Genomic DNA, 52277 nt, shown 5'->3' on the forward strand with positions numbered 1-52277 from the left:
AATACCAATTCTTTATGAAGATGCATAGAATATTAAAAAACGAACCGCCAAGACGCCAAGAGCGCCAAGAATGGAGGTTATTTATTTAGTGCAGCTTCAGATTAAATTGGTATAACTTGATCTCTCCTTGTAGGGAAAGTTATTTGAAGTGGGATTAAGCTTATAGTTGCCTAATCCCTCTTCAAATTTCTTGGCTCAAAGAGAGTTATTAATTACGTTTCAAAGAAGTGTGGGATTAAGTCTTACCAACAAAGAAATAAAACGACAAAACTTAATTGATTTTTCAGACCCAAATCCTTGAATTACGCAATCAGTTAAAAAACTTTACATTGTTTATAGTATCCCTTTGGAATTTGAGAGTTAATGTTAATTATTTGAGTTCTACTTTCAATCGCCTCTTGGAACAAATCTGTTTGTCTATTGGTAAGTTTTTTTTCAAACAGTTAATGATACCAATTCTCTGTAAACTTGCGCTTAATCAGCAGTAACAAAAAAAACATATAGCGCTAATATTTTAGCCTGGATGTTTGCAAAATATTAAGTTCATCTTCATAGGGAATTGGCATGAGTTTCGGCTGCTGTTCCAATTTCTCCTTATATGAATTTGGTTTTCGTTAAAAAGGTAATTATTTCAATCTCTATAACTGCTATTGTGAAAAATTTTTTTAGTTTCAACAGTACCCACAAGGGTCATATTTTTGTAGTAAAACTTGTTAAGTAAATCGGCGTTAAAAACTTTACTTATGTAACGAAATGTAAAGCCAAAGAAGACCTCAAAAATTGGTCATTACACAGTTTTTACAAAACTAAACATACATTGGTTTTATCCTAAATTAAAGGGTTTAAGACCACGAGCGTCTATACGTAGTACGCTAGATGTCTCAAGTCGGGAAACCCTTTCGGCAGTCACCTGCGGAGGGAAACCCTCCCGCAGTGCTGCCTCACCACGACACTGGCTCCTCAGTTTCAGTCGGGGTTGAAATCCAAGGAGTGAAACTGTCTTCAATGCCGTACCTTATAAATGAGGGAATGCGTGAATTGTTAATTCGTCAAGTACGGGGAGTGGGATCAACAAAATTAACGTACATCAACTCTTTTTCTGACCCCACCAAGACCTGTTAGGCAGGGTGGGGTAGTTTACTACTCAGAAGCGGCTTCCCGGAGTTCACCCGGTCGCACGCTCAACTGCTGAGTTTGTTCACCTCGTTGTACTGTAAACTGCAACGGCTGGTTAATTCGGCTCTGTTCTACCAACTCTTGCAACTGTTCGGCAGTTGTCATCGGTTGTTCATTGACTTGAGTGATTACATCTGCCCGACGCAAGCCAGCAGTAGCAGCAGGGCTATTGGGCATAACTTGCATCACCAATACGCCATTGATTTGTGGTAAAGTCAACGTCGTATTCGGGTCGCTATTGGATTGTTTTGCCAGTTCTGGGGTGAGGGTAATCATCCGCACACCGATATAAGGATGCGAAATTTTCTGACCACGAGCTAAAGCTTCTTCAATGACTTTGGCTTTATCAATGGGAATGGCAAACCCAATTCCCTGAGCATCAGCACGAATCGCTGTGTTAATGCCAATGACTTCACCTTGTTCATTAAGCAAAGGACCACCAGAGTTACCAGGATTGATAGCAGCATCGGTTTGGATAAAGTCCAAGCGTTTATCGGGGATGCCAACCTGAGCGCTAGAGCGGTTCAAGGTGCTGATAATACCTAGAGTAACAGTATTGTCTAGCCCCAATGGGTTGCCAACTGCGATCGCCCAGTCACCGACTTGTAAATCCTTGGAGTTACCGAGGGGGGCTACTGGCAAGTTTTTGCCATTAATTTTGACAACCGCCAAATCCGAAGGTTCATCTACTCCTTTGACTTCTCCTTTTAACTTACGTCCATCCTTAAGGGTGACGGTAACAGAATCAGCACCACTGACAACATGAGCATTGGTAAGAATCATGCCGTTGGGGTCAATGATAAAACCAGACCCTTCTCCGCGTTGGCGGTACTCTTGAGGCACTCTGGAAGAGAAGTCATTACCAAAAAACTCCCGGAAGAAGGGGTCCCCAAAATACGAGTCAGGCGCACGCATGGTGACAGTACGCTCTGTATCAATTCGCACGACAGCGGGTCCAACTCGATTGACAGCAGCACTCACAAAACTGCGGATAGCAACTTTTTGTTGGGAAGCTGCTGTTGACGGTGCAGTCGTTTCTGCTGTTGTTTCTACTATGGTCGTACTTGGTGCGGTAGCAATAGGCAATGGCCGCTTCAGAATTTGCAGGTTGGGAAATGCCCATAAAGTCGTCAAAGTCAATCCCACACTCAAAACAGCCACCAAAACATGGCTAGTCACTTGACGCAACAGGGGCGAGAAACGTTGTTCTTCAGAAGATGACAAAGACATAGTAATTTCTGCTATCCCAAAGAGCTTACAGGTTGTAGAAAGCTGATAAATCAAGTTCTACAACCTATTAACATTTTGTAACTTACATTCAAAAAAATCAGCGTTGATGATATCAGCGCCTCTACAACCATTATGACTTGGAGGTTGTGCTGTTCGGCGTGCTGCCAGTCGCTCTGAGCTATGCTAAGCAAATATACTTATAGTTGCTCAGAACTTTCCCTGAACTTTTAAATATGGTATGCAAATTATAGAATTGTTAGCTTATTGACGAGTGCACTGTTGTTTCTTGAGTTATTCAAGTAACGCAGATTCAAAATTGAACCAATTTGTGGTAATCAAGCAGTAGAAAAAACAATACGGAACTGCGATGAAAGTTTGGGAAGTTCAGTCTAAAGAAGGTCTGGATGCATTGACACTGGTTGAAAGACCAGAACCACAACCAAAGGCGGGACAAGTTCTCTTGAAGATGCGTGCTGCTTCACTGAATTATCGGGACTTGTTGACTGTCAAAGGAGCATATGGATCGAAGCAAAAGCTACCGTTTGTTCCATTCTCTGATGGTGTAGGGGAAGTGGTTGCGGTTGGCGATGGGGTCACTAGAGTTAAAGTAGGCGATCGCGTGGCTGGTATCTTCATGCAAACTTGGCTGGAAGGGGAATTCTCCGCAGACAAATCAAAATCAGCGTTGGGCGGTGCCATTGATGGTATACTCGCAGAGTACGTAACGCTCCATGAAGACGGCGTTGTTCATGTACCAGAACACCTTTCTGATGAAGAAGCAGCATCTTTACCTTGTGCCGCAGTCACAGCTTGGAACGCCCTGACGACGGATGGCAAGCTGAAAGCTGGCGACACCGTTCTTGTGCAAGGTACGGGAGGAGTGTCTTTATTTGCGCTACAGTTTGCCAAGATAATAGGGGCGCAAGTGATTGCCACTTCTAGCAGCGACTTGAAGTTAGACAAGTTGAAACAACTTGGTGCATCCGAAGTCATCAATTACAAAACCACGTCGAACTGGGATGAAAAAGTTTGGGAACTGACAAATGAGGTGGGAGTTGACCGCATCATAGAAGTTGGCGGTGCAGGAACTTTCAATAAGTCGCTACGCGCCATTCGCTACGGCGGGTATATCAGTTTGATTGGGGTGCTGACTGGGTTAAGCGCAGACGTTAGTACAGCCTCGATTCTGCACAAAGGTATTACTGTACAAGGTATCTATGTAGGCAGCCGTGCCATGTTTGAGGCGATGAACCGGGCGATCGCTTTACATAATATCAAACCTATTATTGACCGAGTGTTTCCCTTTGAGGAAGCACGACAAGCGTTGGAGTACATGGAGAGTGGGGCGCATTTCGGTAAAATAGCCCTGCACTTCTAGGAACATGGTTTGTAGTAAGCGCTGTCTTCGCGCTTAGCGTTTACTACAAAATATCCGTGCTTTCGGCGTGATTGGACGCAATCTTGTGCAGTAGCTTTCAAAGCAACAAGATTGGGATGTTGTTGGCTTATCTAGGCGATCGCCAGATTTTGCAACTTCAGCCAAGTTTTTTAGGCAAAGTAGTACTATGTATAAGTTTTACGGAGCAGACAATGAACATGGCAATCAACTTAATGCTTGCAAGTGGTCTGTTCTGGACACTCACCTACATTCTGCTCAAGTTTCCAAACAAAAGTTCATCTTTGAAGCAGACAGAATTAGTGTACGGTAGCTGTTTTGCATAATTGCCATACCAACATCTTCTCTCGTGATTCTATAAGCTGCATTCCGATTTTTTCTAGCACCCGCTTTGAAGCTATATTATCTGGATCGCATCCAGCAGTCACCCTTTGCACACTAGGTTGAGATAATGCCCAATCTATCACAGCTTTCGTAGCTTCAGACGCGTACCCCTGTTGTCGATATGATGGAGCTATGTAATAGCCAATTTCCAAGGAACCTGTAGGTGAACCTGTGCTATCTGGGATAACTTTAACCATAACGTGACCAATGAGCGTGTTTTCTGCTTTATGAATGACTAAACTTCCCCATCCCCATTCACTTTGAAACGGATATTTGCACAGAATATCTGCAATGAATGGCAAATCTTGAATCAACTCTTCATCATACCAGTCTGGTAAAACTGTCACCCCCAGAAATGATGCTAATTCAGCATTTCCCATGATTGCTGCTTTTACTATTTCCAGCTTAAAAGGTACTAAATATAATCGTGTGGTAACAAGGTTTTCCATGCTATAGCATTCCTATTTGATTTACCAAATTGTTAATTCCGCTTTTTTAATTTTTTAAATCTCCTCTAAAGGATAGGGTTTTAAAACAGTTATCAGTTATCAGTTATCAGTTATCAGTTATCAGTCAGTCAGGCGTATGGTGGGGGGATGCGCGACCCGCCCTCCGGGTATCTCCTGAGCCTGCGGCACGGCTGCGCCGAACGGAGACGCTGAGCGCAAAGCGCACGCTCCGCGAACGCGAACGCCACTTGCTCTACTTGGGGAAACCCCAAGACCGCAGTGGCTCACCACCAACGCATAAAGGTGCTCTTGGTGGGGGACGCGCGACCACTCGTATTTAACTGATAACTGTTTACTGTTCACTGTTCACTGTTAAAAGTATGAGTTGCCCTAATCTCTTATCCATTTCGATACTTTCGGGTCTTTGTTATAGCGGTAGGTCACGTTATCCTTTGTAGTGATAGGCTTTCCTTGACTTGCCCTGGTTCTGATAGTGGTAAGAGAATAGTCTGTTAATGTTTTAACTTCTTTATGAGAAAGCCCTAAAATTGTGCCATCTGCTGCTGATTCTGGTTTGATTTTGAGTTCATCTTTAGGGAAAATCTCTATTGTTATTTGCTCCTTTTGAGATGATTTAATAGCATTTTGTTTTTGAAGCCGATAATCTTGTATTGAAACGAGTTGCCAACTAGATTCTTGTGAAAGTTCTAATACCCATTGATGATAATTAAACAAACTTTCTCTATGCCCAACACTGATAAATGTTGTTTTCGTTTGTTGTAATTGTTGATATAAATTTCCTTCGTTATTCAAATCTAAAGCACTCGTTGCTTCATCTAAGATAGTGAAACTAGGATGTGTAATTAATAGTCGTGCGAAAGCCAGGCGTTGTTGTTCTCCCAACGACAATATATTTTCCCAAGGAACTTCTGTATCAAAGCCATCTATGCGGGTAAGCAAGTTTTGTAGGTTAACTTGTTGCAAAATTTCTTCGAGTTCGCGATCGCTCATTTTCCGGTCTGTATGCGGATAGAGTAACTGTTCGCGCAAAGTACCCAAAATGATATAAGGACGTTGGGGTAAAAATAAGACTTCCTCTAGGGGAGGACGCACCAGACGACCAGTTCCCGCATTCCACAAACCAGCGATCGCTCTCAATAAAGAACTTTTACCCCTACCACTAGGACCAACAATCAATAACCCTTCGCCTAGCTGAACAGAAAGTGACAAATCTTCAACAATCACCTGCTCATAGTTCGGCGTTTGTAAAGTGACATTCTCAAAAGCCAAACGCTTTTCTTCTATGACTTTAATAGTACTTACATTCTCTGGTTGTTTAGTGACAGCTTCCAACGCATCCGAAAACTCAGCTAAACGCTGTACGTAACTAGAAAACCGCCCTGAAATCCCAAACTCAGCTATGAGTTGCCCCAGAGCATTAGAAAACATAAAGCAAGTTATACTAATCTGGTTAATTTCTCCATAATCAATTTGATCTTGAATAAATAAAGGTGTGAGGATGAACATCGAAAATACACCGATAGCAGACTGATACGCTCTACCAAAAGCATCTTGTCCTCTTTCAAAGTTTAGCTTGCGTTCAGCAGTTTTCAGTACATTATTAAATCGCCGCTGAATTATATTTAATTCTTCCTCTTCTCCCTGAAAAAAAGCAATCGATTCCGCGTGATTGCGAACATGAGTTAGGCAATAAGCAAAGTCTGCTTTAAACTCAAGTTCTTCTTGATTAATTTTATTGAATTGTTGATTTAAGTAAACAGCTACCAAATTACCTATAATTGTATAAATAACCAAATAAATTGCGATTTCTGAGGAAATTGTCCAGAGAATTATCACAGAACTTATCATTTCCAGAACTTTTTCTAAGAAGGTAGCTGAAAATCTCAAAGCAGTGCTGGTAATCGGTTCTATTTCTTGCGATAGGCGTTGATCTGGATTATTTATATCGGATTGAAAATTTATTTTATAATAAGCTTGATTGCTAAAATATTTTTCTAAAATCTGATTATTTAGCCATTTGTACCAATCAAGAGCTATTTTTTTTCTGACATAATTCAAAAAAGTTACCAACAGGACTATCACTACAACAATGAAACTGGACACCCATAAAGTATTATTATATTTAGAAAGGTCTCTCTCTTCAATAATGATATCAAGTACATAGCGGTTCCAGTAGCTATTTGCAGCGTTTACACCTACAATTCCAGCTATTAATAATACAAGGAGAATGAGCATTCCCCATGAACGAATCACATCTGAAAATGCTCTTCCTTCTGTTTTTGTTGGATACCAATAAGGCTGAGCGACTACTCTGATATCCTCCCAAAATTGAGTCAAGGCTGAAAAAGGATTTGTTTTTGTTTGCTCACGCACAGATTGAGTTTGCATATTCTAAAAATTGTAGTGGCTTTATTTGTGAGTTGATGAGGATTTACCCATGCTGAAGCTATAAAGGCTGAACTCCTTTGAGCGAAAACGCCACTAATATCATTTCTGCCAAAATCTATATAATCATGTAGCTTATCAAATGTCAAAACTGATTAAGTATGTACCTGGTTTGTCACAAAATGTTAAGATACAAAGAAAACTGAAGGGGACTGGGGATTGGGGATTGGGGATTGGGAGGTACAACGCTCAAAATAAGGAGATTTTTCTCCAATAACCGTCGCCAGTCACGAAACGGCGAGCGCTTATTCATTCCATCAGCAATTCATTACTATTGTGGTGGGGGCAGTTCTGTAGCGACTTGGTAAGAAAATATAATAATTATTAATTGGTAATTTGTAATTAAGAAACTTAAATTTAAACGCGATTTATAGGTTTACATCTATCAATCAACATTTAAAACCTCAGACAGTGGTTAACAGTCCCTCTTGAATTAAGCGACGTACTAAGGCTAACTTACTATTATCGGTAAGACCTGGTAAATCTTTGATGGCAAACTCTTCAGAATCCACAATGAAGCGGATCGCCCGTTCTGATCTGTTTGACTCCATCACAGTGTTCCCTGCAAATTGAATACCAATTTTACTTATTGTTTTAATAATACGATATATGCCTTCTCTTTTTTGAACAATTGTATCTAAAGTCAAGTTATCAAGATTTTCTAGCTGATAGAAATGTTCATCTGCTAGTGGAGACATTTCTCCTAAAAAACGTTGGGCAATTTCTTCAATTGCAACCTCAACTTCTGATTTGTCTGCGAGAGTTTGTAGGAGTTCTTGAAATTGCTCTTTTAAAGATACCTTGGCTTCGCCTTGCTGTAAAAATCCTACTGGTAATGACTCTCGGAAACGAACATCTTTTTGAGTTAACAAAGTAACGGCAGTATTTATCAAGTCAAACCATTTGTAGGCGTGGATACCAACTGTCAAATGTATAGAAGAAGAGTCAGAAGTAAATACTTCATGAATATAGCCACGAGGTATATATAATAAATCACCAGCATTTAAGCAAAATTCTGCTACAGGAGATTTGAGTTCATTTCTAAATCTTTCCTGATATTTATGGTCAGAAGGAAGAGGCAGAGTTATAGGAGAATCATAAATACGCCAGTTTTTTGAACCTTCAACCTGCAAAATAAAAACATCATGAGAATCAAAATGAGCCGCAAAACCCTGGGAATTTTTGGGCGACATATACAGGTTTATACCCACAGGATGATTTAAAAAAACTTGTAACTTCCTGTGAAGATCGGATATCGGTTTCCAACGCTCGTTAATTCTGCCGAGGTTCAGAGTATAACCTAGAGAGTAGGCTTTGTATAATTGCTTAAGATCAACAACTCCATCATTATTAAAGAAAGAGTTTTCCTTTATTAGTTGAACTTGTGAAGGGTTAGAGCCATAAAAGCGGATAATTGAGTCTATATCTTTTATGGAAATAAGCTCAGAGTAGTAATTTAAGTCACTTCTAGGAATAAAACAAGGACGTTTCTCCCAATATTGACTAAAGAAAGTTTCTGAGTCTATTGGATGAAGCATTCTTTCAAAATCAAAATCAGACTTTGACATTACGCACTTCCTGAAAAATTTGAAAGCTACTCACAGAGAAATTACACTAAAAAATACTAAAAGGGGCAGAGGATAAACGATACAAGGAATTTTAAATTTGAATCCTAAATCGCTAATCTAAAATTGTTTGCCCCATGTCCTATGCCCTATTTTTGGGTAAGTAGAATTTCCGCGATCGCCTGCGAAATAGGATAGTGTGGTGAATATATCTCCATCCAGAAAAATTCCCCGACTGGGTTAACTTCGAGGAATACGTGCTGACCATCTGGAGTGACAATAATATCAATTGCCCCGTAGTTTAAGCCAAAATAAGCCATCAGTTTCAGCAGCTTTTTCTCAATATCTTCTGGCAAGTCGTAGGGCTTCCAATTCTTAACTAAGTTTTTCCCTTCTTTGCGCCAGTCGTAAGTAGATCCTTCCAAGCTTTGGGAGTCTACTGCGGCAGTAAATACCTGGTGTCCGACAATAGTTGTCCGCAACTCCAGCGCCTTTGGCACGTTTTCCTGAAATGTCATCGGACAAAAACGCAGTCCTTCCATATTCTCCAGATCATCATCTGTAACTGGAGTGGTAAACACAACGTTTTCTCGCCCCTGATCATCATAGATAGCAAAGGAAGAAAGCATCTTGGTGATTATCCCTTGCGGACAATCTTGAGCAAACTGCTTGACTGCTTCTGGATTGTTTGAAGTCAGAGTACGTGGAGTTAAAAGTCCAACTTCTCGTGCAACTTGCAACTGTAGTTGCTTATGATTTGCCCGATCCACATTTGACATCTTATCAAAGTGGAATCCTGGGAGGCTGGCAATCATACCCCTGACAGTAACGCGACATTCCTGAATTGACGCATCTCTGTATTGCTTGTCCATAGAGTTGGGGATTTTTTGCCCGTAGCGCATCCGCCGATACCAAACTGAAGACACCTCACTCAAATCGAGCTTCTGTTCGCCATCAGTAATAATGACACGTTCTGTATTGCCGGAGTAAATATCTAGCTTGACTTCGGTGGGATATCTGTCTGTGTCAAACCGAAATGCTTTTTCTCCTCTAGCCTCAATTTCTTTGATGACTAGAGGAATGCTTTCGTTGTCTTTGCTAAAAGTAACTATTAATACTGTCATAGAAAATTTTTAACTAAAGTGACAAATTCTATTTAAGTAGGGTGTGTTACCGCGACAGCGTAACGCACCATGTATAGAGCGAGCGGTGCGTTAGGCGCTTTGATTATATTTTTCGTGACAAATCATATTGAATAATGCGCCTAACACACCCTACAGTAACTACTAGGAAATAAGAGCATCGGCGATCGCATAACTAATTGGCAAATCCAAATCTTTCTCCAACATTCCCCATTCTCCTACGGGGTTGTTTTCCAAAAAGACGTATTCGCCTGATGGTGTGAGGATGAAATCTAACGAGCCAAATGAAAGCCCAAATTTACCCATAAACGCTTGGAGACGACGAACTATTTCATCAGGAAGCTGGTGGTGTTGCCATGCGCCAACCTCAACACCTGGTTTACGCCAATCAGCTTTGGCTGCTGCATACACATCCGCATTTAGCGCCCCCACAAATACATTGCCATTCACATACACCACCCGTAATTCCTGCTGCTTAGGAATTTGCTCTTGAAAAACCATTGGGCAATAGCGCAATGACTCAGCATCTTGTAAGTCTTCTTCTTTAACGGTGTTGGTGTAAAGATAGAACGAGGTATATTCCATACTATGGGAAAGAGCAGTTAAGAGCTTGCTCACCATTTTGCCGTTGACTTGATGGAAAAACTCTCGTGCTGCTTGGGCTTTGTTGGTGACAAGAGTCTGGGGAATAACAAAACCTACTTCAGACGCAATCCGCAGTTGACGCAGCTTGTTACTTGCATAATCTATCCGCTCTAAATCATCTACCCACTTAGCTCCCTTGAGGCTGTCCCAAAAACCATCTAAAGTTGCTTTTGATTCTCTAACGCAAGCTTCTCGGAACTTGGGAGCTAATTCTTGACTGAGTTTTGGTTCCCAATTGCGGCGCGTCCATACAGCTTGCACCTGCTCTGTACTGATAGATTGGTTGCCATATTCTATAGTGTGGTAGCTTTTAGACTTGTCAAAATGTGCTGTTAGTTGCACTTCTAGAGGAAACTTATCAGTATCTAGACGAAATGGTTGCGCCCCTTTTTTTGACAAGGCTTCTGCCACTCTATCTATTGTGAAGAAATCTCCACTGTGGGTGATTAATAAAACAACATCACGAGACAGGTGCATAAAATATTTTCTTTGAGAATTTTAACAGGTAGATATTAAAACAGTGAACAGTAATAAGTTACCCTTCGGGTATCTCCTGCGGAGACGCTACGCGAACGCCAGTCGCCTACGGAGGGTAACCCTCCTACAGCGCTGGTCTCACCAGTTACCAAAAAACTGATAACTGATTACTGGTAACTGGTAACTGTTAAGGCGATCGCCTACGGCGGGCGCTCTGCGCCATCGCATTCCTAAGAGTAGCCTTTAGTTATTTAATAACTGCTACTCCCTTAATTGCTGATGAACCTAACTAGATTTAGTAATCTTCTTGATCGGAAGGATACTTGAGAGTATAGGGCGGAAGATCATACGCTTCAGCTACTTGCTCTTCCAAGAAACGAGCAAAGAATGGTACTACTTCCACGTTTGCCTCTTTGACTGTGTTTGTAGACATAGTATTATTCCTTGATATTGGTTGTTACCCAGGAGTAGGAGTTCTTTAATAACTCCTACTCCCTTAATTTCCCATGAAGCTAACTAGATTTAGTAATCTTCCCAATCGGAAGGATACTTACGAGTCTGGTTAGGAGCAGTATCAGACACTTCAGCTACTTGCTCTTCCAAGAAACGAGCAAAGAATGGTACAGCTTCGACGTTTGCCTCTTTGGCTGTGTTTGTTGTAGACATTGTATTATTCCTTGATATTGGTTGTTACCCAGGAGTAGCAGTTATTTGATAACTCCTACTCCCTTAATTTCCGATGAAGCTAACTAGATTTAGTAATCTTCCCAATCGGAAGGATACTTACGAGTCTGGTTAGGAGCAGTATCAGACACTTCAGCTACTTGCTCTTCCAAGAAACGAGCAAAGAATGGTACAGCTTCGACGTTTGCCTCTTTGGCTGTGTTTGTTGTAGACATTGTATTATTCCTTGATATTGGTTGTTACCCAGGAGTAGCAGTTATTAAATAACCGCTCCTCCCTTTATTTCAGATGAAAAAGACTAGAATTACTTGTCTTCCGCATCTGAAGGAAACTTGAAAGTCCAAGGGAAAGAAGGAGTATCTGTTCCTTCACCTTCAGTAGCTTGCTCTTCCAAGAAACGCGCAAAGAATGGTACCACTTCGACATCCACTGTTTTGACTGTGTTTGTAGACATGGTGCTTTCCCTTAAGGAAATTGCTTTTGCAATTAAATATATACCAGACATTCAATATGTGTGCAAGAACACTTAAGACAGTTAAGAAGTCATTATTTTAAGACAGTTAAGACAGTTAAGACAGTTAAGACACTTAAGCGGACAGTTAAGACACTTAAGCGGACAGTTAAGAAAGTTAAGCGGACAGTTAAGACAGTTAAGAAAAAAAATACTTAATAATTATTAATATGAAGTAATCAATCTCAAACTATAACAATAAAAATTATGTTATTTGTACACGCACCTGCACTACCACCCTTGATTGGGCGAGAAATTCTGTTTGGTAATCCCGAAAAAACCAGTCCTATAGCAGTTTTCAGTTGTATAGAATCCAGTTTTTGTGGGGTGGGCATCTTGCCCGTCCTAGATTAAGAACGGGCGAGACGCCCGTCCCACAAGAGCATGAAATTGTAATCCATAAGCGGACAATTACTCGCTAACGGGTGATAGTTCAGCAGACTGAACAACCCGAAGTTGGTAGCTCTCGAAAGGAACTTTTTGCTGGGAACCTTCCGCTTGGGGTGAACTCAGAGGCTCATAGGTAATCAGTTCATAGTGCAGCCGATTACTTTGTCGCTCACATACTGTACTAATTAACCGATCTTGGACTCTAAATTGACTGTAGAGTTTGTCCCCAACCCACCAACTATCGATTAGAGTTCCATCCTTCTCATCAATCACAAAGTGACCAGCACTTCGATCCTTAACAACTAACTCATAATCACGTACTAGCTTATTCGCCCCCGTTCCGTAAGTGGTTTGCCAAGTGTAGCGCATCGGATTGTTAGAGATTGGCTGAATTCGGAGTGTGATTGGTACAGTTTGAGACCGCCCTTTCACAGAACGATCTAACATTGTGCCGCTCCATGTGCCTTGCCAGTTCTGAGGAAAGGAATTGCTGGATAATGTAGCACTTTGCACATTTCTCCCCATCATTAATATAAAAACAGACATCAGCATCCCAACGAGCAGGCTTCGCTTCAGCATTGAAAGAAACTCTTGCATATTACTAAACACTCTAAGAAAACTTAATTTTGAACCCTATCAAATATGCTTCAAATTACCACTCAAGCCTGAAACACAAGTGCCATAACTAAGTGATTATACGGTTTTATTTGTATAACTATCTATTATGATGACGCTATGCGCTATTTATGCATAATAGCCAGCTTCTGTCAAGATATATAGAAAATTTCTACATAACATCCTTATTTAGACTGAACTTTCTCCCAAGGAAAAAGAGCTAATTTTCATTCCCATGAACAAAGTTTTTTAACTGGTACGAGCAAAATCGTTGTGATATCAACGCCTGTCCGCTCGTTTGCTATTTGCCAGAATTGAAAGACCGTCCTGATTTTTATTCTCAGAAACGGGACTTGGTGAATTCAAAAAAGCTTTTAAAACAGTACCAGCCGCAGTGCGTATGGTGGGGGATTTAAAAGAGCCACCAACGCTCTCTGGTCCAATTGGTGTGGTGTTTCCCCCGGAGGATGAAACTGATAACTGATAACTGGTAACTGTTAAAGGCGATCGCAACCAATCAATCCAACTTGTCAAAATTGAGAAGTCCGTCAACTCATTGCATTCTGATTTCTAACTTGTGACTTCTGACTTCTTGTTCAAGTTGTCGCCCGCCGTTGAAAAATAATCATATTAGTACCAACAACAGGATTTCTTGCTACCAGTCTACCCTGTGGGTCAAGAATGTCTAAATGGCTGAAATCTAGTTCTTTAGAACGTTGCAGCATCTGAGCCAAAAGTTTCTCCTGTTGCTCTTGTTTGAGATTATACCATTCTTCACTAATTGTCAGAGCGAGACTACTGGAACGGAAGTTAGCTTGAATCGACTGTATCAAACCAGAAGCAAAGCGATCGCTAATTTGGGCGACTTGATTTTCGATAGATGCAATCAAGGTTTGCTCTGGCGTCAATACCAAGGTTGGCGTGGGAGTTGGTTCCGGTTCCGGTTCTGATGGCGGAGTTTCCTCGACTGTTGGTGGTGTAATTTCTGCTACAGGCGGAGGAGTTTCTTGAGTTGGTGGCGGTGTAATTTCCTCTGCAGGCGGCGGGGTTTCTTCTTTGGCTACAGGCGGAGGAGTTTCTTGAGTTGGTGGCGGTGTGATTTCCTCTGCAGGCAGCGGGGTTTCCTCACCGGCTGGTGGTGTGGGAGGTGCTTCTAGTTCTGGCGGAATGGCGATCGTTGCGGGAGGTGTTTCCTCAGTAGGCGGAACAGTTGCAACCTCTGTAGGCTTACCTGAGAAAACAGTGGAAGTTGTCCAAACCAGCAGAACCGCAATTCCAGCAATAATGCCTGTCAAAGCCGTATCCGATAATTTTCTCGATAAATTTGTTGGTAACAAAGAGCGAATTTTACCTAAAGCTGCACTCCACCCCAGCTGAAGCTTCTGCAAAAAACCGGGGGTTTCCTCAGAACCAGGAGGGGGTGCTGTTTCCAGTTTCTCTACCGTTGTTTCTAGTACCCCAATTGTCCCTCGTAGAATTTGGATAATTGTAGCCTTCCAAATTGGCTGGGCTCTCTGGTATTGTTTTCGGGGAGGTTGAGCTGTTGACTCAACCATCGGTTGCGGCTGATTGTCTTCCGGTTCAGGGGAAAATGGTGGTTGTGAATTCTGATTGTCTTGGGGCATGGAACTTTCACCGTCAGCTGCGAATCAAAGACAAGAGACTTTAGGAATTGCGGGTGCAGCCTCCTCAGCCTTAATTTATCACTTCATTGCTTCGGCTATACTTTACTATTTATTGAATTTGGTCATTTATGAAGCTGAAACGCCGTCAATTTTTGTTTTTTAGTAGCCTCAGTGCGATTGGTTTAGGATTTCTTGGCTGTGTTACTCGTCAAGCTGGTAAAAATGGTGGAATAGCTGCATCAAAAGCCGCAACACCCCCTAATCCAGCCAAAAACGAGTTGTTATGGCGTTTTGTTTCCGTTGCAGATACTGGTACTGGAGATCAAGGACAGTACGCTGTCGCTAAGGCAATGACTAACTATCACAGCAAAAGTCCTTATGATTTGGTTGTTTTAGCTGGTGATAATATCTACACCAATGGCGAAATGGAAAAAATTGGTGCGGTGTTTGAGCGTCCCTATGCACCTTTACTAAAGCAAGGTGTGAAATTTCAGGCTGTTCTGGGAAATCACGATATCCGCACAGCAAACGGCGACTTACAACTGAAGTATGTCGGCTTTAATATGAAGGATCGCTACTATACATTTCGCCGCGACAATGCCCAATTTTTTGCCTTAGATACCAACACGAACGCTGATTGGGAAAAGCAGTTAAAATGGTTAGAGCAAGAATTAAGCGCCTCTAATGCACCTTGGAAAGTTGTATTTGGTCATCATCCAGTTTATGCATCAGGTGTGTATGGCAGCAATCCAGCGTTCATTAAAAGCTTTACTCCACTGTTTCAAAAATACGGTGTTCAACTCTATATAAATGGTCACGAACACCATTATGAACGCACTCGTTCTCTTAATGGAACGACTTATTTAATATGTGGTGGTGGTGCGGGTACTCGTCCTGTAGGTCGTTCGGAATGGACAGAATATTCAGCAGAAAAGTTGAGTTTTGCCGCCTATGACGTTTATGCAGATAGAATAGAAATTAGTGGCATCGGCATCGATAACCGCGTTTTTGATAAAGGCATTATTCCACTCAAAGCAGCTTAAAAATTAAGCTGCTCCGTGGAAATACTACTTTTTTTCGTTGAGACTGTCATTTGTTTTTTGTAACAAAAAATGAGTACGGGTAGGTTTGGAAATCTGCCCGTACAAGATTCCCGTACAAGATTAATGACAAAGGACACCCTCACGAGTCCAACGTGCAATTTTAATGAGTGACAACTTATGAAAGTCAAGCGCCTAAGAATGAGTGATTTCCGTGGAATCGGAGATTTGACGCTGGATTTTGATGACATGAGTCCAACTGTACTTATTGGTGTCAATGGTGTCGGGAAATCTAGGATTTTGGACTGTATTGCGATTCTTTTGTCACAGTTAACAGGGCAGATTCAAGATGGTGGTTCAACACGTACTTTAAGCGAACAAGACATTACTAATGGAAGCAAAGAAACACATATCGAAATTACAATTTCTCTGAACGAGAAGGAAGAAATCACTTGGTCTTTGAGCCACAAACGGGAAGAAGGTAAATCTCCTAGAAGTGCAAGTGAGAGGCGATTAGAGGCTATCAGATCATTAATAGATGGTATGAGTGAACAGCGCTTGCAACAGATGAAGCGTGATAACGACTTGAAAAGATTTTTACAAACAGTTGTAGAAGTGGTGAATCAGGAAGTTGACGAAGTTAGCCAAGACCCTTTAGAAAAGGTGGTTGACGGAATAAACACTCACTTAGCAAATAATGAGAACGCTAGTATACCTTTGCCAGTTTACTATCCGGTAAATCGTGCCGTTCTTGATATGCCTTTGGAAAGTTCCGACGAATTTTCATTTACTCAAAGAAATGCCTATGATCAAGCACTTACGGGAGGAAGAATTGACTTCCAAGGCTTCTTTGAATGGTTTAGAAATCGGGAAGATTTGGAAAATGAATTGCGACGGGATAACCCGAATCATCGAGACAAACAGTTGGAAGCGGTCAGAGGGGCGATCGCATCATTGCAACCAGAGTTTTCAGATTTACGAGTTGAGCGATCGCCCTTGCGGATGACTGTCAAAAAACAAGGTCAAGAACTCATCGTCAATCAGTTATCTGATGGCGAAAAATGCTTATTGGCATTGGTGGGAGATTTGGCAAGGCGCTTGGCAATTGCTAACCCAGGTTTAAGCGATCCACTCCAAGGGAATGGTGTTGTTCTCATTGATGAAATTGAACTGCACCTGCACCCAAAAAGGCAACGGCAAATTATTCCAGCTTTGACCACAACATTTCCCAATTGTCAGTTTATTATCACCACTCATTCGCCACAGGTTGTGAGTCACGTCAAACCTGATAGCATCTATCTTCTACAAGCGACACCTGATGGTATCGTTGCTGACCGTCCTGAAAATTCGTTTGGCAGAGACAGTAATCAGATTCTAGAAGATTTGATGGGTGTATCTGAAAGACCACAGGAAATCAAAGATAATCTCCGTGATTTGTTCAGATTAATTGACCAGGGACTTCTTGATCGCGCCAAGCAATTGCGCCAAAACTTAGCCGATGAAATTGGAGAAGATGATCCGGAGTTTGTGAGAGCAGATATCCTTATCCGAAGCAAGGGAATTCTAAATCGATGAAATATATTCAAAAGGGTAGAGAACCTGATAGCTTAACGAAATGGAAGCAGAAACTGGGGAAAAGGACACCTGATTGGAAAGCCTTTCCGCAATCAGTGAAAAATGAAGTATATCTATCGCTACTACAAGAGCAAGGTTTCATTTGTGCCTACTGTGGTATGTCCATAGGTAGGAAGCAATGCCATATTGAACACTTTAGACCCAAAAGTGTTTATAAACACTTGACATTTGAGTACACTAATCTGATAGCTTCATGCCAAGGCGAAGATGAACACAGACCTCGTGTACCAGTGCATTGTGGACACAAAAAACAAGCCTGGTTCGATGAGGAACTCATGATTTCTCCCTTAGATCCAAAATGTGCAGATTACTTTAAGTACTCTGGTTTCGGAGAAGTTCTGCCAACAGATGAGCTAGATAAGCAAAAAGCGGCTAATACCACAATTCAAAGGCTGGCACTCAGTATTGATAAATTGAGAAAGATGAGGCGTGCAGCAATTGATGGAGTGTTGCAAGCAACGAGTGGATTGACAGATGCAGAGGTTCAACTACTTGCTCAAGCTTATCAGAAGCCAGATGCAGATGGAAGAAACACGCCCTTCTCTGCGGCGATTATGTATATACTCAAGCAATATTATTGATTCTTGACCCCACCCCTAACCCCTTTTCGCTTGCGGTAAAGGGTAAGGGGGGAACTATCTGCCATTGGTGTCAACTTAAGCTGTAAGTCACTAAACGACAATGCTTTGAGAGATTCCCTTGTTCCCAGTCTCTAGCTGGGAATATAATTAGCAGGCTCTGCCTGCCTTAAGAGCGGCAGAGCCACCGCAAGCGCATTTCCAGGTGGAACCTGGAAACGACATTTTAGAAGGGTTCAGCTTAAGTTGACACGCATGACTATCTGCCCCCTTTTTAAGGGGGTTGGGGGATCTCATACAGCCGAAACATCGCTAAGCGAAATGTATTGTAACCACACCGACACAAGCCGCATCAATCCAGTGGGCTTTTGGCAACTCAAAACGAATCCGATTGAACTTATACCAATTTAATGTGAAGCTGCACTAAATAAATAACCCCCATTCTTGGCGCTCTTGGCGACGCCAGTCGCCTGCGGAGGAGACAGTACTGAAGGCGGGTCTCCCGCCGTAGGTAACTGTCGTTGGAAACCCTCCTGCAGCGCTGGCTCGTCTTGGCGGTTCGTTTTTTAATATTCTATGCATCTTCATAAAGAATTGGTATTAGCTATTGACAAGACTGGTTTACGATTTGGATAAACTTGGCTCGACTTGCAGTAAACCTTTGTTGATTTTTAGCAAACAAAGCCTTAGCTTCAGCACGCCTGGATTTAGCTAAATCACGGCAATATTCAGCTTCAGCACCCACAGCATCTAAATCGTTTTCTATCAAATCATATGTGTCACTGTTGGCTGTTGTTGCAGCATCGCCTTTGAAATTACTTTTTAGCTCTGTTGGTTCTAAGTCGTCTCTTGGTTGTCCAATGCCTACTGCACTCTCAATGATATTCAAGTACTTCTCAAATACTTGGAATTGCTCTTCGATGACTTCTAAATTCCGGGTTCCTGGGTTTCGAGTACTCATGGCAAGTCAGCAGTGACGCATTTGCTCTGTATTGGTACTATAAAAAAATTTAGTTTTGTCGTCTGTACAGTAACCAACACAACCAACAACTTGGGGAAGGAGTAGCGTAGATGTCAGTCAAACTCTGAACTTTTTAACTAACAAGATTGCTCATACACTTCAACCTACGACTAACTTCGGCAATGTGGCAGTACTCCACAAACAGCAATTTCTCGAAGTCGCTCTCCCGCTGTCACAAAGCGCTCCTACCACAAAAAGATTGGTAAACCAGCAATCACAGAAGCAATACTTGTCCAGATAGAAAAGCGTTCTACATCTGCTTCATCCAGAGCAGCACTCATTTGAGTCATTGTCCCAAACAGCCCGAAAAGTAGCAGTACAAAGAAAGCAAAATACGACAAAAAATTAATCATTGATTTTTTCACCTCTTGAGTAATACAGTGATAGCTAAGTACGAAAAAGCCTCTAGTTTCTGAGAAAACTAGAGCTTTTTTTATGTATGGATGTTAATGTTATCTTTTAGAAATTTACCTCTGTTGCCAAACCTATCCCTCTACCTGGAGAATAAGTGGAGAAAGATAATAAGGACGGGTTAAGGTTAATTTTGTAAGTATTCAGGGACACAAGCTAAACCTACTGCCAATGTTAGGCTCTCGAAAGCTTGCTATCATCCCTAACATCATGAGAAATTAACATATGGATTAAATAATCTAGTTTCAAAAATTACTCATGGCATCGCGGGTGTGGGATAGACTAAGCGAAATTCGTCGTCGCCGCTTTGTGGGACGCACCCAAGAGACTTTGCTGTTTGAGTCGGTGTTGGCTTCACGACAGCTTCCTTGGCAGATGTTATATATTTTTGGTCTTGGTGGTGTGGGCAAAACAACTTTACTACAGGAGTTTGCTTACATTTGTGAGGAAGCTGGAACACCAGTTGTTTACGTTGATGCCCGTAATATTGAGCCATATCCTGAGTCGTTTTATAAGGCGTTAGAAGTTGCTGCGGGAGTGGAATTTCAGATTAAGGAACCGCAGAGACGCAGCGGAAAGTCTGAGCGGAGGTTTCCTCCGATCAGAACTTTCCAAGACAGAGAACGCAGAGAAGAAAGAGGTTTTGCTCAAGATGGTTTGTGGGATGCGATCGCTTGCCATAGCGGTCATTATGTGGTTTTGATTGATACTTATGAAACACTGGTGAGTCTGGAAGATTGGCTGTTGCAGGTGTTTTTGCCTCAATTACCAGAAAATGCTTTGGTGGTTCTGGCGGGACGTCAACCTCCCTCGAAAGCTTGGCGAAGTGATCCAGGATGGCAAGCTTTGACTTATACGTTGGAGTTATGCAACTTCAGTTTAGAAGAAAGCTGGGCCTATTTAAGTAAACGACAAATTCCTGAACAACAATATGAGTGTATCTTAAACTTTACTCACGGTCATCCTTTGGCGCTGTCGTTGGTTGCTGATGTGTTTGCCCAGCAAGGTGAGTTTAACTTTCGCCCAGAAGCTGCGCCTGATGTGGTTAAGACTTTATTAGAACAGTTTGTGCAAGAGGTTAAGAGTCCATTGCATCGTGCAGCGTTGGAGGTGTGTGCATTGGTGCGTCTAACAACGGAAGCACTGCTAGCTGACACTCTGGGGTTGGATGATGTTTATGATTTGTTCCAATGGTTGCGGGAGTTATCATTTATTGAATCTGGTTTGCATGGAGTTTTCCCTCATGATTTGGTGCGAGAAGCAATAGCCGCAGATTTGCGCTGGCGAAACCAAGAGCGATATGCTGAATTATTCAGCCGCGCCCGTACGTATTACATCAAACGTATTCAGCAGACTGAAGGTGCAGAATTAGAACGCGCCCTATTTGATTACGTTTTCAAAAGCCCTCAAGTACGACAATTTTTCGTCTGGCAAGACAACAGTAATCTACTGAGTGATAGCCTACGCGAAACTGACATTTCAGCGTTGGTGGCAATGGTGGCAAAGCACGAAGGCGAAGTATCGGCAAAGCTAGCTGCACAGTGGTTGGCAAAGCAGCCACAGGGGGTGTTGGTATTTCGTTCGTGTGAGGGAGGAACGCCTCTGGGGTTTATGATGATGCTGGCTTTACATGAGGTAAACAGTGAAGATTTACAACTAGACCTGGCTATGCAAGCTGTGTGGAATTATATTCAGCAGCAGGGGTCATTGCAACCTGGTGAGAAGGCAAGTTTTTGCCGTTTTTGGATGGCTGCTGATACCTATCAAGCCGTTTCTCAGATTCAAAGCCTCATTAATATTAAAATCTTTCGCCACTGTGTCACCACTCCCAATTTAGCTTTCATGTTTACAGCTTTCGCTGAACCGGATTTTTGGGAATTTTTCTGTACGAGGGCGAATACGCCGTTACTGCCAGAAGCGTATTTTACAGTAGATGGACGGCAGTATGGTGTGTGCGGACACAATTATCGAGTTGAGTCGGTGATGGAATTGTTGCGATCGCTCCCAGATTGGGTGCTGACTATGTCTCCTGGTTTAAGCAGCGTTAATCACAGTCTAGAACAGATTGAATCATTGGAAGTCCTGAGCCAATCTGAGTTTACAACAGCCGTAAGGCAAGCTTTGCGTGATGTTCTACATCCAGAGGCACTGCGGCAAAATCCGCTTTTAAATTCGCCAATTGTGACTAAACGCATAGGTAGCAATACTTCTACACCGGAACGTATCGCCACTTTACAACTCATATTAGAACAAGCAATTGAGTCTTTAAAGCGTTCTCCCCGCGAAGCCAAATTTTACTGTGCTTTGTATCATACCTATTTGCAACCTGCGCGTTCCCAGGAACACGCCGCAGAGATTTTAGATATTTCTATCGGGAGTTTTCGCCGTCATTTGAAAGCTGGTATTGCAAGAGTCACAGAAATTTTATGGCATCAGCAAAGCGAAAATTGATCGCTTTTTGATCGGGTTTTGATCTGGAATTGGATAGCTCGTTTTCGTCAAAGTAAAGATGTTACGTCTCTACAATTCTTGACAAAACCTGATGAATATGTATTCGTTTTATAAGAAGACTGTATCACTTGCTGTTGCGGCAACAGTCATTTTTGGTACGGCAGAAAGCACTCATGCAGCTTCCTTTTCTGGAAATACTGACACGACACTTGCGACAGTAAGTACCACATCTACAAACGCTATCCCAAAGGATTTAGCCCAGAAACTACAATCAACGCTGGATAAGACTATCAAGGATAAAGGCATCCCTGGTGTAGCTGTAGGTATAACCAGCCCTGAAGGGACATGGTTTGGTGCTAGCGGTGTGTCTAATTTGGCAACGGGAACTCTAGTGCGTCCAGAGGATAAATTCCCCATTGGCAGCACGACTAAACCATTTACAGCAGCAACGGTGTTATTGCTGGCAGAAGAAGGAAAGCTTTCTTTGGAAGATACTTTAGACAAATGGCTTCCAGCTTCGATTGTTAATAACATTACCGATGGAAAAAATATCACGATTCGCCAACTCTTGAATGGTACCAGCGGCATCTACGATTTTCTTAACCGGGACGAAGCTTTAATTCAGGCGGAGATTCTCAAAAATCCAACCAAACAGTGGAGTCCAGAGGAGCTTGTTGCCTATGCATACGGCAAGGAGCGTCAACCGTGGGAATATCCCTCCACAGGCATAATTTTAGCCGGGATGATTGTAGAAAAAGCAACAGGCTCTACCTTTGCTGAAGTCCTCCGCAGTCGAATTCTCGATCGCTTGGGGATGAATAATACCTTTTTTGCACCACAAGAGCAAATTCCTGGTGGATATGTCAACGGCTACTTGGATTATGACAACAATGGCACTCTTGATGATGTCACTGGTGTTAATCTGTCATTTGGGTGGACAGCTGGTGCAATTGTTTCCAACACGCAAGACTTAACAAAATTTGCTCAAGCCCTGTTCGGCGGCGAGTTGCTTTCACCCGATAGCCTGAATCAAATGCTCAACTTGGTTGATATAGGGGTTGGAGATAGCTTCAAATACGGGCTAGGCTTGACTAGCCGTGAATTTGAAGGTATTGGTAGAGCGTGGGGACACAGGGGCGATGCTATTGGGCATGGTTCCCAATGGTGGTACTTCCCCGAACTAGGTGTGACTTATGTGAATTTGCAAAATAGCCAGCCTCAAAGTGATGATATCCTCTCCTCGATGCTCAAAACTTTGTTAGCAGAAGAACTTAAGCGAGTACCAGAATCAAGTTTCAGCGGCGGATTGATCATGCTAGGTGCAGCAGGGTTCTTTTTCAAGCGCAAGCGTCCGCTGCATAATATGAAAAGCAGTTGAATGCGTAATCCCTAGCTGGTTACAACCTTGTTTTTACCATGCCAGACGTTCGGTTCGATAAATACTACGGTTATGAAGATTTAACACGTATCCTCCATGCTTATGCACAGGAATTTCCCCAGCTTGTGGGTATAGAAAGCATCGGCAAGAGCTACGAAGAGCGTGACATCTGGCTGATTACAGTCACCAATTTTGCCACAGGTTCGCATAGCCAAAAGCCCGCTTTCTGGGTTGATGGCAATATTCACGCTGTAGAAGTGGCACCATCGAGTGTATGTCTGTACCTCATACAAACATTAGCGACAAGCTACGGAACTCACCCAGATATCACTCGTTGTCTAGACACCCGCACCTTCTACATTTGCCCTCGCGTCAATCCTGATGGTGCTGAGTTGGCATTGGCGAGTTCGCCGAAATTTATTCGCTCCAGCACCCGTCCTTATCCCTATAATGAGCAAGATGAGGACGGTTTAGTCATTGAAGATATAGATGGCGATCACCGCGTCTTGATGATGCGAATTCCTGATCCTAACGGAGCTTGGAAAATCTGCCCCACCGAACCACGCCTATTAGTACCCCGTGAGCCAACAGAAACAGGTGGGCAGTATTACCGAGTCTTGCCAGAAGGACGTATAGAGAATTACGACGGTGTGCAGATTCACCTCCAGCCTACCAAGCAGGGGTTAGACTTGAACCGTAATTTTCCCAATATGTGGCGACAAGAGCATGAGCAGGCAGGTTCTGGTTCTTATCCCACATCGGAGCCGGAGGTGCGATCGCTTGTACAATTTATCAGCACTCATCCTAACATCACAGGTGCGACTACGTTCCACACGTTCAGTGGTGTTTTGTTACGCGCCTATAGCTATGCGAGCGATGAGGAATTACCTGTTAAAGACTTACGTACCTACCAGCGCATCGGCAAAAAGGGGACTGAGTTAACTGAATACCCTGCTATCTCTGGATTTCATGAGTTCCGTTATCATCCAAAACAGGTGATTGGCGGTACTTTTCACGACTGGGTTTATGAACACCATGGTGTATTTGGCTGGACAGTAGAGGTTTGGAGTCCTCAGCGCCAAGCAGGGATTACTGAGTATAAATATATTGAATGGCAACGCGAACACCCCTTTGAAGATGACCTGAAGCTACTGCGCTGGAGTGACGAACAATTGGGAGGAAAAGGCTACATTGACTGGTATCCGTTCAATCATCCCCAACTTGGTCAAGTCGAATTGGGGGGTTGGGATACTATGTATGCTTGGTCAAATCCACCACCAGAATTTTTAGAAAAGGAAATTGCCCGTTTTCCCAATTGGTTAGTGTGGCATCTGTTAATCTCTCCCTACTTGGAGATTTACGAAGCGAGTGTCCACAGCTTGGGCAATGATACTTATCGAGTGCGGCTGGTTGTACATAATACAGGCTGGCTACCTACCTACGTCACCGAAAAAGCCCTAGAGAAAAAGCTGGTGCGGGGCTGTATCTGTGAAATTGAGTTGCCTGTTGGTGCAACTTTAGAGACAGGTAAGCTGCGTGAAGACTTGGGTCAATTAGAGGGACGTGCCTATAAACCCTCAGCTCCGATTAGGCGGCATACAGATTCTACCCAGGATCGGGCGAAGGTAGAATGGGTTGTGCGCTCGCCTCAGGGTGGTACAGTTAAACTGTCAGCCCGTCATGAGCGTGCGGGAGTTGTACAGACTGAGGTGACTTTGCAGTGATGTCCATTTTTGAATATTGCCGCAAGTCATATCGTTTTAGTACAACATCAATGAACTGAGGAGCAACAACACAGGCACCTTTTAGCATATAAAGGGCGAGGTATTGCCCTGGTAGGAGCTATTTTGATTTTCGTCGTGCCGACTTGGGCGGAGTTCGGTGTGCGCCAAAGTATTTCTCACTACGATAGCGCAACCACACCCGTAATACTTGCGGAATCTGCTGTTTTTGTTCCTTAGTTAGTGTGTTGTAAAGGGCTAAGGCGCGCTCACGCTCACCCCGACAAGCAGCGTTGTTGTGAGCATCCCAATAACTACGGGCGACTCGAATCCGCCGACAAACTTCCTTAACCAGTTCTTCTCCAGAGAGTGGAGCATCTTGGTTTGCCATAGTTAGATACTATAAATTCCTAATGCCATCGTAGCGAGTCAGACTTATCCTCACAATTGCAACTGAAACGCCACCAAACAAAATTTTTCATGAAATAATTTGTCGCTCAACAGCAGTTGAGGCTAGTACTGCGTTATCGTGGGTGATAGCAGCTTTAAGCAGTTAGACCGAAGCAGAGCGTTAAAAGCAAACGCAAAAGGAAATGCAATTGTGTACTACAACTTTGACAAGAGTTGTTACTCCTGCAGCGATTATAATTCTTAGTCTGTCTGCAGTTAGTAGTGGACTAATACGATCTGTTCATGCACAAAGTACTCGTATTCATACCACAAGTAGTAATTTTAAAGGCTCGGTTAACTTGCTCAACCGAGGACGTGACAGATTTCAGCACGGAGATTATAGGGGAGCAATTTCGGACTTCAACCAGGCAATAATTCTCGATCCCAACAATGCTAACGCCTACTATAGTCGGGGTCTTTTTCTACATAAATTGGGAGACGCTTTGGGCGCGGTATCGGACTTTGATCGGGCATTACAACTCAATCCCCGCTTAGCTGAGGCTTACTTTCATAGAGCTGGTGCTCGCTATGGTATTGGAGACGAAACTGGAACAATCCTGGACTTACAGCTAGCAGCTAAGCTCTTTCTATCACAAGGAAACACAAAAGGCTATCAACAAGCACAGAATCTAATTAAACAGCTTCAGCACTTGATACAATAACTTCTAACCCCTCTTTGCTTAAAAAGAGGGGTTCTGCTTTTATGAATGCACCCAAAGAGTTTACTCCAAAGACTTGCCAACTTTACTAAGGACTTTGCCCAGTTTTTGAATTCGCCCTTTGAGTCCTCTTCCAGCAGAGTTAGCCGCCTCTTGAGTTTGTTCGCCAAGTTGGGTGAGTACTTCACCGATGTCAGCACCTTTGGGGTTGCTGCGCTTGAGAAGTTGCTTGAGTTGCTTGAGTCCGTTGGCGATCGCTTTGAGATTTTCGTCTTCAGACTTGTGTAGCAATGAGTACCACGTGTCGATACCTTTGAGAGCTACCTCTGTATCAATTTTCGTCAAGTCTCCTTCAAGGTTCTCTACTAGGGAGTCAATTTGTTCAATATGCTCCTTGTCTTCTGCTTTACCTAGTGAAGTGCCTGCTTTAGTAAGTTGCTTACCTAATTTATGCAGTGGAGTTTTTAGCTCTTTGGAAGCATCAGAACCAAAGTTAGTTGTTTGTTCGCCAATTTCAATCAGAACTTCACCAATCTCATGACCTGTGGCTTTGCCACCCTTAACAAGTTGCTTTAGCTCCTTGATAGTATTTGCAATCTCTTTAAGTTCTGGTTCTTTAGCTTTATGCAAAGAACCATACCACTGGTCAATTAAGCCCAAAGCAGCGTCTGCATCCAGCGCAGTGATATCTCCTTCAAGCGTAGAAAGAAGTGAATCTAGCTCCTCGTGGTTATCAGCACTGTGCTTAGCATCTGCTTCATTCTTATCAGCACTGTGCTTAGCATTTGCTTCATTCTTATCAGCCGCTTTCTTACCTGAAGTTTCGTCATGAGCAGCGCTGTGCTTACCTTTACTTTCTGCTTGACTAGCCATAGTGTCAACTCCGTTACTACATCAACCTAGCGTATAGGTATCACTTTATAAAGCCACTACTGTAGTTTCCTCATTCTCAAGAGCCAATGTAGAGGCATTACGTACATAGGTCATTTGGTAGAGGCTTCTTTTGATTTTCCAAGCTAATAATTTTCTAAGAATCAAATGGAATTTCTTTGTCTCATAAATTACTTGATAAAATTTTGAATAAGTAAATAATTTTCTTTTTTTAATAAGAAATTCTATTAGTAACCAGACAAATTAAGAAGAAAGCTCGTAGCAATCAATACATGAAAACTTAGTATTCATTAATTCCTTTAGCAGATGGTGAAGAGAAACAAAAGTAGCTAAGTTGTTAAAAGATTAACCCGTAAGTAAGGTATGTCAACAAAGCGCATTTTAGTAATTGATGACGAGAAAAATTTGTGTACCATTATTAAAACTTGCTTGGAATACTTGGGAGGCTGGCAAGTGCTGACATCTACTGAAGCCAGCAATGGGCTGTTCTTGGCTTCTACTCAACTCCCGGATGCGATTTTACTGGATGTAATTATGCCGAATATGAACGGACTAACGGTGCTGACTGCGCTGCAAAGTAATCCGCGTACCCGCACAATTCCAGTTATTTTGCTGACTGCTAAGGTGCAGATGCAAGATTTAAAACAATATGCACAGTTAAGCATTGCGGGAGTCATTACCAAACCTTTTGATCCGTTAAAACTAGCGGTGCAAATGGCAGAGCTATTGGAATCGGAGAGAATTGAACAATCATCTGCCGCGCATTCTTCGTCGATGCTTTGTATGAGCGGAGTGAGCGGCTTTTAAGAATCCCCTAGATTAAAATCTAGGGGAGTACGTCAACAATCCACTCGTTGCAACTGTGCAACCCTGGGGTCAATAATTTTTTGACCCATACTGTCAAATTTAATCGCTAGTGAAATTTTATTTCCCGAACCAAAAATATGAGTAATTTCTCCAACACCAAAGATTTTATGCAGAACTTTTTCGCCGACTTGCCAACTCTGTGCGGTTCCTTGCTGTCCACGGGTTGGACGCTGCGATGAATTCCCACCAGTACCTTTGGTATAAGCAACGCTTCTATGGCGAGTCATTAATAATTCTTCGGGTAGTTCGTCGAGAAACTGCGATCGCATGGCTGGTTCCCGAGAACCATAAAGGCGGCGTTCACGGGCATGGCTTATGTACAATCGTTCTTGGGCGCGAGTAATCCCTACGTAACACAGGCGGCGTTCTTCTTCCAGAGATGCTGGATCGTTCATCGAACGGTAGTTGGGAAACAATCCCTGTTCCATCCCCACCAAAAACACCACGGGAAACTCCAGCCCCTTGGAAGCGTGTAAGGTTAACAGTGAAACTGCTGTTTCTCCTTCTTTTAAGTTATCCAAATCGGAACTGAGGGCGGTACTGCTAAGGAAAGCTTGCAGGGTGACATCGTCGCTTTCTTCTTCAAATTGCAGCACGGCGTTGAATAATTCTTGGACGTTTTGCACCCTGTCTTCTGCTTCTTCCGTTCCCTGTGTTTGCAAGTCTTTAAGGTATCCAGAGTCTTCCAGCACTCCTTGCACAAGTTCAGAAACTGGAACTGTCTCCATTTGTTCTTGCAAGTTACGAATCATCTGGGCAAAGTTATTGACAGCTTTCGCAGAACGTCCTGCTAATGTATTTACTGATGTTTCATCACTTATGATTTCCCACAGAGTTGTGCCTAATTCTCTCGCGGCGTTATTCAGTGCCTCAATGGTAGCTTTACCAATACCGCGCCGGGGAGTATTTATGACTCGCGATAAACTGAGTGTATCGGCTGGGTTGGCGATCGCCCGCAAGTAAGCCAAGACATCTTTAATTTCTTTACGATCGTAAAACTTTATCCCTCCCACAACTGTGTAGGGAATTCCCAATCGCACCAATAACTCTTCAAAAGGTCGAGATTGGGCGTTGGTACGATAAAGTATGGCAAAACTTCCCCAGTTCAATTCAGGATGCTGGTTCTCTAAAGAGCGAATTTGATTGATGACGAAATCTGCTTCCGCAATTTCATCATCTGCTTTGTGAGAAAAAATTTCTTCACCTGCGCCTCTTGTTGCTTTGAGGATTTTATCAATGCGTTGGGTGTTGTTTTCAATCAGATGGTTCGCTGCTTGCAGAATATTTTCGCAAGAGCGATAATTCTCTTCCAACTTCACCATTGTGCGGGTGTCTTCGTCTGGTAAGCCGTCGCCAAAATCTTGCTGAAAGTCCAACAAGATGGTGAAGTCAGCCATTCTAAATGAATAAATGGATTGATCAGCATCACCAACCACCAAAACAGAACGGTCTGTCCAATCCCATTCACTCTTTTTGGTTTCGCCATTCGTCGCCAACAAGCGGATGAGTTCGTATTGAGTGCGGTTAGTATCCTGATATTCATCTACCAGAATATGGCGAAACTTGTTGTGCCAATAACCCAAGACTTGTTCGTTTTGCTGAAACAATCTTACAGGAACGAGGATAAGGTCATCAAAGTCCAAGGCGTTGTTTTCTGCAAGCCGGCTTTGATAATGATTGTAAACTTCTGCAATCACCCTGCCGCGATAATTCGGCTGTTCTCTCTCAAATTCTTTAGGTGATAACCCTTGGTTTTTGGCGTTACTAATGGCGTAGCGCACAGAACGGGGTTCAAACTTCTTGTCGTCTAAGTTGAGCTGTTTAGTAACAATTTCTTTAACAAGGCTTTGGGCGTCGGACTCGTCAAAGATAGAAAAATTCCGCGTCCACTGGCGTCCTTTTTCGTCTTGGTATTTATCGATATCAAAGCGGAGAACGCGAGAGAACAGACTGTGGAATGTACCGCACCACATATCTTTGATAAAGCTTTTCCAGACTTTCGACTTCAGCTTGGTTTGGTCGTATTCTGGTAACAAATCAAACCGCTCATTGTATTCTGTCATTGCCAGGCGATCGGCAAATAACTTTTGAATACGCTCTTTCATCTCGCGTGCGGCTTTATTGGTGAACGTCACCGCCAAGATATTTTCTGGATCGACGCGGTGTTGCAAAATAAGGTTAGCAATGCGATAAATCAGCGCTCGTGTTTTGCCGGAACCCGCACCAGCAACAACTAGTAAGGGACCGCAGTGATGTTCAACAGCACGGCGTTGACTGGGGTTGAGGTGACTGAGGAAGTCTGTGGTTGTTGTCATGGGTGTGAGGAGTACGTAGAACTAAGCAGCAGGTATCGCTTAGGTTGAAATAGAGAGAAAAGGTAACTATTGCTAAGGCTACACTATCCTAGCGAAACTCAGTTAATATATTAAGGATGTAAAATGGCAATTCGCTTGGTCAAAAAGCCTTTGCTTAAAAGCCAAACTAGCCGTTACGGCTTTATCATAATTTATAGAATTAACTACTTAAGTGTTTGTATATTAGGATAGTTTAGGATTTTCGCGTCTACAGTTAACAAAGGACAGCCATAAATTCTGGCTGTAGCGACAATAATTTGGTCAAACGGGTCACTGTGAAACGGCTTAATTGAGTTGAATCGACTACTATTGGCAGCGTGAAATCAAGTAGCTGTACACCTGGGTAAGCCAAAGCTTCTTCCAGCCATTCCCGAGTTGAACAAGAGAAAACAAGCCGATTTTTTTCTACTAATTTAGCAACTTCCCAACAAGAAACAATACTGACTCCCAAACCTTGAGATTGGTATTCTTCTATCCACTCTCGATGTTTTTTAGTAAGTCGTGCGTTGTCGTCAACCCACCAAACCCAAATATGAGTGTCAAGTACAATCATTGCAAAAATTCCCAATCCTCCAAGGCGACGGGTTCTGTTGGATCATCGTAACGAATGACTGTACCACGTAATGGATAACGATTTTTCTCTGATTGAGAATTCACTGCATCTTGAGGTTGTGGAGTTTTCGCTTGTAGGATAATAACCTCGACGGTACCCCCCGCATGAAAAGGTAAACCTGGCAGCGTTAGAGTTCCATCTTCAGTTAAAACAGTTTCTATCTTGTGGGTGTTCATAATTTCACTTTTGTCCTTTATCTCAAACGGCATCAAAAGTTTATTTCATTTTAAACTCGCTTAGCCGTGAACACTTACAAACCATTACCAATTAAAATGAAGGGTGCCCAATAATAAGGATGACTCAGACGATTTGCCACTTTCGCTGGTAGCTTCTCACGCGTAGATTTGAGAATTCCTCTATCCTGGTCTTGAGTTACCCCTGAATAGTCGCTTGTAATCATTGCGGCTTGCGCCTGACGTAAAGCTTCAGCTTTGGTAATTTTGCCTTGACTTAAGAAAGCGTAAAAAGCATTCATTAAAGCTTGCGTACCACCATCACTCACAGACCATAAAGAAGCGATCGCAGCTCTTGCTCCTGTACGCTGTATTTGATAGCCAAAACCTAAAATTTCTTCTCCCTTCCCTATCTGATCACCAACTGCTGTTTCGCAAGCACTCAACACAACCAAATCTACATTTGGCAAAGATAACTTTTGAATATCTGGTAGGGTAATTAAATTACCATCGCCCATTAAAATAAAAGAGTATTCCGGCTTACCGTTGACAAATTTGGCATGAGTCGCCATATGGATAATTGAGTAGACATTTAAATAAGAAATCATCGCTTCGCGGTTGAAATCATTATCTAAAAGTGTCTTGGTTCCTGGCATCATCGTAGCAAGGTTGTTAACTTCCGCCCCTGCATATTCCAACGCTTTAAATGGTAATGAGGTAGACTCAAGTTTTACTACGTGACGCTGTGTCGTCGCCCCAGCTAAGACTTTTATCTGAGGTAAAGGTTGAGTATCGAGTTCGGTTAAGCTCAAAGCAGTAATATTGTTAGTACGAAAACGCTGCGCTAACCATTTTTTACCGTCGTATAAAGCGGCTAGGGGAATGTAACGTAATGGTCCATCTGGCGCATAAATGATTGTTTTAGCATCTGCGTTTGCCAAGTCTTTTTCTATCGGATTAATTAAATATTCATACAACTTTTGTGCAGGAACTGTAGCATCAGATTCGGGATTTTCTAATGCACGACGAAAATCTACAATTGCCCGATTGAGTTCTTCTTTTTTAATAGGAACGCTATAATGAATTGGCGGTGTATTTGGGCTTGTTAATACCAGTTCCAAACTATTGTCTAAAATTAATGGATACAGCAAAACAGCGCTTTGGTTGAGACGCTTCAAGTTGTCTCGCAAGCTGTTCAGATTCTCCAGTGGTATAATCTGTTGTACCGCTTTTGGGCTAAGCTGTTCTAACCAAGCATTCACTTCTGGGCTGTCGATAAATTGGTTAAATTCTGTGATTAGATTTGCCTCTAATTCGACAATCTTTGCGATTTGGTCAGGTTTTCTGTTGGTTGATGGAATTTTTTGCAGTTCGCCGAGTTGTCTGCTGATTTTAATTTGTCTATCAGCTACGGCTTTCAACCCTTGATTAATTGACTGTTCTGGAGATAGTGACTCAACTCCTTTAACGGTTCTTTGATTACCTCGGACATCACCCAGGTAATCGTCTAGTTCTTGAATTTTGAGTAAATCTAAAACTTGCTGTGCTTCCAGAACTCTGTTTTGTTGCAGCAGTAACTCAGCTAAGCGGCGATAGGTATCAGCAATGGTTGCTGTGTAAGATTGCTGTTGTTCTCGTGGAAGCGATCGCAATTCAGCGCGTATGCTTTCCGTTATGTTGACAGATTGCTTATAGAAAATAATTGCTAATTGTGGCTTGTTTTGTCGCGCCAGTAAATCGCCGATATTTCCTAGGGTAATTCTTTCAGTAGGTTTGTCACCAACTTCTCGACTTACTGCTAATGCTTGCTGGTATGACGCCAATGCTTGAGAATAATTGCCCATACCTTTGTAAGCGCTTCCCATACTATCAAAGGTACGCCCAGCAACAGCGCGATCGCCTACTTGTTGAAGAACAGTCAACGCTTGCTGGAGAACAGTCAACGCTTGCGAATATTGTCCCAATTCTTGATACGCAAAACCTATATTGTTAAGAGTGCTGCCAACATTTTGCTGATTCCCAATCTTTTGAAAAACTGCTAGAGCTTGCTGATAATAATCAATAGCTTCAGAATATTTCTTCATCTCATTATAGGCGAAGCCAATATTATTAAAAATCGTGCCTTCGCCTAAGCGATTACCCATTCTTTTCCAAATGACTAAAGCTTGTTGATAGAATTTTAGTGCTTGAGAATATTCACCAAGTTGGCTGTAAACTAGTCCGATATTATTGAGGATATTTGCTGATGTAGGTTCTTTGGTATTTTGGACATTGGCTAAAGCTTGCCGGAAAAACTTGAGTGCTTGGGAATACTGTCCTGTTTCGTAATAAACTCCCCCAATGCTATTAAGGGTATGGGGAATACCTGGTTTGCCATCAATTTGTTGTCGAAGCGCAAAGCTTTGCTGATAGTATTCCAGTGCTTGAGAATAGTCACCCATTGACTGATAAATGCCCCCAATATTATTAAGGGTATCAGCAGTGCCTTTGCGATTATCTACTTCTTGCCTAATCGCTAAAGCTTGCTGATAAAAATCCAGTGCTTTTGGATACTCACCTAAATTATTAAAAATTGCTCCCAACCTATTAAGCGTGTCGCCAAGATTTTCCTTGTCATCTATTTCTCGAAAAATGACTAATGCTTGGTTGAAAAAATCTTTTGCTTGCAAGTACTGAGTCTTTTGGTAGTAAATTTTGCCAATATTGTAGAGAGTTTTGGCAATATCATCTTTTTTGCCAGTTTGTCGATAAATCGCCAGAACTTTTTGGTAAACTTCCAGGGCTTTTTGCAACTGACCGCTTTTATACAGTTGATCTGCTTCTTGCTTTAAGTTTTCAGGCTGTTGTGCGAGTAAGTACGCCTTTGGTAGATTATGCAAAGAGCTACCAGTTCCAGGTGCTTGTACCCGGAAGATTGTAACGGCTTTTGCTGTGAGTCCATATGATGAGGAGAGCGAAAGTAACAAGGTTGCGGCGATGGTGCAAAGCGCCGTACCCTTTGGGGCGATCGCCCAAGGGGCACAGGCATTACCAATCGCACTTAGACGGTTAATATGAGACGAGTCCATAAGTAAAGCCTTAGTACAGCATTTCATTAATTCGTAGCGGATTCAATTTGGCAAGACTCTGCGTCACGAATGCCCGTTCCTCACGGATGGTGTAGCCCTCCAAGAGTAGCGCTGGTTCACCGCGTTCCTCTGCGTTTAAAAAAGTTGCGAACTTATACCGGACATAATTTTTCGATTTCGTTACCCAATCCCTAATCCCTAATCCCCAGTCCCCTTCACTCCCAAATCCGACCTTGACGTTCACATTTGAAACGCCGATTCAGCCAAAAGTCCATATTCACCTCTGTCAATCTCATAACATAGGCGCATTTCGGTTGAATAATCGGACTTAAAGGTGCCCATAACAAACTACGCGTGACATCTAATCCTGTTTTCAGCCAAGACTCGTGATTACCTGGAACACCTTGCTCTTGAACAATGTCTGTTTCCACCCAAATACCTTGAACACCAAAAAGAATTTGTGCCATCCATTTCGCTCGTGGTAAATGTGTCTCTGAAGTAATCAGCTTCACCTTATGTACCCGCCAACGGCGGAGGATGGGAATCGAATAGTAAAAATTACCAAACGTAGAATCCGCGCACTTTTCCAACCAAACATTTTGCATTCTCTGAAGCGCTTCGCGTTGAAAAATGAGCCAAATACAGGGGTCGGGAGAACCTCGAGAAATTAAGATAGGGGTTTGCGGGTATTGTTTTGCCAACTTGGCAACATGAATTTCCCGACTAATGCTGCCACCTAGCACAAAAAAGGCATCTATGGGCTTGGAAGATGCAGAAATAATGGTTATAGTGTTAACAATCAGGCAGATAACTACCACAAAACACAGCCCAAAAGTTAACCTTTGTAAAAATTGCCACTTTCTCCGCAATTGCTTTGACGCTGGGCTAGGTTGACTGTTTGTCACTTTACGTTTCATAAGGTACTCAATACAAGCTTTTTTCCTAAAGTTGGCAACACAAGTTGAGCCAGCTAAGTGCTATTTTAGAAAGTAATATTGAATGCTTAGATGGCACTGATGAAAGCGCCACATAGTGGCAGTAAGCTTGCGGGAGAAGTAAGCTAGAGTTAAAAAGCTGCTTCTGGCAGTATCCAGTATTATGGAGAAACATCAAGGAAAAGTGATGAAAAAAGTCTAATTGAGAAGAAAAACTTATAAAATCCTGGAAAGCCGGATTGCTACACTGTCAACAACACAATTATTCCAGCTAATATACATGAATCGATCTGCGAAACGTTACTCGCCGCTCCAAGTAGCCTTTCTTAGCGGAGCAATCGCCTCAACCGCTACATTGTCCGCTCTTGGTCCAGTTTGGTGTCGCTCTGTGCGTGCAGCTCTGCAAGATAGCCCGAAAGCAACACTTGACCAAGTCTGGCAACTAGTGAATCGTGAATATGTAGATGGCTCATTTAACAAACAAGATTGGCTAGCAGTGAGGCAGACTCTGCTCAGTAAAGACTACACTTCGCGTGAAGAAGCATACACTGCTATCCGCCAAGCCTTAGAAAAGTTGGGAGATCCTTACACTCGGTTTATGGACCCCAAACAGTTTGAGGCTCTAACCAACCAAACATCTGGTGAAGTCACTGGAATTGGTATTCGGATGGAATTGAACGAGCAAACTAAAAAGCTCACCGTTATCGAAGCTATAGAAAATTCCCCTGCACTAAAAGCAGGTATTAAAGCTGGGGATATTATTTTAGCAATTAACGGCACACCCACTAGCCAAATGAAAGTGGAAGATGCGTCAAAGCTGATTCGCGGCAGAGCTGGTACTAAGTTGACTTTGCGGCTAGGAAGGGATGGAAAGAGCGCTTTTGATGTGGCTCTGACACGGGCAAGTATTGAAGTGCCGACAGTGCGTTACAGTTTGAAGCAAGAAGGCGATCGCCGTATTGGCTATATCCGGCTGCGTGAGTTTAGTGCCCATGCTGCAACTCAAATGCGACGAGCGATCAGTGATTTAAATGCCAAGCAAGTCGATGGCTATGTCTTGGATCTGCGTAGCAACCCAGGCGGTTTATTGCAGTCGAGCATTGAAATTGCCCGGATGTGGATGGATAACGGTGCAATTGTCAAGACAGTGGATCGTAAGGGAGGAAGTGAAGAAATGAAGGCAAATCACACTGCCCTCACAAAACGCCCCTTAGCAATACTCGTAGATAACAATTCAGCGAGTGCTAGCGAAATCCTCACAGGCGCACTCAAAGATAATAACCGAGCAGTCGTTGTTGGCGGTCAAACCTTTGGCAAAGCTTTAGTACAGTCAGTTCATGAACTGCCAGATGGTTCCGGCGTCGCAATCACCATTGCCCATTACTACACTCCCAAGGGAACAGATATCAATCATAAAGGAATTGCGCCAGATATCAAATTAGAACTGACACAGGCACAACAGCGTCAACTCGCCGCAAATCAAAATTTGCTGGGAACTCAGAATGATCCTCAATACGCACGTGCGCTAGCAGCTCTATCTAGCAACAACTTTGCTCAACCCCCTCAGCAAAATCGACCGTTGCAACAACCGATGAGCAATAGCTCGGTAAATTTAAAATTTTAAGATTTAAAATTTTAGCTGAGCTTCCAGATTTTGGATTGGGAATGCTGGACAGAAATTAGGAATTATCAATTATGAATGCTGAATTATGAAAAATTCATAATTTCTAATTCCTAATTGATAATTTTTATTGATCTATCGCTAATCCAAAATCTTAAACATATGAATAATCAATCAATTGAGACAGCCACCGCTAATACCTTCTTGCCAAAGGTATCGGTGGTTATACCTATTTATAACGGTGAGGCAGATTTACCAGAATTAATCTCTTGTCTATCGGCTCAAACTTACCCAAAACACCAGGTAGAGTATTTGCTGGTGGACAATAATAGTGGCGATCGCACTTTTGCCTTACTTCAACAAGCTGCTGAAAATAGCGAAATCACAATTCGTCCCCAGAGCGAAAACCAAATCCAAAGCTCTTACGCCGCCCGTAACGCTGGTATTCGTGCCGCAACTGGTGAGATACTTGCCTTTACGGATGCAGATTGTCGTCCACAACCCGAATGGTTAAATGCATTAATTCCTCCTTTTGTCAACAATGATGTGGTGATTGTCGCCGGCGAGATTGTGGCGCTACCAGGAAAAACACTGCTAGAACAACATGCAGACCGTCAAGACACCCTGTCGCAAAAACACACCCTTGCCCATCCTTTCTATCCCTACGGTCAAACAGCGAATTTAGCGATCCGACGGCAAGCTTTGGAACAAGCAGGTTTGTTTCGTCCTTACCTCACCTCCGGTGGGGATGCTGATATATGTTGGCGAATTTTGCAGCAAAACATGGGACGTTTGGAATTTGCCCCTAATGCAGTTGTCAAGCACCGCCACCGCGCCACACTTAAGGAACTAGAAAGTCAATGGCGGCGCTACGGACGCTCAAATCGCTATTTGCATGAACTCCACGGTGTAGATTTGATGCGCGACACCACACTCACCGAATGCTTCTACCGCTTAGGACGTTGGGTGTTAAAGGAATTGCCAAGGGACAGTGTCAAAGCATTAGCAGGTAAAGCCAGCCTTGTAGATTTAGTGAGTACCCCTATAGGATTGTACAATGCTCGGGCGCGTACTGCTGGGCAACGCGAAGCCAAATTGCCAGAGAACGCCAAAATAATTGAATGGTTGTGCTGAGTGTCACTCAAGTTCGCTAAATTGGAGAAAAGTCGTGCAAAGGAAACGGTAAATGGCAGCACAATTGTTACTGGTAGATGATGAGCCGGGATTGCGTGAAGCCGTAAAAGACTATTTGCAAGAAAGCGGTTTTAGCGTTCAAGTTGCCAGTAACGCCCGAGAGGGCTGGGAGTTGGTGCAGCAAAACACACCAGACTTAGTAATTTCTGATATCATGATGCCACAGGTGGATGGCTACCAGTTCCTCAAGCAGCTGCGAGACGACCCCCGCTTCCGGTCGCTACCAGTGATATTTCTCACTGCGAAGGGCATGACGACTGATCGCATCCAAGGTTATCAAGCTGGTGTTGATGCCTATATACCCAAGCCCTTCGATCCAGATGAGCTGGTAGCAGTTGTGGAAAATTTACTCGAACGCCGCGCCGCTAGGACTCCAGCGCCAACTCAAGAAGGTGAAGCGCCAGATATTACTGAACTCGCGAATCAGATTGCCCAAATTAAAGCTTTGTTAACTCAAAAAAATGCAATCAATCAATCTCCAGCGCCGTTTGCGATTGACTTGACGCCCAGAGAACAAAGTGTTTTAAACTTGGTGGCTGAGGGGTTGATGAATAAAGAAATCGCTCGTCGTTTAGAGACAAGCGTCCGAAATGTAGAGAAGTATGTCAGCCGTTTGTTCAGTAAAACTGGTACCAATAGCCGTACAGAGTTAGTTCGCTTTGCTTTAGAACACGGTCTAGCAAAGTAGTTATAAACAAACAAGGCACAAGTGAATCATCGCTTTGCTTGTGCCTTGTGCCTTTCTATTTTCTTGTTTAAAATCTTGGATTACCTATAACGACTTTGATGTCTAGTTTTTCCCCCTGCTACCCTGACAGATGAAGCTGAACTTTAAAGCGCGAGTCACTTCAGGGTTAGCTAACCATACTTAAGTGATTCAAAAATGGCAAAATTTACTATCTACGCTGACGTTCTCTGTTTTTGCTGAACTTACTGAGCCTCGTCCAAGTAAACGTCCAAGTCTACCAAAAAAATTTGGGTTTTATTCAAGCTCCTTCAATTTGAGCAGGAATAATGTCGATAGAGCAATGACCGCTCAAAATTTTCTGGTCAAGCCTATAGATAATATTTTGCCTAACATTTCAGTTATTTTTGTTCACAGTAGTCAACGTACTACAGGCAGAAACGGCAATTTTTCGATTCTTTCAATCAATCGCGAATGACTTTTGATACAGTAAACAAAGTTTCTTACCTAACAAATTCACCCTGTCAAACTGTTTTGGTAATAAAAACTTATCTCTAGATTACTGCTAGATTACTGTATTAACCAGTTAAACACAAGATTTCTTTAGATTTTTGTTTGACTGTCAATAAACCCGGCTTAGAAGCAAGGTATAAATGCAACATTTAGTAGGCACCCATTTGTTTGGGTAATGCTAAGGGTGAGGGCTAATGCAAGCCCTAGCGCTATGGTTTGTGGGCGTTAGTTAAGCAAGCCAAGTCATTATTAGAACAAATCACCAAATCGGCAAACGAACACTAAATCTGATACTCTATGCTCGACACACTCTTTGCCACTGCTAGGGTGACAACAATTTTAACTATTGACTAACTTCAGCTGAGTTGCGTAAGCGCATGAGCTGACGTCTCATTTGGGGTGATGCTTTTAACTCAGAAACTTCTTGCGCCTTAACAGTTGCTTGTAAAGTCTCTAAAAAGTCGTCAGACCCCTCGGTTAAAGCGTCTAGCAGTACCTGCAAAAGTTGGTCGCGATCGCTCAACAGACTTTTTTCCTCTATCAACCGGAATTTTAGATGTATTTCGCACTCATAAACACCTACATCGACACTGTTCACCTGCCGTGGTAATGCTTCAAAGTTCATAGTTTTTTGGCTTCCTTGTACTAGGTGGTAATTTGGTTGAGGAACTATCTTTCAAGCAAGAATTCTTTATATGTTTTTGACTCTCACAGTTTTTGAATTAACAATTCCTGTTTGTCAACAATCAATTTAATTGCATTTCACTCTCCCGTGTCTTTTCATGCTTGGCTTTATCGTCTAGCTTCTGTTGGTTTAGTGCAATAGGTCTGGTTCAAGTAAACCATAACTATTATTCAATTTTTAAGATTCCATAGAATAAAGTTTCTGTAAGAAGTTGTTCGAGCTTTTTAAAGGTTTTTACATCAACTTTATCTAAACGTCAATAACAGTTTGACTTTTTACTAAAAAACTGGTGGTACTACGTAAGTAAATCCGCTGAAGATTTTCTATCTAATGATAGCCAGACATTGCTGTACCACAATTCCGTAAAATTACTAAATGTACAATTTATTCATTTAAAAAGGCAGGAGACCTCAATGACCAAAGTAATTAGGGGTAAGATTTTTGTTCTTGATGACAATATAGACACAGATCAAATCATTCCAGCCGAATATCTCACCTTGGTTCCTTCCAAAGCGGATGAGTACGAAAAGCTTGGAAGTTATGCTTTAGCTGGTTTACCCGACCGCTACGGCAAATTTATAGTTTCTGGGGAAATGAAAACAGCCTACCCTATCATTGTCGCAGGAGAAAACTTTGGCTGCGGTTCCTCACGCGAACATGCCCCCATAGCCTTGGGTGCCGCAGGCGTTAAAGCAGTCGTTGCCCAGTCCTATGCTCGCATCTTCTTCCGCAATTGCGCTGCCACAGGAGAACTTTACCCTTGGGAGTCAGTCCAAAGGTTATGTGATCATTTTGAGACTGGTCAAGAGGTGTCAATAGATTTTGAAAGCAATCAATTGATGAACCACACTCTTGGTCAGATATATAACCTCAAACCTTTAGGAGAAGTTGGACCAGTGATTGATGCAGGTGGCATTTTTGCCTATGCTCGTCAAACAGGCATGATTCCTTCCCGTTAGGGATTGGGTCTACAATAATTGAGAGCGCGATTAACCCAAATATCGAACCGCCTATGGACAACCCGATGCTGCTTAAGTCTACAACCCGGCACATACGGATTTTTGCCGCTGAAATAGACCGGGATGGAGAGCTAGTTCCCAGTAGTCAAGTTTTAACCTTGGATATTGACCCAGACAACGAATTCAACTGGGATGAAGATGCTCTGCAAAAGGTTTATCACAAGTTTGATGAACAGGTAGAAGCATATAGTGGCGCAGATCTGACGGATTATAACTTACGCCGCATTGGCTCTGAGTTGGAGCATTTTGTGCGAGGACTCCTGCACAAAGGCGAAATTAGCTATAATCTCTCCGCACGCGTCACCAATTACAGCATGGGACTTCCCCAAGTTGCAAGTGATGAGAATCAAGAGACTTATGGAATTGTCAACACCCCTGCCTAAAGGCTAGGGGCGATCATCGCCTCAAACCGATAGGATTAGTTGACCCGACTCAGTACTTTAAGTACTACGTTATTGGTAAGTGTTTAAGTTCCTACCTGCGGATGGTTTCGCCAGTCTGCAGCTCTAGAAATCGAGGATTAAACAGGTTTATTGGGTTAAGCCAGTGTCTTTGATATAGTACCGACCAATAACCAAGTCTCGGGCAGCTACGCCCGAAAGGGAGGCTCTATGGCTAACGCCACGGCTATCGCCGAACCGAGCAAAACCGTTATAAGTACAGGTGAGTCCAGTCAGTCATCGGCGGGTTTCCCGCCGTAGGGAACTGGCTCTCCCGTTGGGGTGAAAAATTCGAGGCGGTAATTGTCCCGTTGAAAGTGCATTACAAGAGTACACCGAATAAAGTAACCCCAAGGCGGTAATGGTTCAAAAATGTCAAAAATGTAAAGCCGTCCCCCTCGCGCTCGTCCCTTCGGGACACGTTGCGCGAACGCGAGAAGTCAAAAGTAGTATCAAGTCAAAAGTCAAAAATAATTCTTTTATTCACTTTTGACTTTTGAATGAGCGAATTTTGACTTCCCGAAGGGAGGGACGGGGTTTCTATCCAAATTTTCGATGAGTAAAGAATGAAGATGCGCCAGCGCGAATGACGGCTTTCGGTGAACTCACAGCGACTGGTGAGACCAGTCCTGTTGGCGTAGCCTGCCCGCACGGCGAATGAGGGTCTGCCAACAAGCGGCAACTGGCTCTCCCGTTGGGCTTTCCCTCTCTAGCCGACTGGCACTCAAGAGTGAAGAATGAAGAAATTGTTCTATCTTCTCTCTTGTTTCTTCTTTCTTTGTCTAAATTGTCAATTTCAATGCTTAAACTCTCAAAATGACTGGCTGGTCTGCTGTTACCGAAAATTTTGGGTTTCAAGCGCCGCCCTTTAACAGTTACCAGTTATCAGTTATCAGTTTCATCCTCCGGGGGAAACACCACACCAATTGAACCAGAGAGCGTTGGTGGCGGGTTTAAATGCCCCACCGTACGCCTGGTACTGCGTAGGTAGCTGTTCACTGTTTTAAGGGCGGCTTTACAGAATCTTTATACACCAAGCGAGCTCTTGCGGTATACCATATTAATGCTTGGAATCCCCACGGTGGTGGCGACTTTAGGCTCCTTGAACCGGAAAGCTTGTTCAAAGCAAAATATTAGGTAGCGAAAACCAAGATAAACATAGCTGCGCTATCGACAGATAGACAAACCAGAAAACAGAATATTTTAAGTCTATAACGTATCGTGGGGCGCACGGTAACCCTAGGTTCAGTATCCTAGTAAGCCTCTCGAGATAAAGCCCTCTGGGAGCAACTAAATTAACCTCGTTAATTGCTTCTATTGAACGGTTAATTGGTTTAAGCATTGCCAGCAATCGATAGTTGATTTTAAGGTTTGTCGGTGAAAGAGGAAACCTTAAAAGTGATTTTAAGAATCACCGCACATGAGCGGGCGGTGAGAACGTCAATGCAGCCTGCCAATATTTGCTAGTTGTACTCAATTAGTAGACTTCTTGCATTCATTCCAAAAAAATGAATAATTAACCGCAGCCTGTAGGAGATGGGCTCTTGCGTGGGTTTGATCGTCGGATTTGTAGACGCCCGAAGGGCGGCTTCCCGTTCGCCGCTCTTGCCTTCCGGAGGAAAGGGTAGCAACTGCCGTGCAGATGAAATTTACTTATGCAAGAGGTCTAGTCCTACCCTGCTGAACTCGAAAGCACGTGCTGTCTTCAGTACCAATACCTTTTTAGTCCATCTAAACCTCCGCGCATTGTACTCCCACCACACCGTAGGTTGGTGGTGAGGGGAATTGTGGGGTAATTATTGGGGCATTGAACCCCAATAATTACCAAGTTTCTTTGAATCTTCATAGGTAAAACCTTTGATTAATAAGTGTTTCGAGGTAAAATAAAAAAACTCAGAGTGGCAGTAATTTGCACTGGGGAAGTCTGAACCTTGACAACTGATATGGGGTTGCAACCAGAAGTACAAATATTTTTGTCTGTCGGGTTGGTTGCGTAAAATCAGTTACCTTTGGTTGTACGCAAACTTTTTAGGTTACTCGTACAAACGGCGGTGTGGACGCATCGTTGCTGACTGCTGAGGCTTAGGGGATACCCAGCCTGTGAAGCAGGAAACCCGGATCGTGAGGTCTGGGATGCTCCCGTTACACCGCAAGGTTAGCGGGAGAGGACGTCACTTTTGTTTTATATTGCTTGCGATGAGTTTACTCACTGAAATGCACTCCACCCCCCAACCCCCAAAGCGTGGAAGTCACGAGAAGGCAGAAAATAGGGTTTTAAAGCTTGGTGCAATATATAAATTTAGTTAAATTTTGTAAACTCAAAAATCGAAGTCAGATGAAAAACGCCTCAACGTTGTTGACTATCGACCGTTCAACCTTGACAGGAATTTTAGTCAACTATCCACGCGCTCATCCGCCATACTTGTGCCAACTGATGAATTCAAAAAACAGTTGCGCTAACCAAGTTTAATATTTGTGTATAAAATTTATAACTATTATTTCTAACTATTACCGATAAATGCCAGAAGACTGCTATTAATTAACAACAATAATGCAGATTTTTTAGTAGTACTTATGGAGTATTTTGTAATACAGAATTTTTAACCATTAAACGAGAGAACGCTGATAGATTGACTCAATAGAAAACGGTCAGCAGTTATCTAAGAGAAAGCTCATTGCTGACTGCTGACCGTTAAATATCTACGACCAAACCCTATTTCCTTCTTCGTCAACTCGTGCTTGTCGAATCACATCAGAAATTTCTTCTGCATCTTTCACATGATGTAGAGGTTTTTGTGAGCCATCAGGTTCGTCAACGACAAAATAAGTCGGAACTTTAATATGATCTCCCGTGATATCTGGAGAATCAACGGCAAGTTGTTCTGCCTTCTCTTCAACTGCTTGTGGTTCTTCAGAAATGACATCACCAGGGTTAACTGCACGATGAATATCTTTTTGTTGGTTATCTTCCATTATTGTCTCACCAATAATTAAGTGTGCTAAATGCTGTTTGAAGTGGGGATGTTATCAATAAGCTAAAATAAGGTTTATTGTTAAGACTTAATACCAACGAGCAAGCGATCGCCATAACTTGCTTTGGGTCTTAACTAAACTTGCTTGATTGATTCCCACATACATATAAACTAGGGAAAAACCAAACTTATCTCCTCTTTCTGATGGAATAATTTGTTTTCCCAAGAGTGTAAAGTGTAAGGTAAAGCTAATTCACACTGATCCCCCTATCTGGAGATACATGACAAGAAAAATAAAAGCAAAGAAAAAAACTTGTGATTGAAAACAGAGTTTCTGATCAGGCAAGCTTTGAACAAGGGAGGTGATGAAGCTTTCACAAAGTTATATGGGATTTTAGGTAGAGGTGTAAATTTTTGGTGAAGTGCGCTCTTGTTGCAATATCTGTTCTCTTAAGACAGAACTGCAATAACCTGAGGACTGTATGCGTTACTTAACAATGCCTTCTCATCTTTGTGGTTTAGTGCGTGCCATATTGAGAAAAGGACAGTGGAAGCGGCTTGATGCCTGCTCAATGCGGAAGTATGTGTGAGTAGCTCCAGTGTGTCGCGTTGCGTATCAACTGGAAAATCTCCCTCGTTGATCATTGAGCAAATTTTTCAAAACTCTTAGCATCTTAAGTTTCGTCCGCAAGTTAAAATCGTGATCCAAAATTGGATATATCAGATATGAGCGGTCAACAGTGCCGCTGCCAATGCTGTTGAAAACAAAGCCAATCTGCTGATCGGTGCGAAGACTATGGAAAATGATGCGCCAACGCTCTACTGCCCAAATGAACTTTGTCAAGCTCCAAATCCCCTGACACACAAGTTTTGCCTGCGATGTTCCACACCCCTACCCAAACGTTTCCTCTGGGCTGTGGCAGACGGGCAGAGCGTGGCTAACGCTGGAGAATTATTAGCCGATCGCTATCTGGTTATCAGCAAAGGGCTTCTTTTAGATACCAAGCCTGCGTTCTTACCTCAAACACCAAATGTAGAACATTTACAGGCAATCAGACCTTACTTGCGGCTATTTGCCTACCGCTTGCACGTACCGCAGGTGTATGGAGTGCTGCCGCCAGTGAGCGGCAGTTCTGGCAAAGAAATATTACTTTTAGAAAAACCTCCGCTTTCTGTGCTAGAAAGTACAGCTTCGTTGGAAGTACAGCTGGCAAGCGAGCTAACCACTGCTTGGAGCTCTGCAACATCAATGCGCCAACTCAATTGGCTGTGGCAAATAGCTCATCTGTGGCAACCTCTCTCCAGTGAAGGCGTAAGCTCTAGCTTACTCAACCCAGAGTTAGTCAGAGTAGAAGGACCCTTAGTACGTTTAGTGGAATTGCAGCAGGACAATCAAACTTCCCCTGGTTTACCTCAACTTGGGGAATTTTGGCAGCAGTTACAGGTAAATGCCAAAGGAGCGATCGCCGAATTTTTGAGTGAAATTTGTCGTTCTCTGATTGCCAAAGACATACAATCAGGTGAGCAACTTGTTGCCGTTCTAGATAGAGGATTGGCACAATTAGGTCAACACCAAACACCAGTCATCAAAATTGCTACCAAGAGCGATACCGGACCGAGTCGCCAACGTAATGAAGATGCTTGTTATCCGCCTAGTGGCAGCGTCATCAGCAAACCTCCTCAGCCGACAGCCCTGGCTATTGTCTGTGACGGCATTGGCGGACACGAGGGAGGCAATGTTGCATCAAATTTAGCCATTGAAACCATCCAGCAGCAGCTGCAGGACCTAACAAAAGCGTTCTCTGAGCACACAGACCCCGCAACTCTACTTGCCGACTTAGAAAGCGCAGCAGCAGCAGCTAACGACAAAATCAGCCAGCGCAACGACAACGAACATCGACAAGGGCGTCAACGCATGGGCACAACCCTAGTGATGGCATTGCCCATTGCCCACGAAATGTACATTGCTCACGTTGGTGATAGTCGTGCTTACTGGATTACACGCCACGGCTGTTATCAAGTCACCCTAGATGATGATGTTGCCTCGCGTGAGGTACGCTTAGGCTATGCCACATACCGGGATGCAGTCCAACAGGGAGCATCCGGTTCCTTGGTGCAGGCATTAGGCATGAGTGCTAGCAATTCATTGCATCCGACGTCACAACGGTTTATTCTCGACGAAGACTGCATTTTCCTCCTGTGTTCCGACGGTTTGAGTGACTTTGACCGGGTGGAGCAATATTGGGAAACAGAAATTTTACCCATTATTACTGAAAAAGATAATGTATTACATGTAACAGAAAAATTATTGGAAATAGCGAATAATCAAAATGGACATGATAACGTCACTATCGCAGTTGTACACTGCCAAGTTAAATACTCAGAACCAAAGTCAAGCCTCAAAACCGTGCTTGCTGACCTCTCCACAATACCAGCAGCCACAGCCGCCCAAAGCCAGCCAACAACGGCACTCAGGCCAGAGTACAGCCAAAACCAGAAAACTCACGTCCTTTCAACAAGCAAGCCCGCGAAAGGTATAAAATTACCGCTACAGTTGATTGTTATTCTGCTGCTGTTTGTAGGGAGTGGTATATTAGGATACTTGTGGCGACTGGGATTGCTCCCTATCCCAAAAATACCTCAATCCTCACCTCTAGCAAATCCTACGGATGCCGCACCATTACCATCAGTTGTGACAACTGGTTCTCAAGGCAGTTCGGGCAATTCCAGTGTGAATGCACGAGGGGTGATTCAGACTAACAGCGAAATAGAATTCATGAGGACGACCACGCCCCCAACCCAAGCTATTGCCCCAAATGGTACTGTTTTGCAAATTCTCAAGACGCAGAACACAGACAAAGACACTTGGGTCTATTTGCGAGTCTGCTCAATTGTTGCCAAAGCAAGTCCTTCAAACTCACAATCAACTTCTGTTGCCAAAAAACCTTTACTCAGCCCAGGGGACGAAGTCAGAATTTTATTCTCCAAACTCAAATCGTTCAATCTCCCCAACGCTAAACCAGAAGTGGTAAGCCTATGTCAGCCGCAAGATGCTTCTCTGCCGACTGTTGAAGAATCAGCAACTGAGCCTAAGCCAGCCGTGCCCAAACAGTGAGGTATTAAAATAGGTGACACCTGCTAGTCCAAGAGCAGCATAGCGTCAAAAACTCGATAAACTGGTAGAAGGCTGAAATATTACAGGTGATAACTTTAAATAAAAAACTTAAAAGGCAAAAAAAATTGCCTTTTAAAATAGTTATTTGATATTTAATTTTACCTTTTAGATTAACGAATCCATGCCATCCCTTAACCTGGCGATCGCCCGTCTCGTCAACACCGGCACTGACAGTTTCGCCATTTGGGTGGTGAACGCTCCCTATCCCAGTGGCTATGTTTTGCGTGATTGCGTCTGGCTTCCACATCTGTCTCAAGCTTGGCTTGAGTGGCAGCAAATGTTTGCCGAACACAGCCGCTTGGAGATTTCCCCAAAAGCAACGCCCAAAGCGGCAAATCCTCTACCTATGGATTTTGTTGTCCCAACTTCCGGTCAGACGACCAGTTACAGCAGCCGTCTGATGCAATACTTGGGCATCAGCCTGTGGAATTGGGTATTTGACGGACAAATTCTTAATAGCTTTGAACGCAGTCGCGGGATCGCTATGGGTCAACATACGCGTTTGCGCGTGCTGCTAGAAATTCGTGACCCGGATCTGATTGCCCTGCCTTGGGAAATCATGCAGCGCGAACCAGGTCAATCTGCCATTTCTCTGTCGCAACACATCCTCTTTAGTCGCACAACCAGCGAAGTCGAACCCTTACCGTATTTACGAGCAGAGCAAGGGTTAAACATACTGCTGGTTTTGGGTCAAGATGAACAGCAGCTGCAACTTGAAAAAGAAGCAGCTATCCTAGAACAAACCCTTTCCAATGGCTCGCTTGTAGCTAGCAGTTATAGTGGCTACGCACCCTGTATGGTGACAACACTCTTGCAACCCACTCCACAAGAGTTGATTCAACAGCTAGAAACAAAGGCATACAACGTCTTGTTTTACGCAGGTCACGGTTCGCCTGGAGCAGACGGAGGGTTGCTGTATTTGCGACCAGGTATGACCCTCAATGGGATGGAATTAGCCCAAGTTTTGACTCATAGTGGTGTGAAACTGGCGGTTTTCAATTCTTGTTGGGGGGCACAACCAGCAGCTGTTTCGCACCTAGCTATGTCCCACAGCAGCTTGGCAGAAGTACTTATCCGTCAAGGTATGCCTGCGGTTTTGGCAATGCGCGATCAAATAGCCGACCACGAAAGCCACACTTTTATTCAAGCTTTTGCTGCTGCTTTGCGATCGCGCAAACCAATTGATGAAGCGGTGGCGGAAGCAAGACAAAAGCTATTGACAACTTACAGGTTCAATCAACCCGCTTGGACATTGCCAATTCTCTACCTGCATCCAGATTATAATGGTGAACTTATAAAGAGTTTTGATGAGGGGATTACAGAACTACCAGAAACTTCGATTCCTGGCATAGCTTCAATGCTCAATCATGCTTGTTTGCGATCGCTCTCACCAGGAGGTAGAACTTGGTCACTGCGACCAGGAGTCACCCGCATCGGTCGCACGACAGACAATGATATTGTGATTCCAGAACCTTCAGTTTCCAAACGTCATGCCGAAATCTTATCTCGCAATACTCTGACAGGATCTACCCCAGTGCGAACCTATTACCTGCAAGATTTGTCCACCTACGGAACCACCTGGGTTTTACTCGCTAATGTTTGGCAACAAATCCATCGTCAGGAAGTCCCTTTACAATCTGGTATGCAGTTAAAGTTTGGTAGTACGAAAAGTCAACCTTGGGAGTTCATCATTGAGAATGTTTGAGCTTAAAGATTGGAAACATCGGTTTTCTGGCATTTGAACAAACGCCAAGTCAACCAACACTTTTCGATAGAATTGCATTCTTTTTGCGGAAATGAGATCCTGGCAGCTGTAGCTGTCAATACCGATAAATAATTCCACAGGAGCGAGACATGGCTAACAAGATTAACGGTTCAGATACTTTTCATTCCATACCACCTCAAGTCGATTTAGAGCTTTTAGAAGCACTCTTGGAACCAGAAGATGCTACATATCCCTGGAATCCAGCAGACGAAGAATCAGAAAACTATTTTGCACAACTAGAACAGCAGTTCCAGTTAGAGGATGTCCTCGATGAGGAACTGACAACACGCTCACAAAATTTTTACAATCGCTTAGACACCCTTTGGTCTAATAATTTCAATTCCAAAACCTATAAAATTACTACAAAATCTTCTGTTGTGGCGAATCTTCAAAAAAATTTACAAGCTGGTTTCGCCGCTAGTGTACCTCAAGATTGGATAACGGTTATTGCCCAAAAAGCTGCTGAAATTTTTAATTCAGGGCAATCGATTGGCGAACAGCTGGTTCAATGTGTTGAATCTGTGTTACCTAGTTGGCAAACAGATGACCTTTTGGTTATGGCGCGTCCTTTTGCCTACGCTATGAGAAGCGGCGAACAGCAAAATGTAAATTCGGTGGTAGAAAACGTAGAAAATCGTGAGTGGACAAATCTTTCAGAAGTTGAAAAGGCAAAAGTCAGTTTAGCCGTTGCATCTTTTGCCCTCAATCAGCTAAACAAGTCTTACGACGAAGCTTAATTTCAACTTTCTCTTTTCTGCTTTGATTTCATTGAGGCGACAAGTTGCTCTGACCCGAAACGGCAATTTTGTTGTGCATCTCAAAATGCGAAAGTTTTCATCTATCTTAAGACAGAAATATCCAGTGTAATGTAACCTTAGCTAGCGCCAAAACGACCATCATCTCTCGAAAGAGATAAAAATCATTTGCCCTCTTCTCTCCCTCATTTTCCTCATGTGTTGGCACTCTTTACTTAGGTCCGAGAAAACGGGTAGCGAAATTTTGCGATCGCGTTGGTGAAAGCGCCCTAGCTTTGAGAATAGCTGCCATCAAAAAGGCGTAAGACAATACCCCAACAACCACCAACAGCAAACCGTTGATAACTCCTGTTGCATTCCACAAAGCGTGTAGTCCAGACGCTGTCAGATAACCGACTCCTAAAATCTGCCAACTTTTAGAAGGTTTGAGTACCGCTAACCCGATAAAATATCCAAGATATCCACTATAAGCCATATGTCCGGCAACAGAACCGAGAATTCGGGGAATCAGCAGTTGCAAACCCACAAGTTGACCAGCTCCTATTCCCGACTGTGCTGTAACACTTTGAGTAATAGTTGGCACATATTGTCCCAGAGTTTCCAACAGGGTAAAGCCGACAGCAGAAGCCGTTCCTAGTAGAATACCATCAAGAGGTTCTGCGACACCGATGCGTTCCCGCCACGGCGAAGGTAGTCCGCGAGCAATGAAAAACGCTGCTAGTACAGGTATTGCCTTGAGTAATTCCTCCATCAAGCCAGCACCGAAAAACATCCGCACCAGTAACTCTGTGAAAGTGATGGACTCTTGTTCTGAGGGTAAGTTACCAGGCAAGAGATTACGAAACACAAAGATAAACAAATCCAACACCGGAGTGAGCAAAATCACCGATGTCGTCAATGCCGACGCCAGCAGAACCCACCAAGGCTTTGGTTTACCACACAACTGGTAAATAAAGTAGTAAGCAGCGGAAGCTATATAAATGGCGACTATAACTTGATTTGCTGGTTGACCTACCGTGGCAAACATCAGTACCACGAAGACAACTGTAAGAATTCCCGGTATCAGGTAAGCTTTACGAGTTAAATCTTTACCAGTAGAAATAATGGGAAACAGCTGGGTGAAGCTGATAGAGTCTGCTGGCTTTGGGGGGTTTGGAGGAGGTTGGTAAAACGTTGACGTCGCTGTTGGGTAACTATTTGCTGGAGGAAGCGGTGTCGCTGCTGCTGGGGCGATCGCTGTGGCTTGTTGCTCTTTGAGTTCACACTCAAAAACGAATTCTGGACCATCATGACCTAGAGTAATGCGATCTCCGCTGATCAATTGCTGACAACCCTGCAACCGTTGTCCGTTCAGGTACGTGCCATTGGCACTATTCAAATCACAGATTATCCAGTTCGGTTGTGCATCTGGGGATGAAGCAAGAGGACGAAGCGCCGCATGACGACGAGATACCATGCGGTACAACATGGCATCTAATACAACTTGGGAACTAGGATCACGTCCAATGACTACCTCTTGACTCGAAAGCAGCGAGTAGCGAGTTTCCGATCCAAAAGACGCTCCCATACCAGACACTTGCCGCAGGATTGCATTCTGTCTTGCGTTTTTGCCTGTCATCGAGTTACAGGGTGTTTCTAAACTATTTATTGTAGGAATTGGCAGTAGGACTTAACCCAAGCCACAACAGCAAAATTGCTAGATCCACTATAGCTTCAGTCACTGCTTATCTATTAGAAATTAAAAAAATCAAAATAAACATAGTCTTGGTCAGTATGACTGTTGACAGTTAACGGTTAACAGCCAGCACTATCTGTAAATTCTCTGCCACCATCAAAAGCCTATTTGCCTGACTTTCCCTTTTTTAGAAGAATTATGCTGCTTTCTACTGGACAGTAAAACCGCCATCAATGACTAAGTTATGCCCTGTGATATAGGACGCAGCATCAGAACATAACCAAATAACTGCATTTGCGATTTCTGCTGCTTCCCCGATTCTTTTAAGTGGAACTGCGTTGCTCATTTGTTGAAGCATATCTTCTGAAACATTGGATAGGATTTCCGTTGCAATCAGCCCTGGACTGACAGCATTGATCCGAATTCCCTGTCCAGCATATTCTATCGCTGCCGAGCGCGTTAACCCAACAACTCCTCCTTTAGCGGCTTGGTAGGCAGAAAAACCAGATGCACCGATAACAGCACCTCCCATAGATGCCATGTTGACGATCGCACCAGTTCCAGTTTTGAGCATCGCCGGAATTTGATATTTCAGACACAGCCAGACCGCTTTCAGGTTAACATCTGTCTCAGCATCCCATTCCTCCTCTGAGCGTTCAGTAAGCGGAACAGATTTTCCAATGCCAGCATTATTAAAGGCACAATCTAATCGACCATAGGCTTGTGACATACTCCTACCCTGAATCAAAGATTACAGGGTAGGCTTCCAACAGCCCGA

At 43.2% G+C, this 52277-nt stretch carries 48 protein-coding genes and 1 pseudogene; 19 read left to right on the forward strand and 30 right to left on the reverse strand.

Translation table 11 applies throughout. From position 1 onward, the window contains the following. Positions 1-823: 823 nt before the first annotated feature. Positions 824-1006: a hypothetical protein gene (locus AACT52_RS32910; RefSeq protein ID WP_143172936.1), complete on the reverse strand. Its 183-nt coding sequence runs from the start codon at positions 1004-1006 to the stop codon at positions 824-826. Between the two features lie 134 nt (positions 1007-1140). Continuing rightward, on the reverse strand, positions 1141-2406 hold the full coding sequence (locus AACT52_RS32915; RefSeq protein WP_073634819.1) for an HhoA/HhoB/HtrA family serine endopeptidase: 1266 nt from the start codon (positions 2404-2406) through the stop codon (positions 1141-1143). Between the two features lie 367 nt (positions 2407-2773). Between AACT52_RS32915 and AACT52_RS32920 the strand changes: the two genes are divergently transcribed. Both AACT52_RS32920 and AACT52_RS32925 read left to right on the forward strand, forming a co-directional pair. Then, a complete protein-coding gene (locus tag AACT52_RS32920) occupies positions 2774-3784 on the forward strand; it encodes a zinc-dependent alcohol dehydrogenase family protein (protein ID WP_073634820.1) in 1011 nt (336 codons plus the stop codon). 83 nt (positions 3785-3867) lie between these two features. After that, positions 3868-4128 carry a hypothetical protein gene (locus AACT52_RS32925; protein WP_445263936.1) on the forward strand — a complete coding sequence of 87 codons (261 nt, stop codon included), beginning with the start codon at positions 3868-3870 and terminating at the stop codon, positions 4126-4128. Here the strand turns inward: AACT52_RS32925 and AACT52_RS32930 are convergent. From AACT52_RS32930 to AACT52_RS32970, 9 genes are all read right to left on the reverse strand, one after another. Continuing rightward, positions 4102-4635, reverse strand: coding sequence for a GNAT family N-acetyltransferase (locus tag AACT52_RS32930; RefSeq protein WP_073634822.1), 534 nt, complete (start codon positions 4633-4635; stop codon positions 4102-4104). The genes AACT52_RS32925 and AACT52_RS32930 overlap by 27 nt on opposite strands. Before the next feature lie 390 nt (positions 4636-5025). Continuing rightward, positions 5026-7044 carry an ABC transporter ATP-binding protein/permease gene (locus tag AACT52_RS32935; RefSeq protein WP_073634823.1) on the reverse strand — a complete coding sequence of 673 codons (2019 nt, stop codon included), beginning with the start codon at positions 7042-7044 and terminating at the stop codon, positions 5026-5028. A 461-nt stretch (positions 7045-7505) separates the two neighbouring features. Then, on the reverse strand, positions 7506-8669 hold the full coding sequence (locus tag AACT52_RS32940; protein WP_073634824.1) for a cupin domain-containing protein: 1164 nt from the start codon (positions 8667-8669) through the stop codon (positions 7506-7508). Positions 8670-8815: 146 nt separating this feature from the next. Further along, complete coding sequence (locus AACT52_RS32945; protein WP_073634825.1) at positions 8816-9790, reverse strand: MvdD family ATP-grasp ribosomal peptide maturase; 975 nt, start codon at positions 9788-9790, stop codon at positions 8816-8818. Positions 9791-9952: 162 nt separating this feature from the next. Further along, a complete protein-coding gene (locus AACT52_RS32950) occupies positions 9953-10930 on the reverse strand; it encodes an MvdC family ATP-grasp ribosomal peptide maturase (protein ID WP_073634826.1) in 978 nt (325 codons plus the stop codon). A gap of 295 nt (positions 10931-11225) precedes the next feature. Beyond that, positions 11226-11363, reverse strand: a complete 138-nt coding sequence (locus AACT52_RS32955; RefSeq protein WP_073634827.1) for a microviridin/marinostatin family tricyclic proteinase inhibitor — start codon at positions 11361-11363, stop codon at positions 11226-11228. An 89-nt stretch (positions 11364-11452) separates the two neighbouring features. Continuing rightward, a complete protein-coding gene (locus AACT52_RS32960; RefSeq protein ID WP_073634828.1) occupies positions 11453-11596 on the reverse strand; it encodes a microviridin/marinostatin family tricyclic proteinase inhibitor in 144 nt (47 codons plus the stop codon). Positions 11597-11685: 89 nt separating this feature from the next. Then, positions 11686-11829: a microviridin/marinostatin family tricyclic proteinase inhibitor gene (locus AACT52_RS32965; protein WP_073634828.1), complete on the reverse strand. Its 144-nt coding sequence runs from the start codon at positions 11827-11829 to the stop codon at positions 11686-11688. 89 nt (positions 11830-11918) lie between these two features. Next, positions 11919-12068 (reverse strand): microviridin/marinostatin family tricyclic proteinase inhibitor, encoded by a 150-nt coding sequence (locus tag AACT52_RS32970; protein ID WP_073634854.1) that lies wholly within the window; start codon positions 12066-12068, stop codon positions 11919-11921. A gap of 264 nt (positions 12069-12332) precedes the next feature. Between AACT52_RS32970 and AACT52_RS32975 the strand changes: the two genes are divergently transcribed. Continuing rightward, positions 12333-12479, forward strand: coding sequence for a hypothetical protein (locus AACT52_RS32975; protein ID WP_158054871.1), 147 nt, complete (start codon positions 12333-12335; stop codon positions 12477-12479). A 57-nt stretch (positions 12480-12536) separates the two neighbouring features. Here the strand turns inward: AACT52_RS32975 and AACT52_RS32980 are convergent, their stop codons facing one another. From AACT52_RS32980 to AACT52_RS32990, 3 genes are all read right to left on the reverse strand, one after another. Then, the gene (locus AACT52_RS32980) at positions 12537-13094 is read right to left on the reverse strand and encodes a hypothetical protein (RefSeq protein WP_143172937.1); all 558 of its coding nucleotides are present in this window, start codon (positions 13092-13094) and stop codon (positions 12537-12539) included. A gap of 315 nt (positions 13095-13409) precedes the next feature. Continuing rightward, positions 13410-13664, reverse strand: a complete 255-nt coding sequence (locus AACT52_RS32985) for a hypothetical protein (RefSeq protein WP_158054873.1) — start codon at positions 13662-13664, stop codon at positions 13410-13412. A gap of 62 nt (positions 13665-13726) precedes the next feature. Next, positions 13727-14755, reverse strand: coding sequence for a hypothetical protein (locus tag AACT52_RS32990; RefSeq protein WP_073634830.1), 1029 nt, complete (start codon positions 14753-14755; stop codon positions 13727-13729). Positions 14756-14883: 128 nt separating this feature from the next. On the opposite strand from AACT52_RS32990, the gene AACT52_RS32995 reads away from it, so the two are divergent. The 3 genes from AACT52_RS32995 to AACT52_RS33005 all read left to right on the forward strand — a co-directional run bounded on the left by AACT52_RS32995 (position 14884) and on the right by AACT52_RS33005 (position 18011). After that, positions 14884-15798 carry a metallophosphoesterase family protein gene (locus AACT52_RS32995; protein ID WP_073634831.1) on the forward strand — a complete coding sequence of 305 codons (915 nt, stop codon included), beginning with the start codon at positions 14884-14886 and terminating at the stop codon, positions 15796-15798. A 177-nt stretch (positions 15799-15975) separates the two neighbouring features. Continuing rightward, positions 15976-17370 (forward strand): AAA family ATPase, encoded by a 1395-nt coding sequence (locus tag AACT52_RS33000; protein WP_073634832.1) that lies wholly within the window; start codon positions 15976-15978, stop codon positions 17368-17370. Next, complete coding sequence (locus AACT52_RS33005) at positions 17367-18011, forward strand: retron system putative HNH endonuclease (RefSeq protein ID WP_073634833.1); 645 nt, start codon at positions 17367-17369, stop codon at positions 18009-18011. The genes AACT52_RS33000 and AACT52_RS33005 overlap by 4 nt, the downstream gene beginning before the upstream one ends. 420 nt (positions 18012-18431) lie before the next feature. Here the strand turns inward: AACT52_RS33005 and AACT52_RS33010 are convergent, their stop codons facing one another. From AACT52_RS33010 to AACT52_RS33020, 3 genes are all read right to left on the reverse strand, one after another. Further along, positions 18432-18596 (reverse strand): hypothetical protein, encoded by a 165-nt coding sequence (locus AACT52_RS33010; protein ID WP_158054875.1) that lies wholly within the window; start codon positions 18594-18596, stop codon positions 18432-18434. 16 nt (positions 18597-18612) lie between these two features. Beyond that, a complete protein-coding gene (locus tag AACT52_RS33015) occupies positions 18613-18969 on the reverse strand; it encodes a hypothetical protein (protein ID WP_073634834.1) in 357 nt (118 codons plus the stop codon). Positions 18970-19214: 245 nt separating this feature from the next. Next, on the reverse strand, positions 19215-19382 hold the full coding sequence (locus AACT52_RS33020; protein ID WP_158054878.1) for a hypothetical protein: 168 nt from the start codon (positions 19380-19382) through the stop codon (positions 19215-19217). A gap of 316 nt (positions 19383-19698) precedes the next feature. On the opposite strand from AACT52_RS33020, the gene AACT52_RS33025 reads away from it, so the two are divergent. The 3 genes from AACT52_RS33025 (at position 19699) to AACT52_RS33035 (ending at position 24993) form a co-directional block, all read left to right on the forward strand. Further along, positions 19699-21891, forward strand: coding sequence for an ATP-binding protein (locus AACT52_RS33025; RefSeq protein WP_198941032.1), 2193 nt, complete (start codon positions 19699-19701; stop codon positions 21889-21891). 91 nt (positions 21892-21982) lie between these two features. Next, positions 21983-23269 (forward strand): serine hydrolase domain-containing protein, encoded by a 1287-nt coding sequence (locus tag AACT52_RS33030; RefSeq protein WP_083630693.1) that lies wholly within the window; start codon positions 21983-21985, stop codon positions 23267-23269. Between the two features lie 38 nt (positions 23270-23307). Then, positions 23308-24993, forward strand: coding sequence for a M14 family metallopeptidase (locus tag AACT52_RS33035; RefSeq protein ID WP_073634836.1), 1686 nt, complete (start codon positions 23308-23310; stop codon positions 24991-24993). A 118-nt stretch (positions 24994-25111) separates the two neighbouring features. On the opposite strand, the gene AACT52_RS33040 is transcribed toward AACT52_RS33035, so the two are convergent. Further along, a complete protein-coding gene (locus AACT52_RS33040) occupies positions 25112-25381 on the reverse strand; it encodes a Precorrin-3B methylase (protein WP_073634837.1) in 270 nt (89 codons plus the stop codon). A 202-nt stretch (positions 25382-25583) separates the two neighbouring features. Between AACT52_RS33040 and AACT52_RS33045 the strand changes: the two genes are divergently transcribed. Continuing rightward, positions 25584-26102 (forward strand): tetratricopeptide repeat protein, encoded by a 519-nt coding sequence (locus AACT52_RS33045; protein WP_073634838.1) that lies wholly within the window; start codon positions 25584-25586, stop codon positions 26100-26102. A gap of 60 nt (positions 26103-26162) precedes the next feature. Here the strand turns inward: AACT52_RS33045 and AACT52_RS33050 are convergent, their stop codons facing one another. Continuing rightward, a complete protein-coding gene (locus AACT52_RS33050) occupies positions 26163-26972 on the reverse strand; it encodes a hypothetical protein (RefSeq protein WP_073634839.1) in 810 nt (269 codons plus the stop codon). 381 nt (positions 26973-27353) lie between these two features. Between AACT52_RS33050 and AACT52_RS33055 the strand changes: the two genes are divergently transcribed. Then, on the forward strand, positions 27354-27797 hold the full coding sequence (locus AACT52_RS33055) for a response regulator (RefSeq protein WP_073634840.1): 444 nt from the start codon (positions 27354-27356) through the stop codon (positions 27795-27797). A gap of 32 nt (positions 27798-27829) precedes the next feature. Here AACT52_RS33055 and pcrA read toward each other — a convergent pair whose 3' ends face one another. From pcrA to AACT52_RS33080, 5 genes and pseudogenes are all read right to left on the reverse strand, one after another. Continuing rightward, positions 27830-30172, reverse strand: a complete 2343-nt coding sequence (gene pcrA, locus AACT52_RS33060) for a DNA helicase PcrA (RefSeq protein ID WP_073634841.1) — start codon at positions 30170-30172, stop codon at positions 27830-27832. Between the two features lie 203 nt (positions 30173-30375). Further along, positions 30376-30764: pseudogene (locus tag AACT52_RS33065) on the reverse strand (type II toxin-antitoxin system VapC family toxin). Next, on the reverse strand, positions 30761-31000 hold the full coding sequence (locus AACT52_RS33070) for a hypothetical protein (RefSeq protein WP_073634856.1): 240 nt from the start codon (positions 30998-31000) through the stop codon (positions 30761-30763). Before AACT52_RS33070 ends, AACT52_RS33065 begins: the two are co-directional and overlap by 4 nt. A 74-nt stretch (positions 31001-31074) precedes the next feature. Continuing rightward, positions 31075-34065, reverse strand: coding sequence for a tetratricopeptide repeat protein (locus AACT52_RS33075; protein ID WP_158054880.1), 2991 nt, complete (start codon positions 34063-34065; stop codon positions 31075-31077). A gap of 215 nt (positions 34066-34280) precedes the next feature. Next, positions 34281-34982, reverse strand: coding sequence for a YdcF family protein (locus AACT52_RS33080; protein ID WP_073634843.1), 702 nt, complete (start codon positions 34980-34982; stop codon positions 34281-34283). A 298-nt stretch (positions 34983-35280) separates the two neighbouring features. Here AACT52_RS33080 and ctpB point away from each other — a divergent pair, with 298 nt between their 5' ends. The 3 genes from ctpB to AACT52_RS33095 all read left to right on the forward strand — a co-directional run bounded on the left by ctpB (position 35281) and on the right by AACT52_RS33095 (position 38503). Next, positions 35281-36624, forward strand: a complete 1344-nt coding sequence (gene ctpB, locus AACT52_RS33085; protein ID WP_073634844.1) for a carboxyl-terminal processing protease CtpB — start codon at positions 35281-35283, stop codon at positions 36622-36624. A 159-nt stretch (positions 36625-36783) separates the two neighbouring features. After that, on the forward strand, positions 36784-37755 hold the full coding sequence (locus tag AACT52_RS33090) for a glycosyltransferase (protein WP_073634845.1): 972 nt from the start codon (positions 36784-36786) through the stop codon (positions 37753-37755). A gap of 52 nt (positions 37756-37807) precedes the next feature. Then, on the forward strand, positions 37808-38503 hold the full coding sequence (locus tag AACT52_RS33095) for a response regulator transcription factor (RefSeq protein WP_073634846.1): 696 nt from the start codon (positions 37808-37810) through the stop codon (positions 38501-38503). Positions 38504-39356: 853 nt separating this feature from the next. On the opposite strand, the gene AACT52_RS33100 is transcribed toward AACT52_RS33095, so the two are convergent. Beyond that, on the reverse strand, positions 39357-39638 hold the full coding sequence (locus tag AACT52_RS33100) for an Npun_R1517 family heterocyst differentiation transcriptional regulator (RefSeq protein WP_041040596.1): 282 nt from the start codon (positions 39636-39638) through the stop codon (positions 39357-39359). A 473-nt stretch (positions 39639-40111) separates the two neighbouring features. Between AACT52_RS33100 and AACT52_RS33105 the strand changes: the two genes are divergently transcribed. Together AACT52_RS33105 and AACT52_RS33110 are read left to right on the forward strand one after the other, a co-directional pair. Then, entirely contained in the window at positions 40112-40657 is a 546-nt protein-coding gene (locus AACT52_RS33105) for a LeuD/DmdB family oxidoreductase small subunit (protein WP_073634848.1), read from the forward strand. A 53-nt stretch (positions 40658-40710) separates the two neighbouring features. Next, entirely contained in the window at positions 40711-41100 is a 390-nt protein-coding gene (locus tag AACT52_RS33110) for an NAD(P)H-quinone oxidoreductase subunit M (protein WP_073634849.1), read from the forward strand. Positions 41101-41697: 597 nt separating this feature from the next. On the opposite strand, the gene AACT52_RS33115 is transcribed toward AACT52_RS33110, so the two are convergent. The 3 genes from AACT52_RS33115 to AACT52_RS33125 all read right to left on the reverse strand — a co-directional run bounded on the left by AACT52_RS33115 (position 41698) and on the right by AACT52_RS33125 (position 44355). Next, a complete protein-coding gene (locus AACT52_RS33115) occupies positions 41698-42015 on the reverse strand; it encodes a hypothetical protein (protein ID WP_143172938.1) in 318 nt (105 codons plus the stop codon). 1842 nt (positions 42016-43857) lie between these two features. Continuing rightward, on the reverse strand, positions 43858-44130 hold the full coding sequence (locus AACT52_RS33120) for a hypothetical protein (RefSeq protein ID WP_073634850.1): 273 nt from the start codon (positions 44128-44130) through the stop codon (positions 43858-43860). Positions 44131-44217: 87 nt separating this feature from the next. After that, the gene (locus AACT52_RS33125) at positions 44218-44355 is read right to left on the reverse strand and encodes a hypothetical protein (protein WP_158054882.1); all 138 of its coding nucleotides are present in this window, start codon (positions 44353-44355) and stop codon (positions 44218-44220) included. 570 nt (positions 44356-44925) lie between these two features. Between AACT52_RS33125 and AACT52_RS33130 the strand changes: the two genes are divergently transcribed. The 3 genes from AACT52_RS33130 (at position 44926) to AACT52_RS33140 (ending at position 49806) form a co-directional block, all read left to right on the forward strand. Further along, a complete protein-coding gene (locus AACT52_RS33130) occupies positions 44926-47244 on the forward strand; it encodes a PP2C family serine/threonine-protein phosphatase (RefSeq protein WP_083630698.1) in 2319 nt (772 codons plus the stop codon). A gap of 181 nt (positions 47245-47425) precedes the next feature. Further along, positions 47426-49009: a CHAT domain-containing protein gene (locus tag AACT52_RS33135; RefSeq protein WP_073634851.1), complete on the forward strand. Its 1584-nt coding sequence runs from the start codon at positions 47426-47428 to the stop codon at positions 49007-49009. Between the two features lie 149 nt (positions 49010-49158). Then, a complete protein-coding gene (locus AACT52_RS33140) occupies positions 49159-49806 on the forward strand; it encodes a hypothetical protein (protein ID WP_073634852.1) in 648 nt (215 codons plus the stop codon). A 229-nt stretch (positions 49807-50035) separates the two neighbouring features. Here the strand turns inward: AACT52_RS33140 and AACT52_RS33145 are convergent, their stop codons facing one another. Both AACT52_RS33145 and AACT52_RS33150 read right to left on the reverse strand, forming a co-directional pair. Next, positions 50036-51442, reverse strand: a complete 1407-nt coding sequence (locus tag AACT52_RS33145; protein ID WP_073634853.1) for a PrsW family glutamic-type intramembrane protease — start codon at positions 51440-51442, stop codon at positions 50036-50038. Between the two features lie 265 nt (positions 51443-51707). Continuing rightward, entirely contained in the window at positions 51708-52229 is a 522-nt protein-coding gene (locus AACT52_RS33150; protein ID WP_083630700.1) for an SDR family oxidoreductase, read from the reverse strand. Positions 52230-52277: the final 48 nt, after the last annotated feature.

This window comes from Scytonema sp. HK-05 (genome assembly GCF_963872035.1).
Lineage (GTDB): Bacteria > Cyanobacteriota > Cyanobacteriia > Cyanobacteriales > Nostocaceae > Kalymmatonema.

Coding starts and splice junctions, on each gene's coding strand:
- AACT52_RS32915 (WP_073634819.1), bottom strand. CDS start 2,406: ATGTCTTTGTCATCTTCTGAAGAACAACGTTTCTCGCCCCTGTTGCGT.
- AACT52_RS32920 (WP_073634820.1), top strand. CDS start 2,774: ATGAAAGTTTGGGAAGTTCAGTCTAAAGAAGGTCTGGATGCATTGACA.
- AACT52_RS32930 (WP_073634822.1), bottom strand. CDS start 4,635: ATGGAAAACCTTGTTACCACACGATTATATTTAGTACCTTTTAAGCTG.
- AACT52_RS32935 (WP_073634823.1), bottom strand. CDS start 7,044: ATGCAAACTCAATCTGTGCGTGAGCAAACAAAAACAAATCCTTTTTCA.
- AACT52_RS32940 (WP_073634824.1), bottom strand. CDS start 8,669: ATGTCAAAGTCTGATTTTGATTTTGAAAGAATGCTTCATCCAATAGAC.
- AACT52_RS32945 (WP_073634825.1), bottom strand. CDS start 9,790: ATGACAGTATTAATAGTTACTTTTAGCAAAGACAACGAAAGCATTCCT.
- AACT52_RS32950 (WP_073634826.1), bottom strand. CDS start 10,930: ATGCACCTGTCTCGTGATGTTGTTTTATTAATCACCCACAGTGGAGAT.
- AACT52_RS32955 (WP_073634827.1), bottom strand. CDS start 11,363: ATGTCTACAAACACAGTCAAAGAGGCAAACGTGGAAGTAGTACCATTC.
- AACT52_RS32960 (WP_073634828.1), bottom strand. CDS start 11,596: ATGTCTACAACAAACACAGCCAAAGAGGCAAACGTCGAAGCTGTACCA.
- AACT52_RS32965 (WP_073634828.1), bottom strand. CDS start 11,829: ATGTCTACAACAAACACAGCCAAAGAGGCAAACGTCGAAGCTGTACCA.
- AACT52_RS32970 (WP_073634854.1), bottom strand. CDS start 12,068: ATGTCTACAAACACAGTCAAAACAGTGGATGTCGAAGTGGTACCATTC.
- AACT52_RS32975 (WP_158054871.1), top strand. CDS start 12,333: ATGTTATTTGTACACGCACCTGCACTACCACCCTTGATTGGGCGAGAA.
- AACT52_RS32980 (WP_143172937.1), bottom strand. CDS start 13,094: ATGCTGAAGCGAAGCCTGCTCGTTGGGATGCTGATGTCTGTTTTTATA.
- AACT52_RS32990 (WP_073634830.1), bottom strand. CDS start 14,755: ATGCCCCAAGACAATCAGAATTCACAACCACCATTTTCCCCTGAACCG.
- AACT52_RS32995 (WP_073634831.1), top strand. CDS start 14,884: ATGAAGCTGAAACGCCGTCAATTTTTGTTTTTTAGTAGCCTCAGTGCG.
- AACT52_RS33000 (WP_073634832.1), top strand. CDS start 15,976: ATGAAAGTCAAGCGCCTAAGAATGAGTGATTTCCGTGGAATCGGAGAT.
- AACT52_RS33005 (WP_073634833.1), top strand. CDS start 17,367: ATGAAATATATTCAAAAGGGTAGAGAACCTGATAGCTTAACGAAATGG.
- AACT52_RS33010 (WP_158054875.1), bottom strand. CDS start 18,596: ATGAAGATGCATAGAATATTAAAAAACGAACCGCCAAGACGAGCCAGC.
- AACT52_RS33015 (WP_073634834.1), bottom strand. CDS start 18,969: ATGAGTACTCGAAACCCAGGAACCCGGAATTTAGAAGTCATCGAAGAG.
- AACT52_RS33020 (WP_158054878.1), bottom strand. CDS start 19,382: ATGATTAATTTTTTGTCGTATTTTGCTTTCTTTGTACTGCTACTTTTC.
- AACT52_RS33025 (WP_198941032.1), top strand. CDS start 19,699: ATGGCATCGCGGGTGTGGGATAGACTAAGCGAAATTCGTCGTCGCCGC.
- AACT52_RS33030 (WP_083630693.1), top strand. CDS start 21,983: ATGAATATGTATTCGTTTTATAAGAAGACTGTATCACTTGCTGTTGCG.
- AACT52_RS33035 (WP_073634836.1), top strand. CDS start 23,308: ATGCCAGACGTTCGGTTCGATAAATACTACGGTTATGAAGATTTAACA.
- AACT52_RS33040 (WP_073634837.1), bottom strand. CDS start 25,381: ATGGCAAACCAAGATGCTCCACTCTCTGGAGAAGAACTGGTTAAGGAA.
- AACT52_RS33045 (WP_073634838.1), top strand. CDS start 25,584: ATGCAATTGTGTACTACAACTTTGACAAGAGTTGTTACTCCTGCAGCG.
- AACT52_RS33050 (WP_073634839.1), bottom strand. CDS start 26,972: ATGGCTAGTCAAGCAGAAAGTAAAGGTAAGCACAGCGCTGCTCATGAC.
- AACT52_RS33055 (WP_073634840.1), top strand. CDS start 27,354: ATGTCAACAAAGCGCATTTTAGTAATTGATGACGAGAAAAATTTGTGT.
- pcrA (WP_073634841.1), bottom strand. CDS start 30,172: ATGACAACAACCACAGACTTCCTCAGTCACCTCAACCCCAGTCAACGC.
- AACT52_RS33070 (WP_073634856.1), bottom strand. CDS start 31,000: ATGAACACCCACAAGATAGAAACTGTTTTAACTGAAGATGGAACTCTA.
- AACT52_RS33075 (WP_158054880.1), bottom strand. CDS start 34,065: ATGGACTCGTCTCATATTAACCGTCTAAGTGCGATTGGTAATGCCTGT.
- AACT52_RS33080 (WP_073634843.1), bottom strand. CDS start 34,982: ATGAAACGTAAAGTGACAAACAGTCAACCTAGCCCAGCGTCAAAGCAA.
- ctpB (WP_073634844.1), top strand. CDS start 35,281: ATGAATCGATCTGCGAAACGTTACTCGCCGCTCCAAGTAGCCTTTCTT.
- AACT52_RS33090 (WP_073634845.1), top strand. CDS start 36,784: ATGAATAATCAATCAATTGAGACAGCCACCGCTAATACCTTCTTGCCA.
- AACT52_RS33095 (WP_073634846.1), top strand. CDS start 37,808: ATGGCAGCACAATTGTTACTGGTAGATGATGAGCCGGGATTGCGTGAA.
- AACT52_RS33100 (WP_041040596.1), bottom strand. CDS start 39,638: ATGAACTTTGAAGCATTACCACGGCAGGTGAACAGTGTCGATGTAGGT.
- AACT52_RS33105 (WP_073634848.1), top strand. CDS start 40,112: ATGACCAAAGTAATTAGGGGTAAGATTTTTGTTCTTGATGACAATATA.
- AACT52_RS33110 (WP_073634849.1), top strand. CDS start 40,711: ATGGACAACCCGATGCTGCTTAAGTCTACAACCCGGCACATACGGATT.
- AACT52_RS33120 (WP_073634850.1), bottom strand. CDS start 44,130: ATGGAAGATAACCAACAAAAAGATATTCATCGTGCAGTTAACCCTGGT.
- AACT52_RS33130 (WP_083630698.1), top strand. CDS start 44,926: ATGGAAAATGATGCGCCAACGCTCTACTGCCCAAATGAACTTTGTCAA.
- AACT52_RS33135 (WP_073634851.1), top strand. CDS start 47,426: ATGCCATCCCTTAACCTGGCGATCGCCCGTCTCGTCAACACCGGCACT.
- AACT52_RS33140 (WP_073634852.1), top strand. CDS start 49,159: ATGGCTAACAAGATTAACGGTTCAGATACTTTTCATTCCATACCACCT.
- AACT52_RS33145 (WP_073634853.1), bottom strand. CDS start 51,442: ATGACAGGCAAAAACGCAAGACAGAATGCAATCCTGCGGCAAGTGTCT.
- AACT52_RS33150 (WP_083630700.1), bottom strand. CDS start 52,229: ATGTCACAAGCCTATGGTCGATTAGATTGTGCCTTTAATAATGCTGGC.